44 protein-coding genes and 2 pseudogenes are annotated in these 42,290 nt (G+C 41.3%); 26 read left to right on the forward strand and 20 right to left on the reverse strand.

Annotated features, from left to right (window positions below; all coding sequences use genetic code 11):
* Together GBN19_RS06805 and rimI are read left to right on the forward strand one after the other, a co-directional pair.
* The coding region (locus GBN19_RS06805) for an EF-Tu C-terminal domain-related protein (protein WP_075192013.1) at positions 1-126 on the forward strand (126 nt) is incomplete at its 5' end.
* Between the two features lie 96 nt (positions 127-222).
* Complete coding sequence (gene rimI / locus GBN19_RS06810; RefSeq protein WP_151777614.1) at positions 223-684, forward strand: ribosomal protein S18-alanine N-acetyltransferase; 462 nt, start codon at positions 223-225, stop codon at positions 682-684.
* Here the strand turns inward: rimI and GBN19_RS06815 are convergent.
* The 3 genes from GBN19_RS06815 to trxB all read right to left on the reverse strand — a co-directional run bounded on the left by GBN19_RS06815 (position 677) and on the right by trxB (position 3,288).
* Positions 677-1,489, reverse strand: a complete 813-nt coding sequence (locus tag GBN19_RS06815; protein ID WP_151709782.1) for an arginyltransferase — start codon at positions 1,487-1,489, stop codon at positions 677-679. The two genes, rimI and GBN19_RS06815, sit on opposite strands and share 8 nt — an antisense overlap.
* Positions 1,490-1,513: 24 nt before the next feature.
* Positions 1,514-2,251: a leucyl/phenylalanyl-tRNA--protein transferase gene (aat, locus tag GBN19_RS06820; protein WP_151709781.1), complete on the reverse strand. Its 738-nt coding sequence runs from the start codon at positions 2,249-2,251 to the stop codon at positions 1,514-1,516.
* 86 nt (positions 2,252-2,337) lie between these two features.
* Positions 2,338-3,288 (reverse strand): thioredoxin-disulfide reductase, encoded by a 951-nt coding sequence (gene trxB / locus GBN19_RS06825; protein WP_151709780.1) that lies wholly within the window; start codon positions 3,286-3,288, stop codon positions 2,338-2,340.
* 248 nt (positions 3,289-3,536) lie between these two features.
* On the opposite strand from trxB, the gene GBN19_RS06830 reads away from it, so the two are divergent.
* The gene (locus GBN19_RS06830; RefSeq protein WP_151777615.1) at positions 3,537-6,416 is read left to right on the forward strand and encodes a DNA translocase FtsK; all 2,880 of its coding nucleotides are present in this window, start codon (positions 3,537-3,539) and stop codon (positions 6,414-6,416) included.
* A gap of 44 nt (positions 6,417-6,460) precedes the next feature.
* Here GBN19_RS06830 and ppk2 read toward each other — a convergent pair whose 3' ends face one another.
* Both ppk2 and GBN19_RS06840 read right to left on the reverse strand, forming a co-directional pair.
* On the reverse strand, positions 6,461-7,399 hold the full coding sequence (ppk2, locus tag GBN19_RS06835; RefSeq protein ID WP_151777616.1) for a polyphosphate kinase 2: 939 nt from the start codon (positions 7,397-7,399) through the stop codon (positions 6,461-6,463).
* A gap of 69 nt (positions 7,400-7,468) precedes the next feature.
* Positions 7,469-8,908 (reverse strand): aminotransferase-like domain-containing protein, encoded by a 1,440-nt coding sequence (locus tag GBN19_RS06840; protein ID WP_151777617.1) that lies wholly within the window; start codon positions 8,906-8,908, stop codon positions 7,469-7,471.
* A 183-nt stretch (positions 8,909-9,091) separates the two neighbouring features.
* Between GBN19_RS06840 and GBN19_RS06845 the strand changes: the two genes are divergently transcribed.
* Positions 9,092-9,322 carry a hypothetical protein gene (locus GBN19_RS06845; RefSeq protein WP_228271229.1) on the forward strand — a complete coding sequence of 77 codons (231 nt, stop codon included), beginning with the start codon at positions 9,092-9,094 and terminating at the stop codon, positions 9,320-9,322.
* Positions 9,323-9,356: 34 nt separating this feature from the next.
* Here the strand turns inward: GBN19_RS06845 and GBN19_RS06850 are convergent, their stop codons facing one another.
* The 6 genes from GBN19_RS06850 to GBN19_RS06875 all read right to left on the reverse strand — a co-directional run bounded on the left by GBN19_RS06850 (position 9,357) and on the right by GBN19_RS06875 (position 13,730).
* Positions 9,357-9,644 (reverse strand): PA4642 family protein, encoded by a 288-nt coding sequence (locus GBN19_RS06850; protein ID WP_151709775.1) that lies wholly within the window; start codon positions 9,642-9,644, stop codon positions 9,357-9,359.
* Positions 9,645-9,732: 88 nt separating this feature from the next.
* Positions 9,733-10,005 (reverse strand): cell division topological specificity factor MinE, encoded by a 273-nt coding sequence (minE, locus tag GBN19_RS06855; RefSeq protein ID WP_151709774.1) that lies wholly within the window; start codon positions 10,003-10,005, stop codon positions 9,733-9,735.
* A 2-nt stretch (positions 10,006-10,007) separates the two neighbouring features.
* Positions 10,008-10,820: a septum site-determining protein MinD gene (minD, locus tag GBN19_RS06860; RefSeq protein ID WP_151709773.1), complete on the reverse strand. Its 813-nt coding sequence runs from the start codon at positions 10,818-10,820 to the stop codon at positions 10,008-10,010.
* A gap of 72 nt (positions 10,821-10,892) precedes the next feature.
* Positions 10,893-11,606: a septum site-determining protein MinC gene (gene minC / locus GBN19_RS06865; RefSeq protein WP_151777618.1), complete on the reverse strand. Its 714-nt coding sequence runs from the start codon at positions 11,604-11,606 to the stop codon at positions 10,893-10,895.
* 141 nt (positions 11,607-11,747) lie between these two features.
* On the reverse strand, positions 11,748-12,794 hold the full coding sequence (locus tag GBN19_RS06870; protein ID WP_151777619.1) for a preprotein translocase subunit SecA: 1,047 nt from the start codon (positions 12,792-12,794) through the stop codon (positions 11,748-11,750).
* A gap of 18 nt (positions 12,795-12,812) precedes the next feature.
* On the reverse strand, positions 12,813-13,730 hold the full coding sequence (locus GBN19_RS06875) for an acyltransferase (RefSeq protein ID WP_151709770.1): 918 nt from the start codon (positions 13,728-13,730) through the stop codon (positions 12,813-12,815).
* Between the two features lie 240 nt (positions 13,731-13,970).
* On the opposite strand from GBN19_RS06875, the gene GBN19_RS06880 reads away from it, so the two are divergent.
* On the forward strand, positions 13,971-14,630 hold the full coding sequence (locus tag GBN19_RS06880; RefSeq protein WP_151709769.1) for an OmpA family protein: 660 nt from the start codon (positions 13,971-13,973) through the stop codon (positions 14,628-14,630).
* A gap of 54 nt (positions 14,631-14,684) precedes the next feature.
* Here the strand turns inward: GBN19_RS06880 and GBN19_RS06885 are convergent, their stop codons facing one another.
* Positions 14,685-15,038, reverse strand: a complete 354-nt coding sequence (locus GBN19_RS06885; RefSeq protein WP_151777620.1) for a hypothetical protein — start codon at positions 15,036-15,038, stop codon at positions 14,685-14,687.
* Between the two features lie 630 nt (positions 15,039-15,668).
* Here GBN19_RS06885 and ndhC point away from each other — a divergent pair.
* From ndhC to GBN19_RS06960, 15 genes are all read left to right on the forward strand, one after another.
* Complete coding sequence (gene ndhC / locus GBN19_RS06890) at positions 15,669-16,205, forward strand: NADH-quinone oxidoreductase subunit A (RefSeq protein WP_151709767.1); 537 nt, start codon at positions 15,669-15,671, stop codon at positions 16,203-16,205.
* 6 nt (positions 16,206-16,211) lie between these two features.
* Positions 16,212-16,889, forward strand: a complete 678-nt coding sequence (locus tag GBN19_RS06895) for a NuoB/complex I 20 kDa subunit family protein (protein WP_004750650.1) — start codon at positions 16,212-16,214, stop codon at positions 16,887-16,889.
* 88 nt (positions 16,890-16,977) lie between these two features.
* Entirely contained in the window at positions 16,978-18,768 is a 1,791-nt protein-coding gene (gene nuoC, locus GBN19_RS06900; RefSeq protein ID WP_151777621.1) for an NADH-quinone oxidoreductase subunit C/D, read from the forward strand.
* A 13-nt stretch (positions 18,769-18,781) separates the two neighbouring features.
* Entirely contained in the window at positions 18,782-19,291 is a 510-nt protein-coding gene (nuoE, locus tag GBN19_RS06905; protein WP_111895662.1) for an NADH-quinone oxidoreductase subunit NuoE, read from the forward strand.
* Positions 19,288-20,616 (forward strand): NADH-quinone oxidoreductase subunit NuoF, encoded by a 1,329-nt coding sequence (gene nuoF / locus GBN19_RS06910; RefSeq protein WP_151777622.1) that lies wholly within the window; start codon positions 19,288-19,290, stop codon positions 20,614-20,616. Before nuoE ends, nuoF begins: the two co-directional genes overlap by 4 nt.
* A gap of 12 nt (positions 20,617-20,628) precedes the next feature.
* Positions 20,629-23,313: an NADH-quinone oxidoreductase subunit NuoG gene (nuoG, locus tag GBN19_RS06915; RefSeq protein WP_151777623.1), complete on the forward strand. Its 2,685-nt coding sequence runs from the start codon at positions 20,629-20,631 to the stop codon at positions 23,311-23,313.
* A gap of 2 nt (positions 23,314-23,315) precedes the next feature.
* Positions 23,316-24,332 carry an NADH-quinone oxidoreductase subunit NuoH gene (gene nuoH / locus GBN19_RS06920; RefSeq protein ID WP_151709763.1) on the forward strand — a complete coding sequence of 339 codons (1,017 nt, stop codon included), beginning with the start codon at positions 23,316-23,318 and terminating at the stop codon, positions 24,330-24,332.
* Positions 24,333-24,350: 18 nt separating this feature from the next.
* On the forward strand, positions 24,351-24,893 hold the full coding sequence (nuoI, locus tag GBN19_RS06925) for an NADH-quinone oxidoreductase subunit NuoI (RefSeq protein WP_151709762.1): 543 nt from the start codon (positions 24,351-24,353) through the stop codon (positions 24,891-24,893).
* A complete protein-coding gene (gene nuoJ, locus GBN19_RS06930) occupies positions 24,893-25,402 on the forward strand; it encodes an NADH-quinone oxidoreductase subunit J (protein WP_171494444.1) in 510 nt (169 codons plus the stop codon). The genes nuoI and nuoJ overlap by 1 nt, the downstream gene beginning before the upstream one ends.
* Before the next feature lie 5 nt (positions 25,403-25,407).
* Complete coding sequence (gene nuoK / locus GBN19_RS06935) at positions 25,408-25,716, forward strand: NADH-quinone oxidoreductase subunit NuoK (RefSeq protein WP_004750668.1); 309 nt, start codon at positions 25,408-25,410, stop codon at positions 25,714-25,716.
* Positions 25,713-27,608, forward strand: a complete 1,896-nt coding sequence (gene nuoL / locus GBN19_RS06940; RefSeq protein WP_151777625.1) for an NADH-quinone oxidoreductase subunit L — start codon at positions 25,713-25,715, stop codon at positions 27,606-27,608. The genes nuoK and nuoL overlap by 4 nt, the downstream gene beginning before the upstream one ends.
* 1 nt (position 27,609) lies before the next feature.
* Positions 27,610-29,211 (forward strand): NADH-quinone oxidoreductase subunit M, encoded by a 1,602-nt coding sequence (gene nuoM / locus GBN19_RS06945; protein ID WP_151777626.1) that lies wholly within the window; start codon positions 27,610-27,612, stop codon positions 29,209-29,211.
* Between the two features lie 3 nt (positions 29,212-29,214).
* Positions 29,215-30,711 carry an NADH-quinone oxidoreductase subunit NuoN gene (nuoN, locus tag GBN19_RS06950; protein WP_151709759.1) on the forward strand — a complete coding sequence of 499 codons (1,497 nt, stop codon included), beginning with the start codon at positions 29,215-29,217 and terminating at the stop codon, positions 30,709-30,711.
* A 103-nt stretch (positions 30,712-30,814) separates the two neighbouring features.
* Complete coding sequence (gene upp, locus GBN19_RS06955) at positions 30,815-31,450, forward strand: uracil phosphoribosyltransferase (protein ID WP_151709758.1); 636 nt, start codon at positions 30,815-30,817, stop codon at positions 31,448-31,450.
* Positions 31,451-31,507: 57 nt separating this feature from the next.
* Positions 31,508-31,939: an excalibur calcium-binding domain-containing protein gene (locus tag GBN19_RS06960; RefSeq protein WP_151777635.1), complete on the forward strand. Its 432-nt coding sequence runs from the start codon at positions 31,508-31,510 to the stop codon at positions 31,937-31,939.
* An 11-nt stretch (positions 31,940-31,950) separates the two neighbouring features.
* Here the strand turns inward: GBN19_RS06960 and gigC are convergent, their stop codons facing one another.
* Positions 31,951-32,838, reverse strand: coding sequence for a LysR family transcriptional regulator GigC (gene gigC / locus GBN19_RS06965; protein WP_151709757.1), 888 nt, complete (start codon positions 32,836-32,838; stop codon positions 31,951-31,953).
* A gap of 82 nt (positions 32,839-32,920) precedes the next feature.
* Here gigC and GBN19_RS06970 point away from each other — a divergent pair, with 82 nt between their 5' ends.
* Entirely contained in the window at positions 32,921-33,682 is a 762-nt protein-coding gene (locus GBN19_RS06970; protein WP_151709756.1) for a ferredoxin--NADP reductase, read from the forward strand.
* Between the two features lie 29 nt (positions 33,683-33,711).
* On the opposite strand, the gene GBN19_RS06975 is transcribed toward GBN19_RS06970, so the two are convergent.
* Positions 33,712-34,134: a hypothetical protein gene (locus GBN19_RS06975; protein ID WP_151709785.1), complete on the reverse strand. Its 423-nt coding sequence runs from the start codon at positions 34,132-34,134 to the stop codon at positions 33,712-33,714.
* Positions 34,135-34,297: 163 nt separating this feature from the next.
* On the opposite strand from GBN19_RS06975, the gene GBN19_RS06980 reads away from it, so the two are divergent.
* Positions 34,298-34,489, forward strand: a complete 192-nt coding sequence (locus tag GBN19_RS06980) for a hypothetical protein (protein WP_151777627.1) — start codon at positions 34,298-34,300, stop codon at positions 34,487-34,489.
* A gap of 43 nt (positions 34,490-34,532) precedes the next feature.
* Here the strand turns inward: GBN19_RS06980 and GBN19_RS06985 are convergent, their stop codons facing one another.
* The 5 genes and pseudogenes from GBN19_RS06985 to GBN19_RS07005 form a co-directional block, all read right to left on the reverse strand.
* Positions 34,533-35,732 carry an NAD(P)/FAD-dependent oxidoreductase gene (locus GBN19_RS06985; protein ID WP_151777628.1) on the reverse strand — a complete coding sequence of 400 codons (1,200 nt, stop codon included), beginning with the start codon at positions 35,730-35,732 and terminating at the stop codon, positions 34,533-34,535.
* A gap of 30 nt (positions 35,733-35,762) precedes the next feature.
* On the reverse strand, positions 35,763-36,662 hold the full coding sequence (locus tag GBN19_RS06990; protein ID WP_151777636.1) for a 1-aminocyclopropane-1-carboxylate deaminase/D-cysteine desulfhydrase: 900 nt from the start codon (positions 36,660-36,662) through the stop codon (positions 35,763-35,765).
* A complete protein-coding gene (locus tag GBN19_RS06995; protein ID WP_151777629.1) occupies positions 36,662-37,816 on the reverse strand; it encodes an HlyD family secretion protein in 1,155 nt (384 codons plus the stop codon). The genes GBN19_RS06990 and GBN19_RS06995 overlap by 1 nt, the downstream gene beginning before the upstream one ends.
* Positions 37,817-37,996: 180 nt before the next feature.
* Positions 37,997-38,293 (reverse strand): annotated as a pseudogene (locus tag GBN19_RS07000) (MFS transporter); the annotation flags it as partial.
* Complete coding sequence (locus GBN19_RS07005) at positions 38,286-38,855, reverse strand: TetR/AcrR family transcriptional regulator (RefSeq protein ID WP_151777630.1); 570 nt, start codon at positions 38,853-38,855, stop codon at positions 38,286-38,288. The gene GBN19_RS07005 and the pseudogene GBN19_RS07000, both read right to left, overlap by 8 nt.
* Positions 38,856-39,049: 194 nt before the next feature.
* On the opposite strand from GBN19_RS07005, the gene GBN19_RS07010 reads away from it, so the two are divergent.
* From GBN19_RS07010 to GBN19_RS15900, 3 genes are all read left to right on the forward strand, one after another.
* A complete protein-coding gene (locus GBN19_RS07010) occupies positions 39,050-39,814 on the forward strand; it encodes a class I SAM-dependent methyltransferase (RefSeq protein ID WP_151777631.1) in 765 nt (254 codons plus the stop codon).
* A 24-nt stretch (positions 39,815-39,838) separates the two neighbouring features.
* Entirely contained in the window at positions 39,839-40,486 is a 648-nt protein-coding gene (locus GBN19_RS07015) for a LysE family translocator (protein WP_171494443.1), read from the forward strand.
* A 229-nt stretch (positions 40,487-40,715) separates the two neighbouring features.
* Positions 40,716-40,880: an NF038215 family lipoprotein gene (locus tag GBN19_RS15900; protein ID WP_215903482.1), complete on the forward strand. Its 165-nt coding sequence runs from the start codon at positions 40,716-40,718 to the stop codon at positions 40,878-40,880.
* Positions 40,881-40,934: 54 nt separating this feature from the next.
* Here the strand turns inward: GBN19_RS15900 and GBN19_RS07020 are convergent.
* Positions 40,935-41,903 (reverse strand): annotated as a pseudogene (locus GBN19_RS07020) (MBL fold metallo-hydrolase).
* Between the two features lie 162 nt (positions 41,904-42,065).
* Between GBN19_RS07020 and GBN19_RS07025 the strand changes: the two are divergent.
* Positions 42,066-42,290: hypothetical protein (locus GBN19_RS07025; protein WP_151777633.1), on the forward strand; the 225-nt coding region annotated here is incomplete at its 3' end.

Consider the following 42,290-nt stretch of genomic DNA (forward strand, 5'->3'; position numbering starts at 1 on the left):
GGTGACAACGTAGAAATGTCAGTAGAATTGATCCACCCAATCGCAATGGACCCAGGTCTACGTTTTGCGATCCGTGAAGGTGGTCGTACTGTAGGTGCTGGTGTTGTTGCGAAAGTAACTGCATAATCGCTGAAAAGTAAAAAACGCTCCTTTGGAGCGTTTTTTTATGCCTGATGTTTATGAGTCACGTATAATTTCAAAAAATAGATGAGTTTTCTTAATATGATACGTTTAATGCAGTCTGCTGATATTGCGCGTGTTTATCAGATTGAAGCGGCTGTACAAAGCCATCCTTGGACAGAGAAACAATTTCGAGAAGCACAAGAAAATTATCAATGTACAGTGATTGAAAAGTCTGGACAGGTTGTTGGTTTCTGTATTTTACAACCTGTGCTTGATGAAGCTAATTTATTGTTGATGGCGATTGACCCGAAAATGCAGGGAAAAGGTTTGGGCTTTCAGCTATTAGAACAGTCGATGGATTTGTTAAAAAATCATCCAGTTCAGATTTTTCTAGAAGTTCGTGAAAGTAATATCGCTGCGATTAAGTTATATGAAAAATCAGGGTTTCATCAGATTGATATTCGTAAAAATTATTATCCTGTTGCTGAGGGTGGACGAGAACATGCCATCATCATGGTGAAGAGCTGTAGTGATGATTTTGCAGCATTATTTTCTACTTAATCATGTTGTTCCATTCTGATGATAATGTTGTCATGAGGGATGTTCCAAGGTGATCAATTTCTTGCTCGCTTAATGCACGATTTAAACGTCGCCATTGCCCATCAATCAGAACTTCAAAAGGAATATACTGGGATTTGTAATTCATTTTTTTTGAATGGGGAACCCAGTAGCCCAAATAAACGTAATCTAGCCCAAGTGCTTTGGCATATTCAATTTGTTTGAGAATAGCAAAGACACCAAGAGATCGACGATGCTCATCAGGTTCAAAAAATGTATATACTGCCGATAAACCATCATCAAGCATATCGCAAGTAGAAACGCTGAGTAGTTTTTGGTCTTTCCAGAGTTCTAAAAAGAAGCTATCAGTGCAGCTATGCATTAAAAATTTATCAAATTGATCAATACTAGGTGGAAACATGTCTCCATCATGATGTCTGAGATTGATATAACGCTCATACAAATCATAATGAATTGATGTCGCATTCTCTGTACGAATAATCCGTAAATGGAGGTCTTGATTGCGTTTCCATGCCTTTTTTTGAGCACTACTCATTTCAAAGTGATTGACTGGAATACGGCAGGATAAGCATTGTCGGCATAAATGACATTCAGGACGATAGACAAAATCACCACTGCGTCGAAAGCCCGAACGGGATAACTCAGAAAGTGTGACAACATCGATACGCTGGGCGGGATCTAAAAATACCATGCGTGCTGATTTATGATCCAGATAACTACAGTCATGTGGAGGGGTAATATAATATTGTAGTTCGTTTAAAGGTGACTTCGGATGGTATGAATTCATATCAAGCGTCACTCCTGAACATGCTTATTTCTTTAATAATTGTTGATTTAACGCAACCTCTTTAGATGAAAATACACTGTCTTGATAGCTTTTCCAATCAATACTAGGTCGTTTTATAACATCTTGTAACGATTTTAGATAATCTTCTCGTGAAATGGTACTCGCACCTAAGCTCATCAGATGATCATTGACCAACTGGCAGTCAATCCACGGTAAATTTTGTTCACGACCAATGAGCATCAAAGTAAAAAATGCCATTTTGGAGACATCAGTCGCTTGGCTAAACATCGATTCACCAAAACAGCCATGCCCAATGTGTAAGCCATAAAGACCACCCACTAATTTTTCCTGATCTGCCCACACTTCTATGCTGTAACCATAACCGAGTGTAAACATTTGGCAGTAGCTTTGAATAATATCTTCACTAATCCAAGTGTCATTGGCATATTGACGGGGTAGGGAGCAGCGTCGAATCACTTGTTCAAAAGCATGATTAATCGTGATTTTATAATCATGCTTTTTCATGGTACGAAGTAAGGATTTACTTGGATGATAGTCTTGTGGGCGAATGATGCAGCGCGGTTCTGGACTCCACCAACAAATAGGCTCACCTTCATTAAACCATGGAAATAGTCCATGACTGTAGGCTTCAAATAAAGTGGCAGGTTTAAGATCGCCACCAATGCAGATCAAACCATGACCATCTGGATCATGCTGAATCGGATTTGGAAAAATATACTCAGAATCTGGAAGTTGAGGCATTGTTGTGTCAATAAATTACTAGAATTTAGTTGAAACGCTGACATAAAAAAAGCCGTATGGCTACGGCTTTTTTAGATATCTTGGTATTAAGCCAAATTATCGAGATATTTCTCAGCATCAAGTGCAGCCATACAGCCTGAACCAGCAGAAGTAATCGCTTGACGATAAACGCTATCTGCAACGTCACCCGCAGCAAATACGCCTTCAACAGATGTTGCAGTTGCATTGCCCGCTGTACCACTTTGCACTTGAATATAGCCATTACGGAGTTGCAATTGGCCTTCAAACATGGTGGTATTCGGCTTGTGACCAATCGCAATAAACAAACCTTGGATATCAATTTGTTGAGTTGAATCGTCTTGGGTTGATTTTAGGCGGACACCTGTTACCCCTGTTTTATCACCTAAAACTTCATCGACTTGGTGATTCCACACAATTGAAATTTTGCCTTCTTTTTCTTTTTCAAAAAGATGATCTTGCAAAATTTTCTCTGAGCGAAGGCTATCACGGCGGTGAACCAAAGTGACATGCGCAGCAATGTTAGATAGATAAAGTGCTTCTTCAACCGCAGTGTTACCACCACCAACCACCATCACGTGTTGGTTTTTATAGAAAAAACCATCACAAGTTGCACAAGCACTAACGCCTTGACCCATAAATTTTTGTTCAGATTCAAGACCTAAGTATTGTGCAGTAGCACCTGTTGCTAAAATCAGAGCATCACAAGTGTATTCTTCCATATCGCCTTTCAAAACAAATGGACGTACATTTAAGTCCACTTCATTGATATGGTCATACACAAGTTCTGTACCAAAACGCTCTGCATGTGCTTGCATGCGTTCCATTAGTACAGGGCCTGTTAAGCCTTCAGGGTCACCCGGCCAGTTATCAACTTCTGTTGTCGTTGTCAGTTGCCCACCTAGCTGTAAGCCTGCAATCAAGGTTGGTTTTAAGTTTGCACGAGCGGCATAAACTGCTGCACTATAACCAGCAGGTCCAGAACCTAAAATAATTAATCGCGAATGGCGAGCTGTCATTGCAGATTTCCTTTTATAATTAAAAAACTGAAAAAATTATACGTGAAAGCAGGGTAATTGTGTGTTCGATCAATGTCGATAATATTGATCATCTAAATCGATTTGAGCTATATAGAATGCTACAAACATGCAGCATTCTGTTGCACCTTTTTTTGCTAAACAAGTGCATAATATAAATATTTATGAATTGAAAAACAGTTTCTTGCTGATTTTCAACTGGCTATAGTTTTTCAGATACAGGACAGTATATGACTGCGGTGTCGAGTGTTTATGCACAGCGCTTAATTATTACCTTATTTTTGGTATCATTTGGGATTTACCTGTTCTTGGCAACAGTCACTTATACGCCATTTGATCCAGGCTGGATGCATATTTCAAGCGATACCCAACAGGTGTCTAATGCGAGCGGCGTTGCAGGGGCGTGGATTGCAGATTTACTTTTTGGTTTCTTGGGTTGGGCAAGTTTATTGCTGCCGATTTTCTTATTTTTAGAAGCAATACAAGTTTGGTGGCCACATAGTTTTCTGAATCGACCTTTCCGTTATGCTGCACAGTTCTTTATGCTGTTGACTACTGCAAGCCTATTGTTCTTATTTTGGCAAGTTCCAAGCGATGCTTTAGATAACTCCTCTGGAGGCATTATTGGCTACGAGTTAGGTGAAAGTTTATCGCAGTTAATGACTGTATATGGTGCAAGTGCATTTTTGATGATTCTATGGGGTGTTTTATTTACCTTTGCATTTGGTGTACGTTGGAATCGAACATGGGCAACTCTAAAAGCAACACCGAAGTATCTTGAAGATTTGTTTTATCGTAATGTCCCTGAGAGTGAAGCGGATTATGATTTGACCACCAAGTCGCCTGCACAAGCGACAGTGACCAAGAAAATTATTGCCCAAGCACCAGCGAGTGATGTTGAAGAGAAGCCAGTTCTAACAGCACAAAATTTAACGGTTGATCCTGCTGCTGAGCGTTTATTGGACGCGTTAGCAATACAAGATCAGTCCAAATCTGAAATACCTGTATTGTCTGAACAAGATTTTGAAAAAACCTTAGCAAAAGCACATGACCTGACTCAGCCCAAAGATCGAGTTGTACCCACAGGTGAGGTTTGGCGTGCTTTAGAGCTAGACAAAAATGAACAGCAACAGCAAGAGATTGATGCATTATTGCAAGCTGCTGAGGAAGAACAGACAGCGAAAACATCAAAACAGCATTTTCAACACGTTGTCCAATCTACAGAATCATCATCAAAAATAGACTGGAACAATGACCAAACCTTTGATGATTTGTTGCAAAAAACAGGAGAAGCTGCCTCTGTAGATAGCACGGTAAAGCATTTACTAGAACATGATGAAATTGCGGATATTGAAAAATTATTGGCAATGGATGCCAACACACCTGAACCGATACCCCAACCACGTCGTGCAGAAAGTTATGCGCAGTCTTCTGCATTTGTAAAAGCACAGATCAAAACAACATTAGAAACACAACCCAATTTATCAAAAGAAGAATTTATTGAAGCTTGGCAGGAAACAGCGGGAAAGCCTCAACCCGAAGATGAATTTGATTTTGATGCACCACTGACCGATACAGCGGGTCGACCAATGTCACGCGCTATGCAGGTTGCAGAAAAGCGTAAACATCTTTCTCCACTTCCGAGTGAAGACTTGCTTGATCGGGTAGATCCCAATAAGAAAATTAACTTTACCGCTGAGCAACTAGCACGGTTATCTGAGCTATTGGAAATTAAATTACAAGAATTTAATGTCAAAGCGAAGGTGATTGAGGCACAACCGGGCCCTGTGGTGACGCGTTTTGAGCTTGACTTGGCACCTGGAGTCAAAGCTTCTAAAGTGACCAATATTTCCCGTGATTTGGCGCGTTCTATGTCGATGGCATCGGTACGTGTTGTGGAAGTCATTCCTGGTAAGCCATATATCGGCATTGAAGTGCCGAATAGTGCCCGCGAAATGGTGCGTTTAATTGAATTGTTAGACACCCCAACTTATCGTGATCCAAATGGCTTAATTAGCATGGCGATGGGTAAAGATATTTCGGGGAATCCTGTTCTAACCGATCTCGCTAAAGCACCGCATATGTTGGTTGCAGGAACGACAGGTTCGGGTAAATCTGTTGCAGTGAACTCGATGATTTTGTCGATGTTGCTCAAATATAAGCCTGAACAACTGCGCTTGATTTTGATTGATCCAAAACAACTTGAACTTGCCAACTATAACGATATTCCCCATTTGTTGACGCCTGTGGTGACCGACATGAAAGATGCAGTCAGCGCATTGAACTGGTGTGTCAATGAAATGGAACGCCGCTATAAGCTGATGTCTTTCCTGAAAATTCGTAAAATTACCGATTACAACCGTAAGGTTGAAGAGGCATTAGAACGTGGAGAAGACCTGATTGATCCAACATGGAAACCAACTGACTCTGCAACCCAAGAACGCGCACCGCGTTTGCAACCTTTGCCAATGATTGTGATTGTGGCAGATGAGTTTGCAGACATGATCATGCAAGTTGGTAAAAAAGCTGAAGAAATGATTACTCGTCTGGCACAAAAATCACGTGCAGCAGGGATTCACTTATTGCTTGCGACACAGCGTCCATCGGTCGATGTGATTACAGGTTTGATTAAAGCCAACATTCCAACCCGTGTGGCGTTACGTGTGAACTCAAAAATTGACTCTCGTACCATCTTGGATGCTGGTGGGGCAGAAGATCTATTGGGACATGGTGACATGCTATTTCTTGGACCAGGTAAGATTGAACCTGAGCGTGTGCATGGGGCTTTCATTAGTGATGATGAAGTGAACCGTATTTGTGATGCTTGGCGTGAACGCGGTTCTCCAAATTATGTTGATGAAATTCTGACCCCTTACGATGAAGAACCAACCAATCGTGGTTTTGAAGAGGGAGATGCTAGCCCAGATCGTGATGTACTGTATGATCAAGCAGTTGCATTTGTCTTGGAAACACGTAAGGCATCGACGTCCTCTTTGCAACGTAAGTTTAGTCTAGGTTATAACCGTGCGGCTCGCTTGATTGATACCATGGAAGAAAATGGAATTGTCAGTGCAATGGGACCAAATGGAAAACGTGATATTTTGGTTTAAGTGAATATGAAAAAACCTAGCGAAATCGCTAGGTTTTTTTTCAATTAGTCCTCTGACACCGTCAAAAGATGTTCTTTAAACTGCGGATTTGGAATTAAAACAATTTGCTCATCGACTCTCTGTGTAAGCTTTTGGTTCTTATTGGGATAGTCCAATTTAGATAAGAAATAGCGAATACAGTTCAGGCGTGCGCGTTTTTTGTCATCTGATTTAATAATCGTCCAAGGTGCGTCACCCGTATGTGTATGGAAAAACATGTGATTTTTCGCATCGGTATAATCATCCCAACGATCGAGAGATTGAATATCAATCGGTGACAATTTCCAGTGTTTCAGTGGATCATCACGACGAGAAATAAAACGACGTAATTGTTCTTCACGACTCACCGAAAACCAAAATTTGAATAGATGAATGCCACTGTTGACCAGCATGCGTTCTAATTCGGGTGTTTGGCGCATGAATTGTAAATAATCTTGCGGCTCACAAAAGCCCATAACACGCTCTACACCTGCACGGTTGTACCAAGAGCGGTCAAAAAATACCATTTCACCTTTTGTTGGCAGATGTTCGATATAACGCTGAAAGTACCATTGTCCTGCTTCGGTAATGGTTGGTTTTTCTAGGGCAACCACGCGTGCGCCACGTGGGTTGAGGTGTTCCATAAAGCGTTTAATAGTGCCGCCTTTACCCGCAGCATCACGTCCTTCAAATAAACAAACAATACGTTGTCCTGTATCTTTCACCCAAGACTGAACTTTTAATAGCTCAATTTGTAACAGCTTCTTTTCTGCCTCATAAGCTTTACGTGATAAACGGGTGCGATAAGGGTAACTTTCAGGTAACTCAGCAGAATTAGAGTCTTCAGCAGATACGGTACCTTGATACTCAAGCACAGCTTTGGAAAATATAGGTAAATTCTGAATTAAGTCTTGATCTGTTGTAGACACATCTTCATTGGGTTGGAGTTGATGGGCTGAGCTCATAGTTAGACTCTATTGTTGTTTGTTGTAATAAAAGCATGAGTTTAGCGCATTGTTTTTGGTTGTTGCAAATCAACATACCGATAAAGCCAAGCCTGTTTGCTGATTGATCCAAGTGGCCAACTGTTGCAAAGCCGTTCTTACTTGGACTGTGAGTGGATGACCTGCATTGATGCGAATATAGTGATGATATTTATTATCCTCACCAAAAATATTGCCTGGCACGATACTAATACTTTGACTTAAGGCAAATTGATAAAGCTCAAAGCCACTTAAATTTTGAGGGAGCTTTAACCAAAGCGCATATCCTCCTTGTGGTATCTGTAACTCTACAGATAATTTGGCAAAAATTTCTGTAATGCACTGAACATAGTCCTGAACTTGTGACCATAACTTAGGGTGTAACTGGTTTAAATGGCGACGATATCCACCACTAAAAATAAAATCTGCCAAACCTAATTGTAGAGGTGTATTGACAATAATATTATGTGCTAAAAGTTGGGATCTGAGATGTTGTAGTACTTTGGGTAAACATAACCAGCCCACCCGATAGGCGCTTGAAAGGCTTTTAGAAACCGACCCGACCCAAATCACATAGCCTGCCTGATCCCAGTGTTTAATCGGTAAGGGGCGTTGTAATTCATATCCACATTCGCCATAAATATCATCTTCAATCATAAAACACTGATATTTTTCAGCCAATGCTGCAATCTGTGCCTTTTCTTGATGGGTTAGACAATAGCCAAGAGGATTTTGATAATTTGCAGTGAGTAGGCAGGCTTTGGCTTGACCTGTCTTTAAAACCTGCTCCAAGCGTTCTAAATCAATTCCTTGATGATGTGCAGGAATTTCGATGACTTTGCGATTAAGATTCGCTAAAAGCTGCAACTGTCCATTAAACGTAGGCGTGGGTAAAATAATGCTATCGCCTATCTGAGTCAACGATTGAATAATGAGCATTAATGCCGCCATACAACCATTGGTAATAAAAATATCATCGTAGGCAATATGAATAGCATCTTCAGACCAGTGATCAACAAGTGCCTGCCGTAAACGAGGATGTCCCTGTCGATCACAATATAGAAAATCTTCAGGGCGGCTATGTTTTAAACTGCGTTGAATAGAGCGACGTAATGCTTCAATTGGAATGAGAGGGCTACCGAGTTGAATCGCTCCAAGATGGATCATTTGCGCTTGACTGGAAGCATCTTGAATTTGATTGTGTAGGTCAAGGCTTGAGATCTCGCGGCTAATCGATGGAAAGTCAATATAGTCTGTATGTGTGGTTTTAAGAGAGATGAGAGGCGCTTGTACAAAAAAGCCAGATTTTGCTTTTACATATACATGTCCTTGTGCTTCAAGCAACTCATAACAGGCTTGAGCAGTGCTTAAGCTAATCTGTTGTTGCTTTGCAAAACTTCGTAATGAAGGCAACTTGCAATGTGGACTGAGTTCACCAGTCAGAATTTTATGCCGAATTTGGCTGGCGATTTCCTGGTAACGAAAATGCATATCTGTACTGCTTTTTTATAAAAAATTGTATCTGTATACCTTAACAGAATCTTCCTATGATGCATGAATAATTTGCTAATTATGGGGATCAAGGTAATGAAAAGATTAATATTGGTTTTAGTCTGTTTGAGTATAGTGGGATGTACACAATCTAAATTGCGCAATGTTGCAGTATGCCAAAAAATGGCTGAAGGGTATTTAGATAGTCAGGCTGTAGGAACATATTATCTTGTGACAACGCAGCAGAAAGAACAAGGTGTGCGTTTATTTTATCGTTTGCAGCAGAGCTATAAGATAACTCAAACTGAACCTCGAGTCTTTCAGTGTATTGAGCAACCACAGGGGACATTTTTAAATATGATCCAAGATGGGGTGGCAAGAACGCTGATGATTCTGCCGAAATCTGTAAAATAGCCTGCATCATGCAGGCTATTTTTATGGATCTTGGTTAGGCAAATTTTGCCAGTACAGCAAGAAATTCAGCAGAATGACGAGGGAACTGAGCAATTACCTCGTGGATGCGTTGACCTTGAGGGTTGGTTGCATTGATATCGCGACCATCTGCAACAAACTGAGTCAATAAGCGCTCAAAATCGTGAGGACGCATGTGTTTATATGCATTGTACAGTACATGAAAATCAGCACTTGTACCTTCTGGAGGTAAATGATTCAAGTAGGCAAATACACGCTCATCTGACCATTCTTCATTGAAAGTTGCTGGCTGTGAAAATGCCATAGCTCACTCCTCGAGATTCAAAATAAAAGGCAAAATAATGAGGATTATTTTGCCCTGAATTGTTGTATTTAGCTAATCAGAATTGAAATTAACGATCTTCAGGTAAATTGATATTCATCTCAAGCATTTCAATATTGGCTTCTGAACGTACTTGCATTTGAATATGCTGTTCATCCACACCGCGAACATAGCGGCTGACAACTTCCATAATTTCTTTTTTCATCTGATCAATTTTATCTTGACTTAGACGACGTCCCAAACCTTGTTCAGATGCAACAATGACTTTGAGTCGATCTTTTGCCATTTGAGCACTTGGCAATTTATCTTCATTGCCAAATAGTTTGCTCCAAAATCCTGCCATGATTATGCTCCAAACAAACGTGCCAACCAGCCTTTAGGTTTCACCGTAATATGGCGATAAGGACGGTCTTCACCAAGGAAGCGGGCAACAAGATCATCATAAGCTTGTCCAGCATGGGATTCTGTATACAAAATGACAGGTTTACCTTCGTTGGACGCCTGTAACACACTTGGGCATTCAGGAATTACGCCCAAAGTTGGAATACGTAAAATATCTTTGGAAATGTCATCAATCGTCAGCATTTCTTGGCGATCAGCACGTTCTGGGTTGAAGCGTGTAATACACAAGTGTTTACGAATACGCCCTTCTTTATGCTCAACTTTTTTGGTTTTGCTGTCTAGCATTCCAATGATACGATCAGAGTCACGGACTGAAGAAATTTCAGGGTTGGTAACAATAATGGCTTCATCTGCATGGTACATCGCTAAGATTGCACCACGCTCAATTCCAGCAGGAGAATCACAAATAATATAATCAAACTCTTGCGCGAGTTCATTCATCACGCGCTCAACACCATCATCACTTAAAGCGTCTTTATCGCGGGTTTGTGATGCAGGTAAAATATATAAGTTTTCAATGTCTTTATCGCGAATTAAGGCTTGTTGTAGACGAGCTTCATGATTGATGACATTAACAAAGTCATAAACAACACGGCGTTCGCAACCCATGATAAGGTCTAAGTTACGTAAACCGACATCAAAGTCGATAACCACAGTTTTGTGACCACGTAAGGCTAAGCCTGTTGCAAATGATGCGCTTGTGGTAGTTTTACCTACACCGCCTTTGCCTGATGTTACGACAACAATTTTGGCCACCGAATCCACTCCTGTTATGGTCATTTGCAATTAAGATAAAATCTTCAATAATAAAATAAGGTCAATCATACCTTAGATTTCTAAAGCCTCGAACACAAGTTCTTGGCGATCATTTAAATAAATGTGTACTGCTTTTTTTGCAACGTCAGCGGGAATATCATCCGCGACACAATAAGTCCCTGCAATCGATACCAATTCGGCATTTAAGCACTGACAAAAAATACGTGCTGTTGTATCACCACTTGCTCCAGCAATCATGCGTCCCTGTGTTGTGCCAAACACATAAATATTGCCTGAAGCAATGACTTCAGAGCCACTATTCATGCTGGCATTGAGAATCACATCACCATGTTCTTGGATTAAGCACTGACCTGTACGCAACATTTCATTATGATATGAAGTCACGTGATTTACAGCGTTTGATTTTTGTTTACTGTTGTCGCTATTTTGATCTTTATCGTCGTTTTGTTCAATCACTTGTTCATGGGTTGGCTTGATTCTTTGTAACGGGCGATCAGCGGGCAGAACAGGAAATTGGATACTGCGCGCTTCATTCGCAAGTAAGCCATCAATCACAGCCATGGGCTGTAAATCTAAGCTAATCAGCAGTTGGATTAATTCAATCAGTTCTTGCTCAACGGTGCTATCTAGAATAACAGTTGTACCATGAGAACCTGTATCTTCAAGCATTTGGCTAAGTTGTTGGCGAATAGCATCGTGATCATTTGTATCGAAGGTTAATCGGGTAAAATTAACCATTCTGCCGGTAATGCGTATATCAGCCATGATATTTCCTTAGAGGGCTTTTGACCAAATAAGTAATAAGTCAAAGTATTGTTGTAAATAGCTCAAATCCTAGATCAATTTGTTGTAATTCTCTAGCATTAGACACAAAAAAGCATGAATATTTATCGATGAAAATCGGTTCTATGCGTCAGGCTGTTTATTTTGGTCAGCGGCAATCAAAATATTCTGCCATTGTTTGATTTTAACTTGTTTACGAATCGCAGCAAGGCTTTCATATACCGAAGATTCAACCAGTTGCTCAAGTTTGGCATTGTTTAAATCGACTTGACTGATCTTTTTGGCAATTTGTGCATACGTTTGTGCTGAAGCGGGTGTTGCCCACGGTTCAATTAAGCCCTGAGTAATATTCTCTCCCAAGCGTTTACCAATACTTTGGATTTGATCTTCAAGGCGGCTACCAATAATTGGAAATAAACGTAAAAGCTGATGCAGCTCAGGTGTGTTGATGATCGCCTGTTCTACGACAGTACCAACCTGTTGTGCTAATTGTTGTTGTTGCTTCTGTAATTCGTTCGCCAGATTTTCTTGTAGCAGTTCTACTAAAGTGTCAGCAAAGAGTTGACGATGATGATCGACCAGATCATGAATGATCTTTTTATGTGTGGAGCTAGTATCAAGTTCATAGCGAATACCATCAATTACAGTAATGACAACTCGATCTGAGAGTTCTTCCATGACGACTTGATAATAAAATTTTGCAGTTTTTCGCCATGATTCGGGAATGATTTCATAACCTAATTCATGTAGGCGATAGGCAATAATCCCTGCGCGAAATAAACGGAGAAAACGTAAAGCAGGAATAATTGCTAAAACTTCATACCAATGAATGAATGGGAAAAAAAACCAGCGTTGATGGTGTTTTTGTAAAATCGCAATCGACCAGCGAAGTGCTAATTCCAGTATTAAAAAGCAAATAAACCACCCCTCGGTTTTATCAACCCAAGGGTGGAGATGGTCTTTATAAAAATGCAGCAGGTTCATGAACTGCAAATGATCACTCAGCCAAATGGCAAAGTTACTCATCAAGATGGCATTGGCACTCAAGCAAAATAGATTAAAAACAATAATGAACATCATAAAAATGTCATAGCCTAAATAAATTTTCCATTGCAATGAGTTATGGTCAATTGCTTGAAATTTAGGTGCTCGTTTTGAATTTTTTTGCATAGCCAATGCTCTTATCTTTTACAGTGAAGCTTTGGCTTTAAGTTCGCTAATTAGCTGATCTTTTTCTTGCCAAATTTGCGTAAGCCATTGATGAAACTTAGAGCGATATTCTCGGTCATCTTCATAATTTCCTGCCAGTACCCATTCAGGAATTTCAATCTTGCGCAGATGCACCGTAATTCGTGGTACTTCTCCAAGCCAAAACTCTCCATAGCCAGGAACACCATCAGGGTAAACAATCGTCATATCGACTAAAGCATCGACTTTTTTGCCCAAGATATTGATTGCAAGGGCCAAACCACCTGCTTTGGGTTTGAGTAAATGCTGATAAGGTGACTTCTGTTGTGCGTGTTTCTCAGGAGTAAAACGCGTACCTTCGACATAATTGAGTAGGGTAAAAGGCTGGCTGAGCAGTTGTTCACATGACTTGCGAGCTTCTAACATATCATGATGTTTCAGTTCAGGATTTTTAGCGATCTGTGAGCGGCTATGTCGCTTCATCATGGGGAATCCCAAGATTTTGAACGCCTGCCCAACAAAAGGAATAAAGATCAGTTCCCATTTCGTAAAAAAACGGGTTAAAGGCATACGTGTTAAGCCAAAATATTGATTAACAGTCGTGTCCACCCAGCTTTGATGATTACAAATCATGAGATAATGACCTTGTAAATCAAGCTTTAAGTCATCTTCAATCTGAATATTCCACTCGGTATTAGGAAGCACATGATCAATCAACCAGTTGTTGACAGCTAACCAGCGATTGGTAATTTGGATATTCGTCTCATCAACTTTACGGGATTGTTTGAAGAATTTGGTTAAGCCGAGTGCCAATACAGGTGGACCATGTAAAAAAGTGCTGCCTGTAATGACAGAACCAACAGTCATTCCACGTGTAATTTTTTTAAATAAACTTTGTTTGACTCGATGAGAGGTCATAAAAATTCCTAGCCGAAATCTAGCGTAATAAAGATAACTATGGGTCTAAAGAGAGTCAAAATAAATCTTGAAAATTGTATGATCTATGTAGAAAAACACGTTATGACATACACAAAGCTAGGTGAATTGCAATCAAAGTGTTAAAAACCCCACGATTTTTAACAAAAAATTAATGTTTTACCAAACATCATTATTTCATAATTTTTTACATAGTAAATAAACACAACAAGGAGTCATGCAATGCGTGCATTGGTTATTTCATCAGTGATTGGGGCTTTGGCATTATCAGGCTGTCAAAGTATGAACACTGGTACAGGTACTGGCGGTATCCGTGATTATGACAAAGCAGCAATTGGTGCAGGTTTGGGTGCACTAGCAGGTTATGGTCTATCTCGCTCTAACGCAAACTCAAGTGCACAAAATAATCGTGCAGCTGCAATTGGTGCCATTGTTGGTGCGGCAGGTGGTTTGTATCTTGATAAGAAAGAGCAGAAACTTCGTCAACAAATGGCAGGAACAGGTGTCGAAGTTAACCGTAACTCAGATGGTTCAGTAGGTTTGGTAATGCCAGGTAATATTACCTTTGCGACCAACTCTGCGACGATTTCACCAAGTTTTTATACAACGCTGAATAAAGTTGCACAAACTTTGACAGAAGATAATAAGAGTGCAATTTTGGTGACAGGTTATACCGATAGCACAGGGAATGATTCAATTAACATCCCATTGTCTCAAAATCGTGCGAACAGTGTAGCGCGTTATTTGATTCAAAAAGGTGTGCCGTCAAGCCGTGTCAATGCTGAAGGTCAAGGTTCTGCAAACCCAATTGCATCGAACTCGACAGAAGCTGGTAAACAGCAAAACCGTCGTGTTGAAATCAGTATTTACGAAGCAAAATAAGTCATTGCTTCCAATAAAAAAACCACCGTTAGGTGGTTTTTTATTGGCTACACATTATTGATGGAGTGTCGCATCTGGGCTTATCAAAGCTTTGCCTTGAATAAGTGCATCAACAGCTGCAGAGTTTAACTCAAGTTGTAGCTGAGATTGTTCAGAGTTAATTTGATAGTTGTTAATCAACTTCTGATCACCAGTTAAGGTTTCGACTTGATATTCATCTGCAATATTTAAAATGCCTTCTAAATTAATCGTTGTTGCAGCGCTATCCCCTTGAAAAATTTGCTCTAGTTGTTCAAAAGAAATATTGAGTTGAGACATATTTTGCTGCTTTGACTGGGTTTCAATAAAGCGAACGAGCAATTGTGCGAATAGAAAATAATTGGGTTTGTGTGAAAAATCGAGATTCATGATGTCTCCTAGTTTTTGATTTAATTGATATTTCAGTATTTTTAAATTTATAACGTAGAACAAAGCATAGTTATGTTATGTCTTGATGATATTTCATGTCACTTTTATAAATAAAATCAAGAGTCAACTTTTAGAATGCTGCGTCATGGTGTGCTTCTTGTAAATATGACATGAGACGTTATGATGTGAACTAAGAGATGATTGTAAAAAGAAGCAAAGCATTTGTTACAAAATACATTACCTTGATTTAAGCAGATCATTTCTTCATTGAGAATTATTCTTATTTTTTCTGAAGAAATTCAGTAGGATTTTTTTCGCTATTTGGGGCATGATTCTATTTTTTTAAAGCGCAATTTTGCAAAAAATACCAAAAAAAGAGCAATAATTGAAAAAAAAGTTATTTTTTATAAAACTAATAGTATTAATCAATAAGTATGGATTACCACAGTTTTAGCAGTTTTTTGGTGTAAAAACCATACAGAGTATTATCCCAAATACTAGCGAGATTAGCCTAGCAACCGAAATCATAAATCAGGTACAATTAGAGTGTTTAATTTTGTGTTTGGTGTATTTTTAGGCCAATACATACATTCTTTTGTTAAAATTAGGCCTGCCAGGAGTTATCCCCGCATGAGTGCCATTACTCCATACGATTGGGCAACCATTGCCTTCGTGATCGGCGTTACATTCCTTTGCGTCTTTATGCTTACAGTTCCGTTACTCCTAGGAGGTAAGTCATGGGGTCGTGCAAAACAAGAGCAGTTTGAGTCAGGTATTGTTGGTGCAGGCGGTGCCCGCATTCGCTTATCTGCAAAATTCTATCTTGTCGCTATCTTCTTTGTCATTTTTGATATCGAAGCACTTTATCTTTATGCATGGTCTGGTGCTGTGCGCGAAGTAGGTTGGTTCGGTTTCTCAACGGCAACAGTCTTTATTGTCGACTTGTTAATTGGTTTGGTTTATGCGCTTTCTGTAGGTGCATTGAACTGGTCGCCATTTGACCGTCGCAAAGCGGCAGGCATATTACCAAAAATTGGCTCTCCAAATATGGATATCGCAGAGATCACCCGCTTCAATTCAATTGATGAGCTTGTAACCGATCCTACGGGTCAAGTTCCGGCTCAGTCTCGAGTCAAAAAGACCACAGTAACTTCTGACAAGGAGTAATACGGGATGAAATATACATTAACCCGTGCCAATCCACAGGCTGACCAGTACCCGCTTCAAGAGCGTCAAATTGTGACCGATCCTCTTCAGGAAGAAGTCAATAAAAACGTATTTATGACGCGTCTGGAAGATGTGATGCACAATGTGGTCAACTGGGGTCGTAAGAACTCAGTTTGGCCATTTAACTTTGGTACTTCTTGCTGCTACGTTGAGTATGCAACAACCTTAACGGGTGTGCATGACTTGTCACGTTTTGGTGCCGAAGTTATTCGTGCTTCACCTCGTCAAGCCGACTTAATGATTGTGGCTGGGACTTGCTTCGTGAAGATGGCACCTGTTATTCAACGTTTGTATGAACAAATGCTTGAACCGAAATGGGTCATCTCTATGGGTGCTTGTGCCAACTCTGGTGGTATGTACGACATTTACTCAGTTGTGCAAGGTGTCGACAAGATTATTCCTGTAGATGTTTATATTCCAGGTTGTCCGCCACGCCCAGAAGCATTAATCCAAGCATTAATGTTATTACAAGACCAAATTCAGTTAGAGCGCCGTCCGTTATCTGCAGTCATTGGTGATGATCTTAAGCCTGTTTATAAGCCAAAGATGATGCCAGAACGTGATCGTAAAAATGCAGAACGTATTGCAGTGAAAAACTTACGCTCTATGGATGAGATTAAATAATTTTAACGATGGATTGATTGTCACCCGCCTATGGGTGATTTGTCGTTAGGATTAAAAAAGAATTTGTATTAAAAAGGAAGCCAAGCCAATGGCTGAAACTGAAATTGCTATGCCAGAAGAGTCAACACAGGTTGATTCGCGCCCAGCATTTGCAATTGTAGAAGAGCTGAAAACTAAATTCGGTGAAAACTTCTACGTGCAACCGACTTGTGAAGATTTTCCAACGGTCTGGGTTGAGCGTGCGCGCGTGCAAGAAGTCTTAATGTTCTTGCGTACCGTATCACGCCCATACGTGATGCTGTTTGACCTTTCTGCGGTTGATGAACGTTTACGTCAACACCGTGAAGGATTACCTGCATCAGATTTCACTGTTTTTTATCATTTGCTATCGCTAGAGCGTAATGTCGATATTCGTGTCAAAGTCGCTTTAAACGAGAGTGATCTGAATATTCCAACCGCAACCAATATTTGGCCAAATGCGAACTGGTACGAACGTGAAGCTTATGACATGTTCGGCATCAAGTTTGATGGTCACCCAATGTTGCGCCGTATCTTGTTGCCGACCTACTGGGAAGGGCATCCGTTACGTAAAGAATATTCTGCACGTGCAACCGAATATACGCCTTATATGCAAAACAAGGCGAAACAGGATTTCGAACAAGAACATTTGCGTTTTGTACCTGAAGATTGGGGTCTAAAACGTGGTAACAAGGACGAGGACTTCATGTTCTTGAACTTGGGTCCTAACCATCCATCTGCGCATGGTGCATTCCGTGTGATCTTGCAGCTCGATGGCGAAGAAGTGAAAGACTGTGTACCTGATATCGGTTATCACCACCGTGGTGTGGAAAAGATGGCTGAGCGTCAAACATGGCACTCATTTATTCCTTACACTGACCGTGTAGACTACTTGGGTGGTTGTGCGCAAAACATGCCTTATGTGATGGGTGTGGAACAACTTGCAGGAATTAAAGTTCCTGATCGCGCACAATGTATCCGTGTCATGATGTCGGAATTATTCCGTATCAATAACCACTTGCTTTACATCGGTACAGCGATTCAGGATACCGGTGGTATGACCCCAGTATTCTATATGTTTGCTGACCGTCAAAAAATTTATGATGCGATTGAAGCCATTACTGGTTTCCGTATGCACCCAGCTTGGTTCCGTATAGGCGGTACTGCGCATGACCTTCCAAACAACTGGCAACATTTGATCCGTGAAATCCTCGACTGGATGCCGAAGCGTTTGGACGAATACCATAAAGCAGCCTTGAAAAACTCTGTATTTATTGGTCGTACCCGTAATGTTGCTCAATACGATGCAAAATCTGCATTGGCTTGGGGGGTAACAGGTACAGGTCTGCGTGCAACAGGGATTGACTTTGACGTTCGTAAATACCGCCCATATAGCGGTTATGAAAATTACGACTTTGAAGTGCCTGTTGAATATGAAGGTGATGCTTATGCACGTGTGATGGTTCACTTCCACGAAATTCGTGAATCATTGAAAATCGTGAAGCAATGTCTAGACAACATGCCATCTGGTCCATACAAAGCGGATCATCCACTGGCTGTTCCACCACCAAAAGACAAGACTCTACAAGATATTGAAACCTTGATTACGCACTTCTTGAGCGTTTCTTGGGGTCCTGTGATGCCTGCAGGTGAAGCATCTGTCATGGCTGAAGTGGTGAAAGGGGCAAGTAACTATTACTTAACCTCTGACAAAGCAACCATGAGTTATCGTACGCGTATTCGTACACCAACATTTACTCACCTACAGCAAATTCCTTCGGTGATTAATGGCAGTTTGGTGTCTGACTTGATCATTTACTTGGCAACCATTGATGTGGTTATGGCTGATGTGGATCGCTAAGGGGTAACGCATTATGATGATTTTGACTGATAAAAAGCCACGTGTGAATGTTGAAGGAATTTTGACTGCGGACGAAATTCACGAAATTGAACATCACATTGGTCATTATCCATACCCACGCGCAGCATCACTAGATGCTTTAAAGTGCGTACAACGCCGTAATGGTTGGGTGGATGATGCGCAATTAAATGCAATTGCTCAGCTACTCACAATCAGCGTTGCTGATTTAGAGGGTGTAGCGACATTCTATAACCGTATCTATCGTCAACCTGTAGGTCGCCATGTCATTTTACTTTGTGACTCGATTGCATGTTTCTTGATGGGTGCTGAAACACTTGCTGAAGCATTCCAGCGTGAACTCGGCATTCAGTTTGGACAAACAACGGCAGATGACCGTTTTACTTTATTGCCGATTTGTTGCCTAGGTAACTGCGATAAAGGCCCAACCTTGATGATTGATGAAGATACTCATGGATTGGTTGAAGTGACTTCAATCAAACAGTTATTGGAGAAGTATGTATGAATACTGAACCAAAACCAATTTATGGCGACGGTAACCCAGAAACGCATCCATTGACTTGGCGCTTAAGCAAACAAGAACATGTGCGTAATGCAGATGACTACGAAGCGCTTGAAGGTTATGCAGGCTTTAAAAAAGCGATTACCATGCCACCGAAAGATGTGCTGGAAGTCATTAAAGCAGCGACTGTCAAAGGGCGTGGTGGTGCAGGTTTCCCAGCAGGGATTAAATGGTCATTGATGGCACCCAATGATGGTGGTCCTCGTTACCTGATCTGTAATGCCGATGAGATGGAACCAGGGACGTTTAAAGACCGTCTGTTGATGGAAAAACTGCCTCATCAGTTGATCGAAGGCATGCTGATTGCAGCATATACCTTGGAAGCGACTCAAGGTTATATCTTTATTCGTGGCGAATACATTGAAGCTGCGCAATACCTGAACGAAGCCTTAGAACAAGTTCGTGCCAAAGGCTATTTGGGTGACAACATTCTAGATACAGGCTGGAATTTCGAGCTGTATGTGCACACTGGTGCAGGACGTTATATCTGCGGTGAAGAAACTGCATTGATTAACTCTCTAGAAGGTCGCCGTGCGAATCCTCGTACCAAACCACCATTCCCGCAAGTTGCAGGGGCTTGGGGTCGTCCAACGATTGTCAACAACGTTGAGACCTACAATAACTTGCCAGCAATTATGCTACGTGGCCCAGAATGGTATATCGGTTTGTCAGCAGGTAAATCGAAAGATCCTGGCACGAAAATCTACGGTGCATCGGGTAAAGTCAAGTTCCCTGGTCTTTGGGAGTTGCCATTTGGTACAACCGCACGTGAAGTGATCGAAGATCATGCTGGCGGTATGCGTGATGGTCTTAAACTCAAAGCATGGTTGCCAGGCGGTGCGTCTACGGACTTCTTGGCTGCTGAACACATTGATCTTCCAATGGATGCTGAAAGCATCATGAAAGCAGGTTCACGTTTAGGAACATGTTTGCTCATGGTGGTCGATGAAACTCAATGTATGGTTTCAGCAACACGTAACCTAGAAGAATTCTTTGCGCGTGAATCATGTGGCTGGTGTACACCTTGCCGTGATGGTTTACCTTGGGCAGTGAAAGCGCTTAAAGCACTTGAGAATGGTGAAGGCAAGAAAGAAGATATCGATCACTTACAAGAACTGACTCGTAAGCTTTGGATTGGTAAAACATTCTGTGCTCACGCACCAGGTGCGATGGAACCATTGATGGGCGCACTCAAACATTTCCGTAGCGAATTTGAAGCGAAAGTTGTAAATGCTGCCGCTCAAAATCGTGACGTTGCACAAGCTTAAGGGAATTCGACTATGGCTACTATTCATGTCGATGGAAAACAGTATGAAGTCAATGGCTCAGAGAACTTGCTGCAAGCATGTTTGTCTCTCGGTATTGATATTCCATATTTTTGCTGGCATCCATCCTTAGGTTCTGTTGGTTCTTGCCGTCAATGTGCGGTAACTCAGTATGCAAATCCTGAGGATACACGCGGACGTCTTGTGATGTCTTGTATGACACCTGCTTCCGACAATACCTATATTTCAATCGAAGACAAAGAAGCGGTGAATTTCCGTGAGTCTGTGGTTGAATTCTTAATGACCAACCACCCACACGACTGTCCAGTCTGTGAAGAAGGTGGTCACTGTCATTTACAAGATATGACTGTGATGACTGGTCACGACCGTCGTCGCTACCGTTTCACCAAGCGTACACACTACAACCAAGAATTGGGTTCGTTTATTGCTCATGAAATGAACCGTTGTATCGCGTGCTACCGCTGTGTTCGTTACTATAAAGACTATGCGGGCGGTACGGACTTTGGTGTTTATGCCAATGCATCACGTGTGTATTTCGGTCGTCCAGAATCAGGGACTTTGGAATCTGAATTCTCTGGTAACTTGACTGAAGTCTGCCCAACAGGTGTATTTACCGATAAAACTCACTCAGCACGTTATAACCGTAAGTGGGACATGCAGTATGCGCCTAGCGTATGCCAAGGCTGTTCTTCTGGCTGTAATATCTCTCCAGGTGAGCGTTATGGTGAATTACGTCGTGTCGAAAACCGTTTCAACGGTGATGTGAACCAATACTTCTTGTGTGACAAAGGTCGTTTCGGTACAGGTTATGTCAACCGTGAAGATCGTCCTCGTCAGCCACAATTACGCAATCAAACTGAAGTCACTACGGTTTCAGTAGATCAAGCACTTGATACTGTGATTGCTAAATTGCAAGGCAAAAAAGTCTTGGGTATCGGTTCTCCACGTGCCAGCCTTGAATCTAACTACGCACTTCGCGAGTTGGTGGGTCAAGACAGCTATTCAACAGGGATGACGCAAAAAGAGCAGTCATTGGTTGAACTTGCTGCATCGATCATGCAAACCGAAGGTATCTATAACCCAACTTTACGTGAAGTTGAAAGTTATGATGCGGTGCTGATTTTAGGTGAAGACTTAACACAAACTGCGCCTCGTATGGCATTGTCTGTTCGCCAAGCTGCGAAAAACAAAGCCAAACAAATGGCAGCAGATCGCCGTACGCCAGACTGGTTAGCTGAACCTGTTGCACGTATTGGTCAAGATGAAAAATCGCCGATTTATATCTTGGCAGCAACACAAACCCGTTTAGCTGATGTTGCGACAGGTGAAGTGGTTGCTTCTCCAAATGATATCGCACGTCTAGGCTTTGCCGTTGCAGCAGCAGCGAAAGGTGAAACTGTTCTTGGTCTAGATGACGATGCAAAAGCATTTGCACAAACCATTGCAGATACACTAAAAGCAGCGAAAAAACCATTGGTGATTGCAGGTACAAGCCTACAAGATCCAGCGATTATGGAAGCTGCAGCACAGTTGACTCAGAACTTGGGCGCAACAGCAGGTTTAACTTTAGTTGTTCCTGAAGTGAACTCAATGGGTCTTGCACTGTTTGGTGGTTTAAGCCTAGAGCAAGCCTTTGCACAAGACTACGACACTGTAGTGATCGTTGAAAATGATCTGTTCCGTCGTCTACCTGCAACTCAAGTTCAGGCAGCTTTGGCGAAAGCGCAAGATGTGATTGTGCTCGATCATAGCGAAACTGAAACTGTGAAAGCAGCGAACATTGTATTGTCAGCAGCAAGCTTTGCTGAAGGTGATGGTACAGTGGTGAGCCAAGAAGGTCGTGCACAACGTTTCTACCAAGTTTACGATCCAAGCTACTACAAACCTGAATACGCGATTAAAGAATCTTGGCGTTGGTTGCATGCCATTGAAACTGGCCTTAAAGGCAAGCCAATTGATTGGACAGTACTTGACGACGTAATCGAAACAATCGTGAAGAACGTTCCGGTACTTGAAGCAATTCAAGATGTTGCGCCAGACGCTGGCTACCGTGTACATGGTTTGAAAATTGCTCGTGAACCACGTCGTTATTCTGGTCGTACAGCAATGCGTGCGCATTTATCGGTTCATGAACCTAAACAACCGACAGATCCAGACTCAGCATTAACATTCTCTATGGAAGGTTATGTAGGTCCGCAAAAAGCTTCTTCGCTTGTACCATTTGCGTGGGCGCCAGGTTGGAACTCTCCACAGTCTTGGAACAAATACCAAGATGAAGTGGGTGGTCACTTGAAAGGCGGTGACGCAGGTATTCGTTTATTTGATCGTTTAGCAAAACGTCCAGCACGTAGCTATGTTGCACCTTCGGTCGTTCTGGTCAATCCAGACAGCTTCCGTTTGGTTCCAATGCATCATATTTTTGCTTCAGGCGAATTCACCATTAAAACACCTGCAATGGAATCACGTATTCCGAGTGCTGTGTTTGCAGTGGGTGAACAAGATGCATCTCGTTTAAATGTTCAAGATGGTCAAAAAATTACCGTAAAAGCAGGGGAAACCAGCATTAGCTTACCTGTGCAAGTGATTGAATACTTGCCAACAGGCTATATTGGTTATCCGATTGGTTTAGCGCCAACCGTATCTTTGGCTGAACCTGTTGCTGTGTCGGTAGGAGTGTAATCATGCACGAAAATTTACGCGCTCTACCTGTATGGGCAACAGATTGGCCAATCGCCTATATGGTGGTGCAAGCGATTCTGATTTTATTGGTCGTTGTCATTTGTGCAGCGCTGATGTCTTTTGTTGAACGTCGTCTTTTAGGTTTGTGGCAAGACCGTTACGGTCCAAACCGTGTAGGTCCTTTTGGTTCGCTCCAAATCGTTGCCGACATGCTTAAAATCATGTTCAAAGAAGACTGGACACCAAAATTTGCAGACAAATTGACTTTCCGTTTAGCACCTGCTGTCGCAATGGCGACAGCTGTGCTGTCTTACATGGTGATTCCTGTTAGCCCATTTATGGGTGTTGCAGACATGAGCATCGGCTTATTGTTCTTTATGGCAATGGCAGGTATTGCGGTGTATGCCGTATTATTTGGTGGTTGGTCTTCGAACAACAAATATGCCTTACTTGGTGCGCTACGTTCTTCTGCGCAAACCATTTCTTATGAAGTGTTCTTGGGCATTTCCTTGATGGGTGTTGTGGCGATTGCAGGTTCATTCAACATGCGTGAGATTGTTGAATCTCAACGTGATATGTGGAATGTCATTCCTCAATTCATCGGCTTTATGGTGTTCGTGGTTGCAGGTGTTGCAGTGACTCACCGTCATCCATTTGACCAACCAGAAGCAGAGCAAGAATTGTCAGAAGGTTACCATGTTGAATACGGCGGTATGAAATGGGGGATGTTCTTCGTTGCTGAATACGTGAACATCATCTTGATTTCATCATTGATCGTGACGTTATTCTTCGGTGGATGGCTTGCACCATTTAACTTGGATATTCCATTTATTCCAGCAGGTTTTTGGTTTATTGCTAAAACTGCGTTCTTTGTCATGATGTTTATTTTGGCGCGTGGTGCATTAATTCGTCCACGTTATGACCAAGTCATGAACTTTGGATGGAAAGTCTGCTTGCCATTGGCATTAGTTAACTTACTCGTAACGGGTGCTGTCATTCTCATGAAGCATGCGGGCTAAGACAGCAGGGATAAGATTATGTTTAAAATTCTAGCTGGTGTCGGGTCTGTTGTTCGCTCGTTGTGGATGGTGTTTAGCCACGCAACGCGCAAACGTGACACCATTTTATACCCAGAAGTACCTGCTGAGCAGATCGTACCGCCTCGTTATCGTGGTCGTATTGTTTTAACACGTGACCCAGATGGCGAAGAGCGCTGTGTTGCTTGTAACTTATGTGCGGTTGCTTGCCCTGTAGGTTGTATTTCATTACAAAAAGCAGAAAAAGAAGATGGTCGTTGGTATCCGGAATTTTTCCGTATCAACTTCTCACGTTGTATCTTCTGCGGTATGTGTGAAGAAGCATGTCCTACGACAGCGATTCAGTTAACTCCAGATTTTGAGTTGGGTGAATATGTGCGTCAGGATTTGGTTTACGAAAAAGAAAACTTACTGATCTCTGGTCCAGGTAAATACCCTGATTACAACTTCTATCGTGTAACAGGTATGGCAATTGACGGTAAAGAAAAAGGACAGGCGCAAAAAGAAAGCAAACCTGTCGATGTACGGAGCTTATTACCATGATGTGGCCATTTTATTTAATGGCTCTTGTGGCCATCGTTTCTACGGTTCGTGTTGTGACTAATGCGAATCCTGTACATGCGTTATTGAATCTGATTATTTCATTGCTGGCTGTTGCGGGTATTTTCATGATCGTGGGTGCACCTTTCGCAGGCGCACTTGAGGTGATCGTGTATGCTGGCGCAATTATGGTCTTGTTTGTATTCGTGGTGATGATGCTGAACTTGGGTCAGCACACGGTTGAGCAAGAACGTAAATGGTTGACCTCAGATGCTTGGGCAGTACCTGCATTGTTGAGCTTTTTATTGGGCTTAACTCTTGTGTGGATGATCGGTAGCGATTACACACCCGCAGGTGCCTTACTGGGCAAAAACATGGTTGGACCTAAAGCAGTGGGTCAAGCGTTATTTACCCAATATTTATTGTTGGTTGAAATTGCCGCAATGCTATTGCTCGCAGCACTTGTTGCAGCATTCCATTTAGGTAAACGTGAACCAAGTGAAGAGGAATAAGACTAATGGGTAACATCCCTTTGGAACACGGTTTGATTGTGGCAACCGTTCTTTTTGCACTTGGGTTTTACGGTGTAATGGTGCGTCGCAACTTTCTATTTATTTTGATGAGTCTTGAGATCATGATGAACGCTGCTGCATTAGCATTTGTGCTTGCGGGTAGTGTTTGGGGTCAAGCTGACGGTCAGATTATGTTTATCTTAATTTTGACTTTGGCAGCTGCCGAGGCTTGTATTGGTCTAGCGATCGTCCTTCAGTTTTATCATCGCTTCCATCATTTGGATGTGGATGCTGCGAGTGAGATGCGCGGATGAGTTATTTATACTTAACAATCTTATTTCCGCTAATCGGCTTTATTTTATTAGCGGCGGGTCGCGATAAGCTTTCTGAAAATATTGCTGCTGTGATTGGCGTAGGTTCAGTGGGTCTGTCTGCTTTATTTGCATTGATTGCAGGTTTGGAGTTTGTCAACAGTGGTTCAACCGCTGTCGTACAACATCTATGGACATGGTTCAGCGTTGGGACGTTTGCACCAGAAATTAACCTACATCTTGATGGTCTATCTTTATTGATGATGGGCATGATCACAGGTGTGGGCTTCCTGATCCATATCTTTGCATCGTGGTATATGCGTGGCGAAGATGGCTATGCGCGCTTCTTCTCTTACTTCAACCTGTTCGTTGCGAGCATGTTGGTGTTGGTTCTTGGCGATAACCTTGCGTTATTGTTCTTGGGTTGGGAAGGTGTTGGTTTATGCTCATACTTATTGATTGGTTTTTATTATTCAAATCCAGACAATGGTTGGGCTGCAATCAAAGCATTTACCGTGACACGTGTGGGTGACGTTTTCTTATTGATCGCGTTATTCTTGCTATATCAAGAATTCGGTACTTTGCATATTGCAACGATTGTGGCAAATGCACATCTTGTTCTTGCAGGAAATCATTCACTTGCGATTTGGACAGCATTAATGTTGTTCTTGGGTGCTGCAGGTAAATCTGCACAGATTCCATTGCAAACTTGGTTAGCCGATGCGATGGCAGGTCCAACGCCTGTTTCTGCACTGATCCACGCTGCAACCATGGTAACAGCAGGTGTGTACTTAACTTGTCGTACACATACTGTGTTTGAAATGGCGCCTGAAATCATGCAGTTCATTTCTGTAACAGGTGCGATTACCTTGTTGGTTGCTGGTTTTGCTGCATTGGTTCAAACCGATATCAAACGTATCTTGGCTTACTCAACCATGAGTCAGCTTGGTTATATGTTTATGGCAGTCGGTGCTGAAGCTTACCAAGCGGGTCTATTCCACATGTTGGCTCACGCATTCTTCAAGGCATTATTATTCTTGTCTTCTGGTGCTGTGATCTTGGCATGTCATCACGAACAAAACATCTTCAAGATGGGTGGTCTTTGGAAAAAGATTCCATTCGTATTTGCATGTTTCGTTGTGGGTGGTGGTGCATTAGCGGCAATTCCATTCTTGACCGTAGGCTTCTTCTCTAAAGATGCGATCTTGGGTGAAGTTTATGCGCATGGCATGTTGGCAAATCTTCCACTGTATAACTGCTTGTACTGGGCAGGTGTTGCGGGTGCATTCCTCACTTCAATTTATACATTCCGTTTAATCTGGGTTGTATTCTTTGGCGAAGAAAAAACATATGCGCACGAAATCAAAGGTGTGACGTACTGGGGTCCATTATCAATTCTATTGGTATTGTCTACAGCAGTAGGTGCAGTGTTAAAAGCGCCAGTTGAAAAGTTATTGACTTCAGCGCAGATTCCAGTATTTGAAATTCCTGAAAATGTTGAAGCATTGGTACACGGTGCAGAACATACAGCTGTAGGAATTGCCTTAGCTGGTTTAGTTGTTGGTGTTGTTCTATTTGTCTTTGCTTATGGTGCAGTGAAAGCGTTTGCTCAAAATTCTTTGGGTGCGGGTATTGCACATATCTGGCGTAATGCATTTGGCTTCGATGCTTTATATAACCTCATTTTCGTACAACCTTATTTACTGATGGCGAAAATCTTAGGTCGTGATCCAATTGATGGATTGTGGTTAGTATTGCCTGCCTTGGTAAAAGGTGGAAACAGCTTTACAAGTTCACGTCAAACAGGATCACTGCGTGAATACGCATCAAGTATGTCACTCGGTATTGTGGTGTTACTGATGATCCTGATTGTTGTGCAGGTAATGGGGAAATAAAATGGAAAACAATTTAATTTTACCCGCGCTGATTCTGGTTCCGTTCATTGCAGGTTTTATGTGCTGGTTGGTCGATAAACTCGACCAGCACCTTCCACGCTGGATTGCTTTAATTGGGATGATCATCACTTTAGGCTTAACAGTGCTTCTGTGGAGTCATGGTGATTATCATTACGAACTTGGTGCTCAAGCTCCAACGTTTGCAGCACAATTTTATGTGCCGTGGATTAGTTCATTAGGGATCAGTATTCACCTTGCTGTGGATGGTCTCTCCATCTTGATGGTGGGGTTAACTGCACTGTTAGGTATTTTAGCGGTCGGCTGTTCTTGGGGTGAAATCCAAAAGAATGTTGGTTTCTTCCACTTAAACTTGCTTTGGAGTTTAGGTGGCGTTATCGGCGTATTCCTTGCACTTGATATGTTCTTGTTCTTCTTCTTCTGGGAGATGATGCTAGTGCCAATCTATTTCTTGATTGCACTTTGGGGACATAGTGGTGCGGATGGTAAATCACGCGTTTATGCTGCAACCAAATTCTTTATTTACACGCAAGTGTCAGGTTTGATTATGTTGATTGGTATCCTTGGACTCGTAGTCTGGGGGTATATTATGACCAATGGTACAATCAACTTTGACTATAACTTCTTGTTAGCTGTTGCAAATCACTTACCACCACAATTTGCATATGGTTTCATGATCTGTATGTTTATTGGTTTTGCAGTGAAACTTCCTGTATTTCCATTACACGGTTGGTTACCAGATGCGCATGCCCAAGCACCTACAGCAGGTTCTGTGGACTTAGCAGGTATCTTGATTAAAACAGCAGCATACGGTTTGCTCCGTTTTGTCATTCCATTCTTCCCAACAGCATCGGCACAGTTTGCTGATATTGCAATCATCTTTGGTTTGATTGGTATTTTCTACGGTGCGTGGTGTGCTTACCAACAAACCGATATGAAACGTCTGTTGGCATATAGCTCTATTTCACATATGGGCGTTGTACTGCTTGCAATTTATGCAGGTAACATCATTACTTATCAAGGTTTGATGATCATGATGTTGGCACACGGTCTATGTTCTGCTGCACTGTTCATCATGTGTGGTCAAATCTATGAGCGTTTGCATACACGTGACATGCGTTTGATGGGCGGTATGCGTGGTCAATTCCGTTACTTACCATTCTTCTTAATGTTCTTCATTTCAGCTTTGGTGGGTATTCCAGGTCTAGGTAACTTTATCGGTGAATTCCTGATCTTGATGGGTTCATTTGGTAAATATCCAACATTCACCATCATTGCTGCGATTAGCTTGGTATTTGCTGGTCTTTACGGCTTGATTTTGATTCATCGTTCATTGTTTGGTACTCCAAACGAAGAGCAAAAACAGCATTATGCAAATCCACTGAAAGATTTATCTGCACGTGAGATTACAATTTTAATGATCTGTGTGATTGGTCTCGTGTGGCTAGGGATGTACCCACAAACCTTCCTTGATGTATCTAACTCAAGTATGCAGTGGTTAGCGAATAGCTATATTCCTGTTCATAACGGTGTAGATTTGATGCAACAAGCAATCAGCCAACTTGATAATGTGGAGATCCAATAAGTCATGAACTTCACAATCCAATTTTCAGATCTTATGCCACTTGCACCTGTGATGATTGTCGCTTTGACAATCGCACTGGTCATGATTTTAACCACAATCAAGCGCAATCATAATTTGATTGCGACTGCTTCAGTCATTGGCTTGAACTTGGCAGCATTCTTTATTGTGTTGCAAATGATGGGTGGTCAGTTCCGACCTGCCAATGTGATGAACATGTTTATGGTTGATCCATTTACCATGCTTTATCAATTGCTGATTTTGGTTTCAGCATTGGCATGTTGCACGTTGTCTCATGCGTATATTGAAACGTATAAAGACAATCGTGAAGAGTTGTACTTGTTGCTTCTTTCTTCTGTGGCAGGTGCCATGTTGATGGTCGCAAGCTCTCACTATGCATCATTCTTTATTAGTTTGGAATTGATGTCCGTTCCTGTGTATGGTCTTTTGGCTTATACCCATGAGCGTGAAAAGTCATTAGAAGCAGGAATGAAATACCTTGTGTTATCAGCAACAGCATCTGCAATGTTGTTGATGGGTATGGCATATATTTATGCATACACAGGCACACTGTCTTTCTACACAGGTTTTGGCTCTTTGTTGCAGATGGTGAAAATGGGCAACCCAATGGTTATTTTGGGTCTTGGCCTCATCATCTTTGCAATTGCATTCAAACTGTCTTTGGCACCATTCCACAAATGGACGCCAGACGTTTATCAAGGTGCACCAGCGCCTATGGCAACGTTCTTGGCAACTGCTGCGAAAGTGGCAACCATTGGTTTGCTTGTTCGTTATTTACTTGCAGCAGGCGCGTTGATTCCTTCAATCAATCTGATTCTTTGTATCATTGCGGTACTTTCAATCCTTGCAGGTAACTTACTTGCAGTACGTCAGGTGAACTTGAAGCGTGTCTTGGCTTATTCTTCTATTGCGCATTTTGGTTACTTATTAATCGCACTTGTGAGCAAAAACTACTTTAGCCTCGACAGCGTGAATATGTATGTGATCACTTATGTATTTACAACAATCGGTGCTTTTGGTGTTGTGACACTAATGTCTAGTCCATATAACAATTTGGATGAAGCTGAAAGTGTTGCAGATTACCGTGGTTTATTCTGGCGTCGTCCAGTGTTGACAGCAACGTTGACTGTAATGCTGTTGTCTTTGGCAGGTATTCCATTGACTGCGGGCTTTATTGGTAAATTCATGGTCATCAAAGCTGCAGTAGATGCAGGTCACTGGTTCTTGGCAGGAGCAATCATTGTGGGTAGTGGTATTGGTTTGTACTACTATTTACGTGTCATGATTGTGATGTATCTTACTCCACCAGAAGTACCACGTATTGATGCTGAAAAACATTGGGGTCAAAAAGTGGGTGGTATCATGGTGCTCGCATCTGCAGCATTGGTTCTTTTCATTGGTATTTATCCAGATCCATTCTTAAAAATCTCTGCAATGTCACAAGTTTTAGCGCCAATTCAACAAATGTTGTTTAGCCACTAAGCTGTTTTCAGATCAGTAAGAAGCTCTCCTTGTTGAGGGCTTTTTTATTTCTACTTGAAAAGCGATATACTAAGCGCAACTTATCACTCTCAGGTGTTCTCCCGTGCCTATTCAAGAAATTCGTCACCCACTCATTCGCCATAAATTGGGTTTATTACGTCGTGCCGATATCAGTACTAAAAATTTTCGTGAACTTGCACAAGAAGTCACTATGTTATTGACCTATGAAGCAACAAAAGATTTGCCAGTAGTCGATCAAGAGATTCAGGGGTGGGCAGGTAAAGTAACCGCTCAGCGTATTGCAGGCAAAAAAATTACAGTTGTCCCTATTTTACGTGCAGGAATTGGTATGCTCGATGGCGTACTCAATTTGATTCCAAGTGCGAAAGTGAGTGTTTTGGGTCTTGAACGTGATGAAGAAACCTTACAGGCACGTACTTATTATAAAAAGTTAGTTCCAGATGTAGCCAACCGTATTGCCATGATCATTGATCCGATGCTTGCAACAGGAAGTTCTCTAATTGCAGCCATTGATGTCCTAAAAGCCAGTGGTTGTAAAGATATTCGTGTGATGGTTCTAGTCGCAGCGCCAGAAGGCGTGGCAAAAGTAGAACAACAACATCCAGATGTTCGCATTTTTACCGCATCAATTGATGATGGTTTAAATGAAAATGGTTACATTGTTCCTGGTCTTGGCGATGCTGGTGATAAAATCTTCGGTAGTGTACAAAAAGACTAATGTCGTTATAAAAAAATGCCTGTTTAATAACAGGTATTTTTTTATGGGGCAAGAATGATGAAAAAGGCAGTCGTGCTTTTATTTATCGTTGTTGTATTGGTAGGTATTGGAACTTATATCGCTTACTCAAAACTACAACAACATGATCAAAAACGTGAACAATACACACAGCAGTTAATTGAAGAACAAAAACAGTTAATTAATGAGCAACGCAAAAAATTAGGGCATTTACCTGATCATATTCCAGAATTAAAACCAGAAGTTAAATCATTGGTTGTTAGTCGTCCTGCACCGGCACAAAAACCTATGTCAACACCGCTTGGGTATTTTAAATGTGATGGTCGAGAGCGTTGTGGGCAAATGCATTCTTTAGCTGAAGCACGTTGGTTTGTACGTAACTGTCCAAATACCAAAATGGATGGGAATCATGATGGTGAGCCTTGCGAACAAGATTCTCGTCGTCAAACCGATCCAAATTGGCAAGAATAAAGCTGAAAATTTTAAGGATGCTGTTCTTCACAGAATCGCATAAAGGCTTTTAGTCCCGGCCCTTGATATTTATGCCGATGTACTAGCATATAGAGAGGGCGTCTGAGTTCCCAAAAAGGCGTTTCTAAAATCACCAGTTGACCTGAATTGAGCATAGGTAACAATGCAAGTTTGGAAATACAGGAGATGCCTAAACCACCTGAAATGATTTTTAAAATGGCTTCATTATGACCTAAGGTCAGGCGGATTCGTGCATCTTCAAGGTGGTTCAAGATCGCATTATCAAAAACTTCACGCGTTCCCGATCCTTCTTCACGCAAGATCCATTCAACATCAGCAAAGTCCTGAGGTGTTAAAGCACGATTGAGCTGAGCAAGTGGGTGATTTGGGGCACAACATACGGCAAGTTCATCATCTCGCCAGTGAATACTTTGTAATTGGGGTAAGTGGCATGACCCTTCAATTAAAGCCAAATCTAACTGAAATTGGTTGACTGCTTCAATCATTTGGCGAGTATTGCCAACTTGGAGTTGTAAATGAGCTTGTGGTTGTAATTGTAAAAAACCTGCCATCAAGTCTGGCACTAAATAATCACTAATTGTGAGGGTTGCTCCGAGGCGCAAATCAATACTTTGTAATTCGCCTTTAGCCACTTGTTCAAATGCTTCACAGCGACCTAAAATTTCGAGAGCTTGGGGTAATAAAAAACGTCCAAGATCATTAAGTTGTAGGCGTTTCCCTAGGCGATCAAATAGTGGCGCACCCAATCCATCTTCTAAATCTGCCAATGCCATACTGGCTGCACTTTGGGTCAGTTTGACTGCATCGCTGGCTTTAGTAACCGTTCCTTCCTGAGCTACGGCTACAAAAACAGCCAATTGGCGTAAGGTCATGCGCATAGTTGAAGCCTTAATGAGTAAAAATATCAATATTTGCCTCGCCATGCTAACATGAGCCGACGAATTCTTGCACCTTGAAATCATGACATCTGAAAAATTTACTGTGGAAAAAGTCTTATCGATTCAACGCTGGGCAGATAATTTATTCAGCTTTACCATGACACGACCTGCTCACTTTAAATTTACAGCAGGGCAGTTTGCACGAATCGGAATCAAAGTGGATGATGAGCTGATTGTACGGGCATATTCCGTTGTTTCATCACCCTATGATGAAACGCTAGAGTTTTTTTCAATTGTTGTTCCTGATGGTGCATTTACATCACGTTTAAAAGATTTACAGATTGGTGATGCGTTATATCTGGAAAAAATTCCGTATGGCTTTTTAACTTTGGCACGTTATCAGCAGCCATTGCCACAAGATTTATGGTTACTAGCGACAGGAACAGGACTCGCACCATTTTTATCGATGCTGCAAGATTTTGAAACATGGAAAAATTATCAAAAAATTACTTTGGTTTATAGTGTACGTACACAAGCAGAATTAGCTTATGTTGAGCGCATTCAGGAGATTGCTGCAACTTTTGGTGAGGGGCACACAGGTTTTCGGTTTGTACCAATTATTACCCGCGATCCTCAAGCCGCCTTACATCAGCGTTTGCCGATTCTCATTGAAAATGGACAGCTAGAAGCATTTGTTGGTCAACCGTTTAATTCAGCAACTAGCCATATTATGCTCTGTGGTAATCCACAAATGGTCGAAGATACCAAAGAGGCACTCAAGCAGCGCGGTTTAAGCATGAACCGTCGTGGTGAGGGCAATATTGCCGTTGAAAATTACTGGTAATTGAAAGGTAGATGATATGTTTGTGTGGTTTAATGCACAAACATATCCATAAATGTACGGATCTCATTAATTGCGGTATCGACATCGGAAGTGAGCCATGTCGGCTCAAACAAGCCTGCATAAAATTCAAGACGTTCTTGTGGAACCACAAGGCGGATCAAGCATTCTTCTTCAACCATTCGCCACGGAATAATGGGCGTTTCCTGATCGAGGAACACTGTGACATTTCTCAGGTCGATCACCATTGCACTGATACAGTCAGGAAATGGCATGACTGAAAATTCTTCAGTACGGCGGCGTAGATACTCTAAATCACCCCACTTCAAAGCATAGCTCGGCTTGCTGAATTCAATCACGCCAATGAGATGTTGATCTCGTGTGTAGTGTAAGTAACACTGATGAGTGACATCGGTGTCGAGTTCAAGGGAAGTAGATTCTAGTCTATACGACATCATCGTGGCATATTGAAAAAGTGGCACATAGTATAGCTTATTTTTCGATGACAACAGATAAACAATGTATACGTGATGATAATGCTTTTTCACACAATGATACATAAACTTAGATTAGTATAAAAAATAGTCAAATTGACGTGATAGAAAGGAGAAGATGACAATGTTACGCCATCTAAGTCGGTCACTTCATGAGATGCATGTAAAAGAAGATAAGCGCTTGATGCGTTTCATGTTTGCTGTGATTATCGTATTTTATGCTTCCATCGTTGTATATATGTTTACTCATAGCAGCCCAAGTGCCAAAGATGCCTATATCGGGCATCCTCAAGCAGCCAAAGTCGTAAAAAACTAAATGATCATTTCACTGTTGAAGGAATGGAATTCCTTCAACAGTTTTATACATATTCGGCTGCTGCTGCTGCACATGACCAAGCCCATTGAAAGTTATAACCCCCTAAGTGTCCTGTCACATCAAGGACTTCTCCTAAAAAGAATAAGCCTTTTTGCTTTTTACTTTCCATGGTTTTAGATGAGACTTCGTCTGTATCGACGCCACCTAAAGTGACTTCCGCAGTTCGGTAACCCTCTGTTCCTGATGGTTTAACCTGAAAATTTTGTAATTGTGTCGCAATTTTTTCTAATTTTTGGTCGCTCATTTGCCCAATCGCTGTTTCACTGTCCGCTTGCCAAATCAATTGTTGCAATTCGGCAATGACTGATTTTGCTGCTAATTCAGTGAACAATGTTCTTAATAGGCTTTTAGGATGGCTCTGTTTTTTCTGCTTTAGCCATGTGAAAAGATCATGTGTTGGGAAAAAGTTGATCTGAAAACTTTCACCCACTTGCCAATAGTTAGAAAGCTGTAAAGAACTTGGCCCACTTAATCCACGGTGAGTAAAAAGTAGAGCTTCGGTAAATTCAATCTGTGGATTGCTTAATGTTGCATCTAAAGCATTGCCACTTAAACGTGTTGTCACTTCTTTAAACTGGTCAGAAAATGTAAATGGGACTAAACCTGCACGAGTTGGGTAGATCTGATGACCAAACTGTTTTGCCAGTTGATAACCGAAATCCGAGCCACCCAGTGTTGGAATAGATAAGCCACCTGTTGCAACAGCAACCGATTCAGCTCTAAAGTCTTGACTTTGCGTCTTTACACTAAACTGACCATCTTCAAGAACCTGAACAGCTTCGACTTCAGCAGAAGTCTGAATCTCAACCAAATTGGTTTTGCTACATTCGGACAAGAGCATATTCAAAATGTCTTTTGCACCGTTGAGCGTAAACAGTTGTCCGTGTTTACGCTCTTCATAGGCGATGCCATATTCACAGACCAAGCCGATAAAATCCCATTGGGTATAACGTGACAGTGCAGATTTTACAAAGTGTGGGTTATGACAAAGATAATGTTTCGGTTCGACATCAAGGTTAGTAAAATTACATTTACCACCGCCTGACATTAGAATTTTTTTGCCGACTTTATTGGCTTTTTCGAGAACCAAAACCGAGCGACCACGTTTGGCTGCACATGCTGCCAGCATCAAGCCTGATGCACCTGCGCCTAATACGATGACATCATAGTGTTGAGCAGCCATGTGAGTTCTCCAAATGCTAAAAACCGCGCATTATACTGAAATTTTTGGCATGGCGCCTAACTCTTGTGTACGCCCTTGCAAGCCTCCTGTGTGAATCGCAAGAATTCGGGTGCCAGCCTGAAAATAGTCGTGTTCAATTAAATCAAAAAGCCCCATTAACATTTTGCCTGTATAGACCTGTTCGAGTGGAATCTGATACGTCTGTTCAAACTTTCGAATAAATTTCAGCAGTTCAGGGGAAGTTTTAGCATAGCCACCGCAACAATAAGCATCGAGGATTTTCCAGTTGTTTTTATGCGTCATTTGGCTAACAGCTTGAGTGAGAAATTCACCTTTCAGTGCTGAAAAACCCAGTAATTGATGATGAGTATGACTGGCTTCAATCAGACCTGAGAGTGTGCCACCTGTACCAACTGCACAGCAAAATACATCGTAGTTGTTTAAGTCTGCTTTTGTCAGAATTTCCCGACAACCTTGAATGGCAAGTGCATTGCTACCACCTTCAGGAATCACATAACTATCGGGGAATTGCTGTTGTAATTGTGCTAAAAAGTTGGGTTCATGACGTTGTTGATAGCGCTGTCTGGAAATAAATTCAAGCTGCATTCCCATGTTACGGGCTGTTTCTAAAGTTGGATTTAACGGACGTTGAGCCAGTTCCTCTCCACGAATCATGCCGATGCTACGAAGTCCCAACATTTGGGCTGCATATGCTGTCGCTGCAATATGATTGGAATATGCACCGCCAAAGGTCAGTACTGAAGTTTTATTCTGCTGCTGTGCCTCTAGCAAATTGTATTTGAGTTTGTAAAACTTGTTGCCTGAAATCTGTGGATGAATCAGATCTAACCGTTTGAGATCGAGCTGAATATCATCTTGTACTTGTAGTGACTGGATTGGAATCTCGGATCGCTGTGCTTGAATCTGCATTAGCATGTACCTGTACCTGTACCTGTACCTGTTCCTGCACTTGCGGTATCTACCGAGGTAATCACCGACATGCCTGGTCTTAGGCGACTCAGTTCAGGCTGATTGGGGTCAATCGAGATTTTTACAGAAATACGCTGAACCACTTTAGTAAAGTTGTCTGTCGCGTTATCGGTTTTGAGTACACTAAACTCAGAACCTGCAGCAGGGGAAATTTCAGCCACATGTCTAACAAATTTTTTGTGATTTAAAGCATCTACTGTAAAAAATGCCTTTTGCCCAATTTGCATATTGGCAATTTGGGTTTCTTTAAAGTTAGCGATTACCCATGTGGTTTGCGGAATCAGATAGAGCAGTTGTGATCCCGCACCGACATATTGCCCAACCCGTGGAGAAACCTCACCAAGCTGTCCATCCATTGGCGCTGTAATAATGCTGTAGTCTTTGGTGGTATTGGCCTGATCAAGCTGCGCAGCCGCATTTTTGATTTGTGCCTGTAAGCCAACCGTTGCAATTTTTGCAGTTTTTAAGGCTTCTTCTGCCACTTTAACATTGGCTTTGGCTTCATTGAGTAAAGCTAAATTATTGGCAACACTGGCTTGGCTTTGGTCAAGATCCGTTTTAGCAATCGCACCGCTATTTCCTAATGCCTGATAACGCTGTAATTGTTGCAAGGACAATTGGTATTGTGACTCAACTTGAGCAACTTTGGTTTGCGCGGCAGTGACATCTGCTGCACGTTGTGCAATAGTTTGTTTTTGGTTGCTAAAGCTATTGGCTGCTTGTTCAACACTCGATTGGGCTTGTGAGACTTTTTGATTATATGCAGTCGGATCAATTTTAATCAGCACTTGTCCTTTTTTAACATGATCAAAATCACTGACTAAAACATCCTGAATATAACCATTGATTTGGGACGATAAAACCGTAGTTTTCCCCTTAATATAGCTGTTATCGGTCTGTTGAATTGGCGTATTGAATGGGCCAATTTGCCATGCCCACATAATGATGCTAATTCCGACAAGTAAAATAAAAAACATCAGAATCAGTGTCGATTTTTGAGTTTCAATCAACTTACTAACCCGTGGCACATTTTTTAACTGAGCTTGGGCTGTTTCTGCTGTTGCAGGTGTTTCATTATTTGGCTGTTCACTCATAGCACGACTCAAAATATTAGGAAGATTGCGATTGGCGATGGGCGTTATAGCGTGTCCATGCGATATTACTTAAGCCCCAAATCAGTAAAATCACAGCAAAAATGCCATTTAAATAAATCACATCGGCTGCGCGGCAGTTTGAGTGATACCACCATAACAAAACAGCAGATCGCCAACCCTTTGCTGGCGGGCTTTAAATAAAATCAGGTTTGAGCTGACATTTGCCATCACATAGGCAGCAGGTAGCCATGCACCTTCGATAGGGGTTAAACCATATTCACCTTGTAGCTGAGGTAAGTTTGCAGTAATAAAACCATTACTCTGTCCTGCAGACAGTGCAATAAACGTCCCAATAAAAAAATATAAATAACGCTTCCCTGATGAATGGGCAATAGATGGGGGAGAACCTGGCAGGACAGGACGCTCATCTGCCGTCCAGTCAGGTGGAGTCTCCAAATAACGGAGCTGTTTATCCATAACTTGCCTCGTTACAAACCTGAATCCCTGTCATTAATAACTCGATTGCGCGTTTAGCGAGGCGCTTTTGTTCTTGTTCAGTATGCCCGCGAAAAGAAGCTGCCAAAATTGAAATAATGGTACGGTAGTCTTCAAAAGTCAGGTCAGCACGACAAATTCCCGCAGCAATGGCATGATCAATGAGAGGCTGAATAATCTGTTGATGCTGCTGAACCAATTTTTGTAAATGTGGATCATCAGCATCCAAAACTCGCCAATATTCTTTGAGTGCAGATAAATGTGGCAGATTTTTAATATGGCTATGCAGCAGTAAAAATAGACTATCTTCAAACTGTCCATAATATTTGGCACACGTTTCCAGATGATCAATTGACTGTTCAAGTAAGGCATAAATCAAATGCTTACGATCAGCAAAGTTGCGATAAAAAGTGGCTCGACCAACCCCTGCATCATCAATGATGATTTGTAATGGGACATGAATGCCATGGGTTTTCATCATTTCGGCAGCAGCGTTTAGAAGCTCTTCGCGGTTTTGTGCCGCACGTTGTAAGTGTTTACTCATGGCTATCAGGTCTTTCAATTTCTAGGTATTATTTTACGGACAGAATTGTCCGATTGTATTGCTCTAGATGTTTGTCGTTTTGTAAAAGTGATTAATTTATAACTTTATTTTATATATTAACTTAAAATTCATCATTATTTTTTTAAATTATCTTTGACTATGCTGAGTCTTATTCAGATTAAACGAGATAAAAAATGAATACGCAACAGCAATTAAATCAAGATCAATACCAAGGTAAATCAAATGCTTATTTAAGTAGTGTTGTACATGCTCAAGGTGCTGAATTTATTAAAATGCAGCAATGCATTCAGCAGCACCAATTTAAGCAAGTTTTAGATTTGGGCTGTGGTGCAGGACATGTCAGTTACCACGTAGCGCCATTTACAGAACAAACGATTGCTTATGATATTACGCCTGATATGGTGGCATTGGTTTGCCAACAAGCCAAAGAAAAAGGTTTAACCCAGATTCAAGGACAACAAGGCGCAGCCGAAACATTACCGTTTGCCGATCAGTCTTTTGATTGTGTGATCAGTCGTTACTCAGCCCATCACTGGCAAAATGTGGGGCAGGCGATGCAAGACATTCATCGGGTATTAAAACCGCATGGCAAAGTGATTTTTGTTGATATTTTGGGAAGTGGACAGCCAATTTTAGACACCTTTTTACAGACTATTGAAATGATTCGTGATCCGAGCCATGTACGGGATTATAGTTTGCAAGAATGGATGCAATTTGCTGAATATGCGGGCTTTCAAGTGGAACAGGTGGAAAAGCAAACTTTACATTTGGACTTTGACAGTTGGATTAGACGCATGAAAACGCCTGAAAATGGTGCAGCAACAATTCGCTATTTACAAACTAAAGTGTCTAATGTGGTGCGTCAGTATTTTGAGATTCAGTCTGATGGCTCCTTTAAAACACAAGTGATCTACTTAGTATTGGGAAAAGCGGGCTAATTTCTGCTAAAATATTGCACTCGAATGAGTCACTCAATAGGTCTGAACGTGGAAAGTTTATTACCGCTGTTTTCCATCACCATTGCATTAATGTTAGGTGCAATTAGTCCAGGCCCAGCATTTATTTATGTGGCAAAAAATTCAATTGCGATTTCACGAAAACACGGTTTATTTACCGCATTGGGTACAGGCACAGGTGCAGCACTCTTTGGTCTTTTAGCCGTGATGGGATTACAAGCAATTTTATTGGCTGTACCCTCTGCATATCTGATTTTAAAAATTTTTGGTGGTCTGTATTTACTTTGGATTGCCTTTAAAATTATTCGTCATGCCAAAGAACCAATGCAGACTCAGCAAGATGTTGCACAGCAGATGAGCTATCCACAAGCGTATCGCTTAGGAATCATTACCCAATTGAGTAACCCTAAAATTGCGGTGATTTTGGCAAGTATTTTTACAGCTTTATTACCCAAAGAAATTCCAACGTATTACTATGTGGTTTTACCGATCTTGTGCTTTTTTATTGATGCAGGTTGGTACTCGTTAGTGGCTGTGGCGCTGTCGGCTGAAAAACCACGTAAAGTCTATTTAAGATTTAAAGCAATTTTTGACCGTGTCGCAGGGGGAGTAATGACCTTGCTCGGTTTGAAACTGATCTTTGGAATGAAATAATTCATTTAAAAATTTGCGATGATCAAAAGCTTATTGTGAATCAATAAGCTTTTTTTATTGTTTATAAAAATTTAGCACGATGCACAAAGTGTATGTCGAAAAACAGTGTTTATTATTTAAAGTAATGATTTTCATCAACTAAAAATATTCACAAATTGAAATATATTTTTTGAGAACATTCTCTCAATAAAGTGCTAATTTAAAATCAAACAACAAAGAGGATATGCTCATGAAGATAATATCCATACTCTGCGTGGCGATCAGTTTAAGCATGCTTACAGGATGTGAGCTAAAACAACCCGTCAAAACTAAAACTCAGTCCAATTACTATACCAAAAGCATAGCAGGCATGCCTGTTTATGAAAAAGATTATCAGCTTAGCGCTGCAAACTAACCCATTCACACCGTATGCAGTCTGAAAATTTGATGATTTCAGGCTGCATACTTTTCAGTCTTTAAAATGAATCGGAACCCACTGATAGGTTTTGCCATCGGCTAAATAAATATGTCCAATGCCTGGGAAGGGTAAATGTGGCGCAGCGATGGCTTCGCCATGTTTTGCAAATTCAGCAAACAGTTTTAAACGCGTTGCAACGGCTTGTTTTGGGTCAGCATCATACGCAATTGAAGTTTCAGGATGATCAAACTGTATGCTGTGTGAATGGACAATATCGCCTATAAAGACAATGGTTTCATTTGTGGTTTTGAATTCATAACTGGTATGCCCGAGCGTATGTCCATTGCTATTGATTACCTTAAATCCTTGAATCTGATCGCCAAATTTGTAGGTTTTAAAGCGTTGTTTGGCTTGATAAGGGGCAATCGCCTGTTTGATTTTTTCAACGGTGGCTAAATAGCCCGCCTGTTTTTCTTTCGGGATTTTGTTGAGCTGTTCAGAGCTTAGTCAGTAATTGGCTTCTGTAGCGGACACATACACCGTGGCATTGGGGAAATTGGCAACGCCGTTTTGACTAATACCGCAGACATGATCGGGGTGCAGATGTGTCAGCAAAATGCTATCGACCTGTTCAGGCTGATAACCTGATGCTTTTAAGTTGCTGAGAACTGAGCCTAAGTGTGAACCCAAGCAACTTGCAGCACCACTGTCGACTAAGACCAGTGAATGTCCTGTATTGACCAAAAAGGCATTGATAGAGGTTTGTACGCCTTTGGCTTGATCTGCATAGTATTTTTTGAGGCTTTCATGGATTTGTTGTTCTGAAAGTCCTTTAAATAAGCTCGGTGAGATAAAGTTTGTGCCGTCGAGCAGGGCGGTAATTTGAGTTTGCCCTGATTGGTATTGGTAGTAACCCGCTACTTGTTTTTGTTGCTCGATTGGCGCAGGTGGGGAAGTGGCGAAAGTGGGTAGACTGACGAAGCTAGAGCAGAGTAGGGCGGAAGCGAGTAGTTTTTTCATTTGAGCGTATTTATTGATTTATTTATGGTGTTTATTTTTTAGCATGTAGGACAAGATTTTTCATCTTTTTTGTATAAGATAGTATTAATATTTGATTATATTTTTAGTTAAATTGATTTCTTAAATCAAGATAAAGTTTATATTAAGTTTAGAGATAGATTAATGAATGTTAATGATGAAATTTTGAAAATATGGAATACACATAAAGATGATATAAGTGATCTTTTGGGTAAAGTTGATCCTAGTCAAAAAATGCTTGCTCCATTATTTTACCCAAATATTCAAGAGATAAAAAATACAATTTTATTCATCGGTTTAAATCCTTCATATAATGAAAATATGATTGATAAACTATCAGGAAATCAGAATTTAACTGAGCTATTGAAG

Source organism: Acinetobacter brisouii (assembly GCF_008993995.1).
Taxonomy (GTDB): Bacteria; Pseudomonadota; Gammaproteobacteria; order Pseudomonadales; family Moraxellaceae; genus Acinetobacter; species Acinetobacter brisouii_A.

Bases quoted from the DNA above. Each gene is read 5' to 3' on its own strand.
- rimI (WP_151777614.1), top strand. From the start codon at position 223: ATGATACGTTTAATGCAGTCTGCTGATATTGCGCGTGTTTATCAGATT.
- GBN19_RS06815 (WP_151709782.1), bottom strand. From the start codon at position 1,489: ATGAATTCATACCATCCGAAGTCACCTTTAAACGAACTACAATATTAT.
- aat (WP_151709781.1), bottom strand. From the start codon at position 2,251: ATGCCTCAACTTCCAGATTCTGAGTATATTTTTCCAAATCCGATTCAG.
- trxB (WP_151709780.1), bottom strand. From the start codon at position 3,288: ATGACAGCTCGCCATTCGCGATTAATTATTTTAGGTTCTGGACCTGCT.
- GBN19_RS06830 (WP_151777615.1), top strand. From the start codon at position 3,537: ATGACTGCGGTGTCGAGTGTTTATGCACAGCGCTTAATTATTACCTTA.
- ppk2 (WP_151777616.1), bottom strand. From the start codon at position 7,399: ATGAGCTCAGCCCATCAACTCCAACCCAATGAAGATGTGTCTACAACA.
- GBN19_RS06840 (WP_151777617.1), bottom strand. From the start codon at position 8,908: ATGCATTTTCGTTACCAGGAAATCGCCAGCCAAATTCGGCATAAAATT.
- GBN19_RS06845 (WP_228271229.1), top strand. From the start codon at position 9,092: ATGGCTGAAGGGTATTTAGATAGTCAGGCTGTAGGAACATATTATCTT.
- GBN19_RS06850 (WP_151709775.1), bottom strand. From the start codon at position 9,644: ATGGCATTTTCACAGCCAGCAACTTTCAATGAAGAATGGTCAGATGAG.
- minE (WP_151709774.1), bottom strand. From the start codon at position 10,005: ATGGCAGGATTTTGGAGCAAACTATTTGGCAATGAAGATAAATTGCCA.
- minC (WP_151777618.1), bottom strand. From the start codon at position 11,606: ATGGCTGATATACGCATTACCGGCAGAATGGTTAATTTTACCCGATTA.
- GBN19_RS06870 (WP_151777619.1), bottom strand. From the start codon at position 12,794: ATGCAAAAAAATTCAAAACGAGCACCTAAATTTCAAGCAATTGACCAT.
- GBN19_RS06875 (WP_151709770.1), bottom strand. From the start codon at position 13,730: ATGACCTCTCATCGAGTCAAACAAAGTTTATTTAAAAAAATTACACGT.
- GBN19_RS06880 (WP_151709769.1), top strand. From the start codon at position 13,971: ATGCGTGCATTGGTTATTTCATCAGTGATTGGGGCTTTGGCATTATCA.
- GBN19_RS06885 (WP_151777620.1), bottom strand. From the start codon at position 15,038: ATGAATCTCGATTTTTCACACAAACCCAATTATTTTCTATTCGCACAA.
- ndhC (WP_151709767.1), top strand. From the start codon at position 15,669: ATGAGTGCCATTACTCCATACGATTGGGCAACCATTGCCTTCGTGATC.
- GBN19_RS06895 (WP_004750650.1), top strand. From the start codon at position 16,212: ATGAAATATACATTAACCCGTGCCAATCCACAGGCTGACCAGTACCCG.
- nuoC (WP_151777621.1), top strand. From the start codon at position 16,978: ATGGCTGAAACTGAAATTGCTATGCCAGAAGAGTCAACACAGGTTGAT.
- nuoE (WP_111895662.1), top strand. From the start codon at position 18,782: ATGATGATTTTGACTGATAAAAAGCCACGTGTGAATGTTGAAGGAATT.
- nuoF (WP_151777622.1), top strand. From the start codon at position 19,288: ATGAATACTGAACCAAAACCAATTTATGGCGACGGTAACCCAGAAACG.
- nuoG (WP_151777623.1), top strand. From the start codon at position 20,629: ATGGCTACTATTCATGTCGATGGAAAACAGTATGAAGTCAATGGCTCA.
- nuoH (WP_151709763.1), top strand. From the start codon at position 23,316: ATGCACGAAAATTTACGCGCTCTACCTGTATGGGCAACAGATTGGCCA.
- nuoI (WP_151709762.1), top strand. From the start codon at position 24,351: ATGTTTAAAATTCTAGCTGGTGTCGGGTCTGTTGTTCGCTCGTTGTGG.
- nuoJ (WP_171494444.1), top strand. From the start codon at position 24,893: ATGTGGCCATTTTATTTAATGGCTCTTGTGGCCATCGTTTCTACGGTT.
- nuoK (WP_004750668.1), top strand. From the start codon at position 25,408: ATGGGTAACATCCCTTTGGAACACGGTTTGATTGTGGCAACCGTTCTT.
- nuoL (WP_151777625.1), top strand. From the start codon at position 25,713: ATGAGTTATTTATACTTAACAATCTTATTTCCGCTAATCGGCTTTATT.
- nuoM (WP_151777626.1), top strand. From the start codon at position 27,610: ATGGAAAACAATTTAATTTTACCCGCGCTGATTCTGGTTCCGTTCATT.
- nuoN (WP_151709759.1), top strand. From the start codon at position 29,215: ATGAACTTCACAATCCAATTTTCAGATCTTATGCCACTTGCACCTGTG.
- GBN19_RS06960 (WP_151777635.1), top strand. From the start codon at position 31,508: ATGAAAAAGGCAGTCGTGCTTTTATTTATCGTTGTTGTATTGGTAGGT.
- gigC (WP_151709757.1), bottom strand. From the start codon at position 32,838: ATGCGCATGACCTTACGCCAATTGGCTGTTTTTGTAGCCGTAGCTCAG.
- GBN19_RS06970 (WP_151709756.1), top strand. From the start codon at position 32,921: ATGACATCTGAAAAATTTACTGTGGAAAAAGTCTTATCGATTCAACGC.
- GBN19_RS06975 (WP_151709785.1), bottom strand. From the start codon at position 34,134: ATGTCGTATAGACTAGAATCTACTTCCCTTGAACTCGACACCGATGTC.
- GBN19_RS06980 (WP_151777627.1), top strand. From the start codon at position 34,298: ATGTTACGCCATCTAAGTCGGTCACTTCATGAGATGCATGTAAAAGAA.
- GBN19_RS06985 (WP_151777628.1), bottom strand. From the start codon at position 35,732: ATGGCTGCTCAACACTATGATGTCATCGTATTAGGCGCAGGTGCATCA.
- GBN19_RS06990 (WP_151777636.1), bottom strand. From the start codon at position 36,662: ATGCAGATTCAAGCACAGCGATCCGAGATTCCAATCCAGTCACTACAA.
- GBN19_RS06995 (WP_151777629.1), bottom strand. From the start codon at position 37,816: ATGAGTGAACAGCCAAATAATGAAACACCTGCAACAGCAGAAACAGCC.
- GBN19_RS07005 (WP_151777630.1), bottom strand. From the start codon at position 38,855: ATGAGTAAACACTTACAACGTGCGGCACAAAACCGCGAAGAGCTTCTA.
- GBN19_RS07010 (WP_151777631.1), top strand. From the start codon at position 39,050: ATGAATACGCAACAGCAATTAAATCAAGATCAATACCAAGGTAAATCA.
- GBN19_RS07015 (WP_171494443.1), top strand. From the start codon at position 39,839: ATGAGTCACTCAATAGGTCTGAACGTGGAAAGTTTATTACCGCTGTTT.
- GBN19_RS15900 (WP_215903482.1), top strand. From the start codon at position 40,716: ATGAAGATAATATCCATACTCTGCGTGGCGATCAGTTTAAGCATGCTT.